Source organism: Methylorubrum podarium, from assembly GCF_040270385.1.
GTDB lineage: Bacteria > Pseudomonadota > Alphaproteobacteria > Rhizobiales > Beijerinckiaceae > Methylobacterium > Methylobacterium podarium.
Genome location: NZ_JBELQE010000116.1, coordinates 1 through 54721, shown reverse-complemented (window position 1 = coordinate 54721; position 54721 = coordinate 1). Strand labels below are relative to the sequence as shown.

55 protein-coding genes and 1 tRNA gene (1 of these 56 cut by a window edge) are annotated in these 54721 nt (G+C 70.4%); 19 read left to right on the top strand and 37 right to left on the bottom strand.

Going from position 1 to position 54721, the window contains the following annotated elements; all coding sequences use genetic code 11:
• From secY to ABS772_RS22210, 13 genes are all read right to left on the bottom strand, one after another.
• A protein-coding gene (gene secY / locus ABS772_RS22270) for a preprotein translocase subunit SecY (protein ID WP_238255386.1) crosses the window boundary here: on the bottom strand, positions 1 to 1302 show its 5' portion. It extends 42 nt beyond the left edge of the window; 1302 of the gene's 1344 nt are visible here — the first part of the coding sequence; it begins with the start codon at positions 1300 to 1302; the stop codon falls past the left edge of the window.
• Positions 1303 to 1416: 114 nt separating this feature from the next.
• Positions 1417 to 1926, bottom strand: coding sequence for a 50S ribosomal protein L15 (rplO, locus tag ABS772_RS22265; protein WP_238255387.1), 510 nt, complete (start codon positions 1924 to 1926; stop codon positions 1417 to 1419).
• A 13-nt stretch (positions 1927 to 1939) separates the two neighbouring features.
• Complete coding sequence (rpmD, locus tag ABS772_RS22260; protein WP_238255388.1) at positions 1940 to 2134, bottom strand: 50S ribosomal protein L30; 195 nt, start codon at positions 2132 to 2134, stop codon at positions 1940 to 1942.
• Between the two features lie 12 nt (positions 2135 to 2146).
• Complete coding sequence (rpsE, locus tag ABS772_RS22255; RefSeq protein ID WP_012253652.1) at positions 2147 to 2725, bottom strand: 30S ribosomal protein S5; 579 nt, start codon at positions 2723 to 2725, stop codon at positions 2147 to 2149.
• A 164-nt stretch (positions 2726 to 2889) separates the two neighbouring features.
• Positions 2890 to 3252 (bottom strand): 50S ribosomal protein L18, encoded by a 363-nt coding sequence (gene rplR, locus ABS772_RS22250; RefSeq protein WP_017485522.1) that lies wholly within the window; start codon positions 3250 to 3252, stop codon positions 2890 to 2892.
• A 12-nt stretch (positions 3253 to 3264) separates the two neighbouring features.
• Positions 3265 to 3798 (bottom strand): 50S ribosomal protein L6, encoded by a 534-nt coding sequence (gene rplF, locus ABS772_RS22245; protein ID WP_238255389.1) that lies wholly within the window; start codon positions 3796 to 3798, stop codon positions 3265 to 3267.
• 16 nt (positions 3799 to 3814) lie between these two features.
• Positions 3815 to 4210: a 30S ribosomal protein S8 gene (gene rpsH / locus ABS772_RS22240; RefSeq protein WP_231346712.1), complete on the bottom strand. Its 396-nt coding sequence runs from the start codon at positions 4208 to 4210 to the stop codon at positions 3815 to 3817.
• 12 nt (positions 4211 to 4222) lie between these two features.
• Entirely contained in the window at positions 4223 to 4528 is a 306-nt protein-coding gene (gene rpsN, locus ABS772_RS22235) for a 30S ribosomal protein S14 (protein ID WP_003597141.1), read from the bottom strand.
• 41 nt (positions 4529 to 4569) lie between these two features.
• A complete protein-coding gene (rplE, locus tag ABS772_RS22230; RefSeq protein WP_238255390.1) occupies positions 4570 to 5136 on the bottom strand; it encodes a 50S ribosomal protein L5 in 567 nt (188 codons plus the stop codon).
• Positions 5129 to 5443 (bottom strand): 50S ribosomal protein L24, encoded by a 315-nt coding sequence (gene rplX, locus ABS772_RS22225; protein WP_238255391.1) that lies wholly within the window; start codon positions 5441 to 5443, stop codon positions 5129 to 5131. Before rplX ends, rplE begins: the two co-directional genes overlap by 8 nt.
• Positions 5443 to 5811: a 50S ribosomal protein L14 gene (gene rplN / locus ABS772_RS22220; protein ID WP_012253654.1), complete on the bottom strand. Its 369-nt coding sequence runs from the start codon at positions 5809 to 5811 to the stop codon at positions 5443 to 5445. The genes rplX and rplN overlap by 1 nt, the downstream gene beginning before the upstream one ends.
• A 427-nt stretch (positions 5812 to 6238) precedes the next feature.
• Entirely contained in the window at positions 6239 to 6520 is a 282-nt protein-coding gene (locus ABS772_RS22215; RefSeq protein WP_238255392.1) for a DUF2059 domain-containing protein, read from the bottom strand.
• Positions 6521 to 6781: 261 nt separating this feature from the next.
• Complete coding sequence (locus ABS772_RS22210) at positions 6782 to 7321, bottom strand: thermonuclease family protein (protein WP_238255393.1); 540 nt, start codon at positions 7319 to 7321, stop codon at positions 6782 to 6784.
• 847 nt (positions 7322 to 8168) lie between these two features.
• Here ABS772_RS22210 and ABS772_RS22205 point away from each other — a divergent pair.
• The 3 genes from ABS772_RS22205 to ABS772_RS22195 all read left to right on the top strand — a co-directional run bounded on the left by ABS772_RS22205 (position 8169) and on the right by ABS772_RS22195 (position 11104).
• The gene (locus ABS772_RS22205; protein ID WP_350396910.1) at positions 8169 to 8549 is read left to right on the top strand and encodes a hypothetical protein; all 381 of its coding nucleotides are present in this window, start codon (positions 8169 to 8171) and stop codon (positions 8547 to 8549) included.
• A 110-nt stretch (positions 8550 to 8659) separates the two neighbouring features.
• Complete coding sequence (locus tag ABS772_RS22200) at positions 8660 to 9913, top strand: sensor domain-containing diguanylate cyclase (RefSeq protein ID WP_350396909.1); 1254 nt, start codon at positions 8660 to 8662, stop codon at positions 9911 to 9913.
• 90 nt (positions 9914 to 10003) lie between these two features.
• Positions 10004 to 11104, top strand: a complete 1101-nt coding sequence (locus tag ABS772_RS22195) for a phosphatase PAP2 family protein (protein ID WP_350396908.1) — start codon at positions 10004 to 10006, stop codon at positions 11102 to 11104.
• A gap of 50 nt (positions 11105 to 11154) precedes the next feature.
• Here ABS772_RS22195 and ABS772_RS22190 read toward each other — a convergent pair whose 3' ends face one another.
• A complete protein-coding gene (locus ABS772_RS22190; RefSeq protein WP_350396907.1) occupies positions 11155 to 11595 on the bottom strand; it encodes a hypothetical protein in 441 nt (146 codons plus the stop codon).
• A gap of 238 nt (positions 11596 to 11833) precedes the next feature.
• Between ABS772_RS22190 and ABS772_RS22185 the strand changes: the two genes are divergently transcribed.
• Complete coding sequence (locus tag ABS772_RS22185) at positions 11834 to 12313, top strand: DUF992 domain-containing protein (RefSeq protein WP_350396906.1); 480 nt, start codon at positions 11834 to 11836, stop codon at positions 12311 to 12313.
• A 60-nt stretch (positions 12314 to 12373) separates the two neighbouring features.
• On the opposite strand, the gene ABS772_RS22180 is transcribed toward ABS772_RS22185, so the two are convergent.
• The 4 genes from ABS772_RS22180 to ABS772_RS22165 all read right to left on the bottom strand — a co-directional run bounded on the left by ABS772_RS22180 (position 12374) and on the right by ABS772_RS22165 (position 14502).
• Positions 12374 to 12460: transfer RNA gene (locus ABS772_RS22180), tRNA-Leu, on the bottom strand.
• 34 nt (positions 12461 to 12494) lie between these two features.
• A complete protein-coding gene (locus tag ABS772_RS22175; RefSeq protein ID WP_350396905.1) occupies positions 12495 to 13682 on the bottom strand; it encodes an FAD-dependent oxidoreductase in 1188 nt (395 codons plus the stop codon).
• Between the two features lie 14 nt (positions 13683 to 13696).
• Positions 13697 to 13963 (bottom strand): zinc-finger domain-containing protein, encoded by a 267-nt coding sequence (locus tag ABS772_RS22170; protein WP_238255400.1) that lies wholly within the window; start codon positions 13961 to 13963, stop codon positions 13697 to 13699.
• A 131-nt stretch (positions 13964 to 14094) separates the two neighbouring features.
• A complete protein-coding gene (locus ABS772_RS22165) occupies positions 14095 to 14502 on the bottom strand; it encodes a VOC family protein (protein WP_350396904.1) in 408 nt (135 codons plus the stop codon).
• Positions 14503 to 14868: 366 nt separating this feature from the next.
• Here ABS772_RS22165 and map point away from each other — a divergent pair, with 366 nt between their 5' ends.
• The 5 genes from map (at position 14869) to ABS772_RS22140 (ending at position 21567) form a co-directional block, all read left to right on the top strand.
• Positions 14869 to 15723 carry a type I methionyl aminopeptidase gene (gene map / locus ABS772_RS22160; RefSeq protein WP_350396903.1) on the top strand — a complete coding sequence of 285 codons (855 nt, stop codon included), beginning with the start codon at positions 14869 to 14871 and terminating at the stop codon, positions 15721 to 15723.
• A gap of 13 nt (positions 15724 to 15736) precedes the next feature.
• Positions 15737 to 16477 (top strand): RadC family protein, encoded by a 741-nt coding sequence (radC, locus tag ABS772_RS22155; protein ID WP_350396902.1) that lies wholly within the window; start codon positions 15737 to 15739, stop codon positions 16475 to 16477.
• A 246-nt stretch (positions 16478 to 16723) separates the two neighbouring features.
• Positions 16724 to 18163: a circularly permuted type 2 ATP-grasp protein gene (locus tag ABS772_RS22150; RefSeq protein WP_238255404.1), complete on the top strand. Its 1440-nt coding sequence runs from the start codon at positions 16724 to 16726 to the stop codon at positions 18161 to 18163.
• 107 nt (positions 18164 to 18270) lie between these two features.
• Entirely contained in the window at positions 18271 to 19215 is a 945-nt protein-coding gene (locus tag ABS772_RS22145; RefSeq protein ID WP_238255405.1) for an alpha-E domain-containing protein, read from the top strand.
• Between the two features lie 918 nt (positions 19216 to 20133).
• Positions 20134 to 21567 carry an MFS transporter gene (locus ABS772_RS22140; RefSeq protein WP_350396901.1) on the top strand — a complete coding sequence of 478 codons (1434 nt, stop codon included), beginning with the start codon at positions 20134 to 20136 and terminating at the stop codon, positions 21565 to 21567.
• Positions 21568 to 21704: 137 nt separating this feature from the next.
• Here ABS772_RS22140 and ABS772_RS22135 read toward each other — a convergent pair whose 3' ends face one another.
• From ABS772_RS22135 to ABS772_RS22120, 4 genes are all read right to left on the bottom strand, one after another.
• Positions 21705 to 21956 (bottom strand): hypothetical protein, encoded by a 252-nt coding sequence (locus ABS772_RS22135; RefSeq protein WP_238258795.1) that lies wholly within the window; start codon positions 21954 to 21956, stop codon positions 21705 to 21707.
• 52 nt (positions 21957 to 22008) lie between these two features.
• Complete coding sequence (locus ABS772_RS22130; RefSeq protein WP_350396918.1) at positions 22009 to 22458, bottom strand: hypothetical protein; 450 nt, start codon at positions 22456 to 22458, stop codon at positions 22009 to 22011.
• A gap of 19 nt (positions 22459 to 22477) precedes the next feature.
• On the bottom strand, positions 22478 to 22891 hold the full coding sequence (locus ABS772_RS22125; RefSeq protein WP_350396900.1) for a glycosyl hydrolase: 414 nt from the start codon (positions 22889 to 22891) through the stop codon (positions 22478 to 22480).
• 75 nt (positions 22892 to 22966) lie between these two features.
• Entirely contained in the window at positions 22967 to 23377 is a 411-nt protein-coding gene (locus ABS772_RS22120) for a hypothetical protein (RefSeq protein WP_350396899.1), read from the bottom strand.
• Between the two features lie 542 nt (positions 23378 to 23919).
• On the opposite strand from ABS772_RS22120, the gene ABS772_RS22115 reads away from it, so the two are divergent.
• A complete protein-coding gene (locus tag ABS772_RS22115; RefSeq protein ID WP_238255230.1) occupies positions 23920 to 24789 on the top strand; it encodes a transglutaminase family protein in 870 nt (289 codons plus the stop codon).
• A 125-nt stretch (positions 24790 to 24914) separates the two neighbouring features.
• Positions 24915 to 25661 carry a peptidase gene (locus tag ABS772_RS22110; protein ID WP_238255229.1) on the top strand — a complete coding sequence of 249 codons (747 nt, stop codon included), beginning with the start codon at positions 24915 to 24917 and terminating at the stop codon, positions 25659 to 25661.
• A 7-nt stretch (positions 25662 to 25668) separates the two neighbouring features.
• Here the strand turns inward: ABS772_RS22110 and ABS772_RS22105 are convergent, their stop codons facing one another.
• Positions 25669 to 26382 carry an NAD-dependent deacylase gene (locus tag ABS772_RS22105; RefSeq protein ID WP_350396898.1) on the bottom strand — a complete coding sequence of 238 codons (714 nt, stop codon included), beginning with the start codon at positions 26380 to 26382 and terminating at the stop codon, positions 25669 to 25671.
• An 8-nt stretch (positions 26383 to 26390) separates the two neighbouring features.
• On the bottom strand, positions 26391 to 27662 hold the full coding sequence (locus ABS772_RS22100) for a hemolysin family protein (RefSeq protein WP_238255233.1): 1272 nt from the start codon (positions 27660 to 27662) through the stop codon (positions 26391 to 26393).
• 337 nt (positions 27663 to 27999) lie between these two features.
• On the opposite strand from ABS772_RS22100, the gene ABS772_RS22095 reads away from it, so the two are divergent.
• Both ABS772_RS22095 and ABS772_RS22090 read left to right on the top strand, forming a co-directional pair.
• The gene (locus ABS772_RS22095; RefSeq protein WP_350396897.1) at positions 28000 to 31032 is read left to right on the top strand and encodes a glycosyltransferase; all 3033 of its coding nucleotides are present in this window, start codon (positions 28000 to 28002) and stop codon (positions 31030 to 31032) included.
• A gap of 133 nt (positions 31033 to 31165) precedes the next feature.
• Positions 31166 to 31396: a hypothetical protein gene (locus ABS772_RS22090; protein WP_096485175.1), complete on the top strand. Its 231-nt coding sequence runs from the start codon at positions 31166 to 31168 to the stop codon at positions 31394 to 31396.
• Positions 31397 to 31515: 119 nt separating this feature from the next.
• Here ABS772_RS22090 and ABS772_RS22085 read toward each other — a convergent pair whose 3' ends face one another.
• The 5 genes from ABS772_RS22085 to ABS772_RS22065 form a co-directional block, all read right to left on the bottom strand.
• Complete coding sequence (locus ABS772_RS22085; protein ID WP_350396896.1) at positions 31516 to 31767, bottom strand: hypothetical protein; 252 nt, start codon at positions 31765 to 31767, stop codon at positions 31516 to 31518.
• A 274-nt stretch (positions 31768 to 32041) separates the two neighbouring features.
• On the bottom strand, positions 32042 to 33523 hold the full coding sequence (locus ABS772_RS22080) for a DegQ family serine endoprotease (protein ID WP_350396895.1): 1482 nt from the start codon (positions 33521 to 33523) through the stop codon (positions 32042 to 32044).
• A 196-nt stretch (positions 33524 to 33719) separates the two neighbouring features.
• Positions 33720 to 34430, bottom strand: a complete 711-nt coding sequence (locus tag ABS772_RS22075; protein WP_350396894.1) for a phasin family protein — start codon at positions 34428 to 34430, stop codon at positions 33720 to 33722.
• 191 nt (positions 34431 to 34621) lie between these two features.
• On the bottom strand, positions 34622 to 34975 hold the full coding sequence (locus ABS772_RS22070) for a phasin (protein WP_350396893.1): 354 nt from the start codon (positions 34973 to 34975) through the stop codon (positions 34622 to 34624).
• 248 nt (positions 34976 to 35223) lie between these two features.
• Positions 35224 to 36519, bottom strand: a complete 1296-nt coding sequence (locus ABS772_RS22065) for a glycosyltransferase (RefSeq protein WP_350396917.1) — start codon at positions 36517 to 36519, stop codon at positions 35224 to 35226.
• 219 nt (positions 36520 to 36738) lie between these two features.
• Here ABS772_RS22065 and ABS772_RS22060 point away from each other — a divergent pair, with 219 nt between their 5' ends.
• Together ABS772_RS22060 and ABS772_RS22055 are read left to right on the top strand one after the other, a co-directional pair.
• Positions 36739 to 38013, top strand: a complete 1275-nt coding sequence (locus tag ABS772_RS22060; protein WP_350396892.1) for a glycosyltransferase family 4 protein — start codon at positions 36739 to 36741, stop codon at positions 38011 to 38013.
• Positions 38014 to 38118: 105 nt separating this feature from the next.
• On the top strand, positions 38119 to 38295 hold the full coding sequence (locus ABS772_RS22055; protein ID WP_350396891.1) for a hypothetical protein: 177 nt from the start codon (positions 38119 to 38121) through the stop codon (positions 38293 to 38295).
• Positions 38296 to 38328: 33 nt separating this feature from the next.
• On the opposite strand, the gene ABS772_RS22050 is transcribed toward ABS772_RS22055, so the two are convergent.
• The 3 genes from ABS772_RS22050 to ABS772_RS22040 all read right to left on the bottom strand — a co-directional run bounded on the left by ABS772_RS22050 (position 38329) and on the right by ABS772_RS22040 (position 43637).
• On the bottom strand, positions 38329 to 40740 hold the full coding sequence (locus tag ABS772_RS22050) for a putative bifunctional diguanylate cyclase/phosphodiesterase (RefSeq protein ID WP_350396889.1): 2412 nt from the start codon (positions 40738 to 40740) through the stop codon (positions 38329 to 38331).
• 147 nt (positions 40741 to 40887) lie between these two features.
• Positions 40888 to 42576 carry an acyl-CoA dehydrogenase family protein gene (locus tag ABS772_RS22045; protein WP_350396887.1) on the bottom strand — a complete coding sequence of 563 codons (1689 nt, stop codon included), beginning with the start codon at positions 42574 to 42576 and terminating at the stop codon, positions 40888 to 40890.
• Positions 42577 to 42746: 170 nt separating this feature from the next.
• Positions 42747 to 43637, bottom strand: a complete 891-nt coding sequence (locus ABS772_RS22040; protein WP_350396886.1) for a DMT family transporter — start codon at positions 43635 to 43637, stop codon at positions 42747 to 42749.
• Positions 43638 to 43792: 155 nt separating this feature from the next.
• Here ABS772_RS22040 and ABS772_RS22035 point away from each other — a divergent pair, with 155 nt between their 5' ends.
• Entirely contained in the window at positions 43793 to 44698 is a 906-nt protein-coding gene (locus ABS772_RS22035; protein WP_350396885.1) for a YihY/virulence factor BrkB family protein, read from the top strand.
• Here ABS772_RS22035 and ABS772_RS22030 read toward each other — a convergent pair.
• The 4 genes from ABS772_RS22030 to ABS772_RS22015 form a co-directional block, all read right to left on the bottom strand.
• The gene (locus tag ABS772_RS22030; RefSeq protein ID WP_350396883.1) at positions 44607 to 45650 is read right to left on the bottom strand and encodes an alginate O-acetyltransferase AlgX-related protein; all 1044 of its coding nucleotides are present in this window, start codon (positions 45648 to 45650) and stop codon (positions 44607 to 44609) included. The genes ABS772_RS22035 and ABS772_RS22030 overlap by 92 nt on opposite strands.
• 81 nt (positions 45651 to 45731) lie before the next feature.
• Complete coding sequence (gene cysN / locus ABS772_RS22025; protein WP_350396882.1) at positions 45732 to 47126, bottom strand: sulfate adenylyltransferase subunit CysN; 1395 nt, start codon at positions 47124 to 47126, stop codon at positions 45732 to 45734.
• A complete protein-coding gene (gene cysD / locus ABS772_RS22020; RefSeq protein ID WP_350396881.1) occupies positions 47126 to 48055 on the bottom strand; it encodes a sulfate adenylyltransferase subunit CysD in 930 nt (309 codons plus the stop codon). The genes cysN and cysD overlap by 1 nt, the downstream gene beginning before the upstream one ends.
• Complete coding sequence (locus tag ABS772_RS22015; RefSeq protein ID WP_350396879.1) at positions 48055 to 48864, bottom strand: phosphoadenylyl-sulfate reductase; 810 nt, start codon at positions 48862 to 48864, stop codon at positions 48055 to 48057. Before ABS772_RS22015 ends, cysD begins: the two co-directional genes overlap by 1 nt.
• A gap of 249 nt (positions 48865 to 49113) precedes the next feature.
• Here ABS772_RS22015 and ABS772_RS22010 point away from each other — a divergent pair, with 249 nt between their 5' ends.
• From ABS772_RS22010 to ABS772_RS22000, 3 genes are all read left to right on the top strand, one after another.
• A complete protein-coding gene (locus ABS772_RS22010; protein WP_350396878.1) occupies positions 49114 to 49617 on the top strand; it encodes an Lrp/AsnC family transcriptional regulator in 504 nt (167 codons plus the stop codon).
• A gap of 112 nt (positions 49618 to 49729) precedes the next feature.
• Positions 49730 to 51505: a diflavin oxidoreductase gene (locus ABS772_RS22005; protein ID WP_350396877.1), complete on the top strand. Its 1776-nt coding sequence runs from the start codon at positions 49730 to 49732 to the stop codon at positions 51503 to 51505.
• A gap of 140 nt (positions 51506 to 51645) precedes the next feature.
• Positions 51646 to 53484, top strand: coding sequence for an NADPH-dependent assimilatory sulfite reductase hemoprotein subunit (locus tag ABS772_RS22000; RefSeq protein ID WP_238256197.1), 1839 nt, complete (start codon positions 51646 to 51648; stop codon positions 53482 to 53484).
• Positions 53485 to 53616: 132 nt separating this feature from the next.
• Here ABS772_RS22000 and panC read toward each other — a convergent pair whose 3' ends face one another.
• On the bottom strand, positions 53617 to 54474 hold the full coding sequence (gene panC / locus ABS772_RS21995) for a pantoate--beta-alanine ligase (RefSeq protein WP_350396876.1): 858 nt from the start codon (positions 54472 to 54474) through the stop codon (positions 53617 to 53619).
• Between the last annotated feature and the right edge of the window lie 247 nt (positions 54475 to 54721).

Below are 54721 nucleotides of genomic sequence, written 5' to 3'. Positions count from 1 at the left end.
CTTCACGAGGCCCTCGTACTGGTGCGCCATCAGGTGCCCGTGGATCTGTGCCACCGTGTCCATGGTGACCGAGACCACGATCAGCAGCGAGGTGCCGCCGAAGCCGAGGGCGGCCGAGGTGTAGGAGGCCACGATCTCCGGCACGAGGCAGACGAAGGTGAGGTAGGCCGCGCCGATCACCGTGATGCGGGTCAGCACCTTGTCGATGAAGGCGGCGGTGCGCTCGCCGGGGCGGATGCCGGGGATGAAGCCGCCCTGCTTCTTCAGGTTGTCGGCGGTCTCCTGCGGGTTGAAGACGATGGCCGTGTAGAAGAACGTGAAGAAGATGATCAGCCCGGCATAGGCCAGCATGTAGAGCGGCCGGCCGTGGCCGAGATAGGCCGTCAGCGTGCCGAGGATGCCGGTCGAGCCCTGGTTGGCCGAGAAGCTCGCCACGGTGGTCGGCAGCAGCAGCAGCGAGGAGGCGAAGATCGGCGGGATCACGCCCGAGGTGTTGAGCTTGAGCGGCAGGAACGAGGACTGGCCCTCGTACATGCGGTTGCCGACCTGGCGCTTGGGGTAGTTGATCAGGAGCCGGCGCTGGGCGCGCTCCATGAACACGATGAAGTAGATCAGCGCGACCGCCGCGACCGCGGCGCCGAGCAGGATGGCCGGCGAGAGCGCGCCCGTGCGGGTCAGCTCCAGTGCGCCGAAGATCGAGGCCGGCAGGTGGGCGACGATGCCCGCGAAGATGATCAGCGAGGAGCCGTTGCCGATGCCGCGCGAGGTGATCTGCTCGCCGATCCACATCAGGAACAGCGTGCCGCCGGTGAGCGTGACCACGGTCGAGAGGATGAAGAACGGACCGGGCGTGATGACCGCGTTCGAGCCCTGCAGGCCGAAGGCGATGCCCCAGGACTGAACCAGCGCCAGCACCACCGTGAGGTAGCGGGTGTACTGGTTGATGACCTTGCGGCCCGACTCGCCCTCCTTCTTCAGCGCCTCCAGGCTCGGCACGACCGAGGTGAGGAGCTGAACGATGATCGAGGCCGAGATGTAGGGCATGATGTTGAGCGCGAAGACCGCCATGCGCTCGACCGCGCCGCCCGAGAACATGTTGAACATGCCGAGCACGCCGCCGGCCTGGTTCTGGAAGTTCCGCGCGAACTGCTCGGGATCGATGCCCGGGATCGGGATGTAGGTGCCGAGCCGGAACACGATGAGCGCACCCAGCGTGAACCAGATGCGCTTCTTGAGCTCGTCGGCCTTGGCGATGGCGCCGAAATTCAGGTTGGCGGCAAGCTGCTCGGCGGCTGAGGCCATGTCTCGTATCCCGGAAAATGCCGTCGGGACGCGTCTCGAACGGTCCCTGAAAGCGGAAGCGGCGGCCGCGTGCGAGCACGGGCCGCCGCTTCGGCGTTCGACTTAATGGCGGCGTCAGGCCGACGCAACCGCGCTGTCGGATGTGCCGCGGTGGGCGACGCCGGCGGCGAAGGTCGTGGTCACCGAGCCACCGGCCTTCTCGACGGCCTCGACGGCCGACTTGGAGGCGCGGGTCACCTCGAAGCTGAGCTTCGCGGTGAGCTCGCCGACGCCGAGCAGCTTCACGCCGTCGCGGGCCCGGGCGATGATGCCGGCCTTCACCAGCGCATCGACGGTCACGGGGGCGCTGGCGTCGAGCTTGCCGGCATCCACCGCCGCCTGGACGCGACCGAGGTTCACCTCGTTCAGGTCGTGGGCGTGGATGTTGTTGAAGCCGCGCTTCGGCAGGCGACGATGCAGCGGCATCTGGCCGCCCTCGAAGCCCTTGATGGACACGCCGGTGCGGGCCTTCTGACCCTTCACGCCGCGTCCGCCGGTCTTGCCCTTGCCGGAGCCGATGCCCCGGCCGACGCGCATCCGGTTCTTGGTCGCGCCTTCGTTGTCGCGGATCTCGTTGAGCTTCATGGGTAAGCCCTCCTCACGCCGCGGCGTCGTCGAGGACGCGCACGAGGTGCGCGACCTTGCGGATCATGCCGCGGACCGAGGGAGTGTCCTCCAGCTCGGCGACGCGGTGCAGCTTGTTCAGCTTGAGGCCGATCAGCGTCGCGCGCTGGGAGGCCTCGCGGCGGATCGGCGAACCGATCTGCTCGATGCGGACAGTCTTGGAAGCCATGCTGTCCTCCCCTTACGCGACGGCCGCTTCGGAGGTGTCGGCCGGGTCGGCATCGCGGCGACGGGCCTGGAGGGCCGACACCTTGAGACCGCGACGGGCCGCGACCGAGCGCGGGCTGTCCTCGTTCTTGAGCGCGTCGAAGGTGGCGCGCACGAGGTTGTAGGGGTTGGACGAGCCGAGCGACTTGGCGACGACGTCCTGCATGCCGAGCGTCTCGAACACGGCGCGCATCGGGCCGCCGGCGATGATGCCCGTGCCCTGAGGCGCCGCGCGCAAAATCACCTTGCCGGCGCCGTGGCGACCGTTGACGTCGTGGTGCAGGGTGCGGCCCTCGCGGAGCGACACCCGGATCAGGCCGCGCTTGGCGGCCTCGGTCGCCTTGCGGATCGCCTCCGGCACCTCACGGGCCTTGCCGTGGCCGAAGCCGACGCGGCCCTTCTGGTCGCCGACGACGACGAGCGCCGCGAAGCCGAAGCGACGGCCACCCTTCACCACCTTGGCGACGCGGTTGATGTGGACGAGCTTGTCCACGAACTCGCTGTCGCGCTCCTCGCGGTCGTCGCGGCGACGACCCTCGCGTTCACGTGCCATGTGTTTTCCACTTCATCTCACTGGCGCGGGCGCGTGACGCCCGCTCGCTCGATCTCCCCTCCCCCTTGCGGGGAGGGGGTAGGGGTGGGGCCGAATGAGGCGACTCGACCTCGTCGCGACCTCCACCCTCGGTCCCTCCCCGCAAGGGGGAGGGAAGAGGTGCCTCAGAAGTCCAGGCCACCCTCGCGGGCGGCGTCGGCGAGAGCCTTGACGCGGCCGTGGAAGATGTAGCCCGAGCGGTCGAAGACGACCTTGGTGACGCCCGCGGCCTTGGCGCGCTCGGCGACGAGCTTGCCCACCGCCTCGGCCGCCGCCTTGTCGGCGCCGGTCTTGAGGCTGGCCTTGAGATCCTTGTCGAGGCTGGACGCGGCGGCGAGCGTGCGGCCCGCGGCGTCGTCGATGACCTGGACGTAGATCTGCTTGGACGAGCGGAACACCGACAGCCGCGGACGGCCGTTGGCGGTGGCTTTGAGGGCCCGACGGACCCGCGCCTTGCGGCGCAGGAGGGCTTCGTTCTTGTTCGACATGAATCGCCCTCCTTACTTCTTCTTGCCTTCCTTGCGGAAGATGAACTCGCCAGCGTACTTCACGCCCTTGCCCTTGTAGGGCTCGGGACCGCGATACTCGCGAATCTCCGCCGCGACCTGACCGACGCGCTGCCGGTCGATGCCCGCCACCACGATCTCCGTGGGCTTGGGGGTCGTGATCGTGATCCCGGCCGGGATCTCGTACTCGATGTCGTGGCTGTAGCCGAGCGAGAGCTTGAGCGCCTTGCCGGCCATCGCGGCGCGGTAGCCGACGCCGGTGATCTCGAGCTTCTTCTCGAACCCCTTGGAGACGCCCTCGACGAGGTTCGCCACCTGGGCGCGCGAGGTGCCCCACAGGGAGCGGGCCTGCTTCGACTGGTCCTTGGGCGCGACCTGAACGGCCCCGTCCTTGAACTCCACGACGACCTGGGGCGGGACGACGAACTGGAGTTCGCCCTTCGAGCCCTTCATCTTCACCGTCTGACCCGTGACCGTGGCGGTGACGCCGGACGGGACGGGGACGGGCTTCTTGCCTACGCGAGACATGTCGCTGTCCTCCGGATCAGAACACCTTGCAGAGCACTTCACCGCCGACGTTGCGCTCGCGCGCCTCGTGATCGGCCATGACGCCCTGCGGGGTCGAGATGATGGTAACGCCGAGGCCGTCGGCGACGCGCGGCAGCTCGCCAACCGACGAGTAGACGCGGCGGCCGGGCTTCGACACGCGCTTGATCTCCCGGATGACCGGACGACCGTCGTAGTACTTGAGCTCGATCTGGAACTCGGTGCGGCCGTTGCCGAGGTCGGACACCGCGTAGTCGCGGATGTAGCCCTCGGACTTCAGCACGTCGAGGACCGAGGCGCGCAGGCGCGAGCCGGGGGTCTGGACGACGTTGCGGCGACGGCTCTGGCCGTTGCGGATGCGGGTGAGCATGTCACCCACGGGATCGTTCACCATGGATGCCTCCCCTTACCAGCTGGACTTCACGAGGCCGGGGATCAGACCCCGGTTGCCGAGCTCGCGCAGAGCGACGCGCGAGATGCCGAGCTTACGGTAGTAGGCCCGCGGACGGCCGGTCATCTCGCAGCGGTTGCGGATGCGGGTGGCCGACGAGTTGCGCGGCAGTTCCGCGAGCTTCAGGCGCGCCTCGAAGCGCTCCTCCATCTCGCGGGACTCATCGTTGGCGATGGCAAGGAGGGCCTTACGCTTCTCGGCGAAGCGCTTCACCAGATCCTTGCGGTGGTTGTTCTTCTCGACTGAGCTTTTCTTAGCCATGTCTGTCTCCAGTGTCCGCGTCTAAGCGACGTTGCCGCCGCTTACTGCCGGAACGGGAACTTGAAATGGGCGAGGAGAGCCTTGGCCTCTTCGTCCGTGGTTGCGCTCGTCTGGACGACGATGTCCATGCCCCAGGTCTGCTCCGCCTTGTCGTAGGAGATCTCCGGGAACACGAGGTGCTCCTTGAGGCCCATGGCGTAGTTGCCGCGGCCGTCGAAGGAGCGCGGGTTCAGGCCGCGGAAGTCACGGACGCGCGGCAGCGCGATCGTGATCAGGCGGTCGATGAACTCGTACATGCGGGCCTTGCGCAGGGTCACCTTGCAGCCGATCGGCATGCCCTCGCGGACCTTGAAGGTCGCGATCGCCTTGCGGGCGCGGGTGATGACCGGCTTCTGGCCGGCGATGAGCGCGAGGTCGCCCGCGGCAACGGTGGCCTTCTTCGAATCCGCAGTGGACTCGCCGACGCCCATGTTGATGACGATCTTCTCGATCTGCGGGACCTGCATCGGGTTCTTGTACCCGAACTGCTCGATCAGCTTCTGCCGGACGACCTCGTCGTAGTGCTTGCGCAGACGCGGGACGTAGGCGTTCTTGTCGGCCTCAGCCATCGATCTGATCCCCCGTGGTCTTGGCGAACCGGACCTTGCGCCCGTCGTCGAGGATGCGGAACCCAACACGGGTCGGCTTGCCGTTGGCGTCGGCCACCGCGATGTTGGACAGGTGGATGGCAGCCTCCTTGGAGATGATGCCGCCTTCCTGGTTCTGGGTCTGGCGCTGGTGCTTCTTCACCAGGTTGATGCCGCGAACGAGGGCCTTGTCCTCCTTCGGCATGACCTGGATGACCTCGCCGGAGCGACCCGCGTCGCGGCCGGTGAGAACGACGACCGTGTCGCCCTTCTTGATCTTGGCGGCCATCACAGCACCTCAGGAGCGAGCGAGATGATCTTCATGTGGTTGCGGGCGCGCAGTTCGCGCGGCACCGGCCCGAAGATACGGGTGCCGACCGGCTCCTTCTGATTGTTGATCAGAACGGCGGCGTTCTTGTCGAAGCGGATCACCGAACCGTCGGCGCGCTTCACGTCCTTGGCGGTGCGAACGACGACCGCCTTCATGACGTCGCCCTTCTTCACGCGGCCGCGCGGGATCGCCTCCTTCACGGAGACGACGATGATGTCGCCGACGCCGGCATACTTGCGCTTCGACCCGCCGAGTACCTTGATGCACATCACGCGGCGCGCACCCGAATTGTCGGCGACGTCCAGATTCGTCTGCATCTGGATCACGGGAGTGACCTTTCCTTGTTTCAGGCGGGTTTCCGCACACGGACGGTATTGCCCGGCGGACGACGCCTGATGGGGATCTGATGTCCCCGGCTCATGTGAGAGACCGCGCTATCGGCGTGGGAACGCCGGCGCGGTCACCGCGTACGAAGGGATGCGAACATCCCAAGGACTGTCGCGAAGGCGTGCCCGATACTACGGACGCGTGGCGGGTGCAAGTCCGGAGCGACCCGAAATCGCGCGCCGGAGGCGGCTCACGCCCGACCTGCGGAGGATCCCGCGAGAGCGCTCGGACGCGCGCCGGGGGAAGGGCCGCGGGACGCGTTCGAGCCCCGTGCCGTCGCTTCGGCGTCGCGTGCTGGTTTGGATCAGGAGGGGCGCGGAGAAGGGAACTCGGAGATCCGCGGCGATCCGGGCCGCGCCGGCCGGGTCAGCAACCCTTGCAGATCGATCCCATCGTCTTGTTCATCTTGGCGTCCCAGGCCTTGTCGCGGGCCTGCGCGGCGCGCTGGGCCTTGACCATCTGGTCCTGGGAGGCCGGCGTCACCTGTCCCTGCGGGATGCCCGGCGCCGGCGGCTTGGTCTGACCGGTCGCGGTGACGGTGCGACCAGCCTGCGCCAGACGGGAATCGCCCGTATCCTGGGCGAGGGCGGGGGCCGCTGCCATCAGGCAGGAGAGCAGGAGGGCGGAGACGGCGATCGGGCGACGCATGGCTTCTCACTCACTCCCTGGCGCGGGCCGCCGGTGCCGACGGGCCCGGGCAGGCACGGCGTGGCGCGAAGGATGACGACGTCCGAAGGGCGACGTCGGGGCAACGTCCCTGGCCGCGCGCCTGAGCGACCTAGTTGGCACCGGACCGGGCCGGCCGCAAGCGGCGCAAAGGTCACGCGCCGGCCCGCTCCGTGCGAAGGCGCACCAGCCTGCCGGGAGACGCCTCGACGGTGCGGCCGTCCTGGGCCCCCGTCGGGAGGGTCAGTGCGTCTCGGGCTGCGCGTCGGCGACCGTGCTGGCCTTCGAGTAGCTCGTCCGCGGCCGCTCGGTCGGGTCCTCGAACGAACCCGCCCAAAGCCCGAGGCGCTTGCCCCACGCGACGGTTTCCGCGCCGACATAGGCGGCCCGTCCGCCCCGCTCGGCCATGACGAAGCCCTTCTCGGCCATCCAGGCGCTCAGATCTTCCTTGTCCCGGTGGCAGACGGAGAGCGCGCGGCCGTAGCTGTCCGTCTCGCGGATCTGGCAGGTGACGGTCGCGTCCTTCAGGTGGGCGGCGAGCGCCTTGGCCGAGGAGGCGCCGCAGGCATAGTTCTGACCCTGGGCGTTCAGGCAGGTCTGCTTGAGGCCCGGCGCCGCCACGCCGTAGAGGCCGACCACCCGCCCGCCCACGACCAGCGTGTCGCCGCTCAGGACCCGCGCCCGTCCGCTCACGCTCTCGCCGGCATGGGCGGGGCCGAGGTCCGGTGCGCCGGATGCGGCGAGAAGAAAGAGGCTGAGGCCGAGAAATCCCGTCCGTCTCATCGAAACACCATGGGTTTCCGACGCATCCCTGCGGAGGCGCCGGCGATTGCTCTGCCGAGGACAGTCACGTGTCCGACGTGGCGCCCAATCCCCTCCGGCGCCGAGCTTCGGCAGGAGAGCGAGCGTATGTCGGAAAACCTAAAGCAGAGCTTATGCCCTTTTCGTGGCCGGCGGCATGTCGTGGCATCATGCCGGTGCCGCAGCGCACGTCGCGGGCCGGCGGCCCGCGAGGGCTTTCTCAACCATGGGCCGGCGTTCCGCCGCGTTCGGACGAGAATCGTATCGGCCACCCCTGTCGGAGCGGCGCGCCGGCCCTATCCTCCGCGGCGCCGACGGATTCGTCCGCCGGTCGCCCGCGCCCACCGGACGGTGATGCCCCCAAGCCGTTCGGCGGGCGCGAGCGTTCGGAGCCGCCATCCGCCGCACCGCCGGAAGCGGACGGGACCCGATCCGCGTCCTCGCTCGAACCGCCGCGTCCCGCCGGGACCGCGATCCAGCGCACGACCAGTCCGGTGCCGCCGCGCGCGACGTGCCGGTTCAGGCGGCGACGGGCCCAAGAGGGCAGGTTCTCGAAATCAATCATCACCAATGCCGATACTGATCTTCGTCGCCCCATGCGGGGCGCGTGCAGGATCACGGCAAGTGTGAAGGCAATATGGCGTAATCCAGGGCGATTTGGCGTGGTTTCGTGCAGGATCGTGGCACCGGGGTCCCACCGTCGCGACCGGGGCCGGCGATCGTTCCCTCGGCCCCTCGATGCCGGAAACCCCGAACGTTAGGAGGGCGGCCGGCGTTGGCAGGGGATGGGGCCGGGCGCGTGCCCGTCCGGGCTGAGGAGAGATGCGGGGTGGCGGTGAGCTTGGCAGACCTGATGCGCGGGGCGGCCGCCGAGGCCCGGCGGCGCGCGGCCGCGTTCCCGGCGGCCGGCCGGAAGGACGACCTGCCCTGGGCGGTGATCGCCGCCTTCGACGCCGACGTGCGCGGCCATGTCGAGCGCGACCGGCGGATCGAGGACGAGCGCGACCGCGTGCTGATCGCGTCCGTGACCCTGGCCGAGACGCCCGACGATGCCGAGGCCGACGAGTGGGACCGGGCGCGCCGCGGTCTCGCCAGGGCGATCGACTACCTGGAGGAGACGGTCCTTCGCTTCGGCATCGTCAACCGCGCGGCGGCCAAGCGCGGCCACGGCGTCGCCGGTGACCCGGTCTCGGCACCGCCGAACGGATGACGCGAGACGGACGACATACACTTCCGTACACCCTGATTGACATTCGGCATTGAGCGAGCTCGACCACTTCAGGTAAAGCTTGGGCAGCAGAGGCTTGACTTGGCGTATCGATGCTACAGCCGATCGAAGCCGGCCTGAGCCGTCCCTGGTACCGGCTCAAGTTGCCGGACGTGCTCGAAGCGCAGTACCGGGCCGAGACGGCTCGGCAGGACGGCTTCTATGTGCAGTCCTGGCTCGCCGTCTTCACCCTGTTCAACATCATCTCGCTCGTGATGGACCGCGAGGTGTTCGGTCCTGAGCGATTCGTCGTGCCGCTGGCGATGACGCTCGGCGTCTTCTGCCCGGTCGCGCTGGCGGCGATCGTCTCCCTGCGGGGGCGGCCGACGATGGTGCGGGTCACCGGCGCCGTCTTCGCCACGGCGCTCGTCGACATCGTCGTCGTCCTCAACAGCGCGCGCCTCGCCCCGGCTCCGCACACGGACGTCTACATCATCATCGCCACCATCGTGCCGCTGGTGGTGGGGCTGATCGCGCCGCTGCCGTTCCGGCACTGCCTGTGGTTCTGCGGCGGCTCCTTCGTCCTCTATGTCGGCCTCGTCCTGGGCTTCGGGCTGTGCACCGCGGAGCGCAGCGGCCTGCCGCTGCTGGTCTCCGGGCTGATCCTGGTGCCGCTGAAGCTCTGCTACTCGCGGGAGTGGGAGGCCCGGAAGACCTTCCTGATCGGTCTGCGGGTGAAGCTTCAGGCCGAGGCGCTCGCCCGCGCCAACGCGCGGCTCACCGTGCTCTCGGAGACCGACTCGCTCACGACCCTGTCGAACCGCCGCCATTTCACCGAGCGGCTGGAGGCGGCCTGGGGCCTCGCCGGCGAGCGGGATGCGTGGCTGGGCGTGATCCTCATCGATATCGATCACTTCAAGAGGCTGAACGACACGGCCGGGCATGCCGAGGGGGATCGCTGCCTCGTCGCGGTGGCGGCGGCGCTTCAAGCTTCCGTCGAGGCCCATGGCGGCCTCGCGGCGCGCTATGGCGGCGAGGAATTCGCGGCCCTGCTGCCGGGCGCCGATCCGTCCGCGGCGCGGATGGCGGGTGAAGCGATCCGCGCCGCGGTCGTCGATCTCGCCATCCGCCATCCAGGGCTTTCCGCGGAGGCGCCGTTGACGGTCAGCGTCGGCGTCACCGCCGCGCGGGGGCGGACGCAGGATTTCGGCATCCAGGCCGCCGACCTGCTGAAGGCCGCCGACTTCGCGCTCTACGCGGCCAAGAACGAGGGCCGCAACCGGGTCGAGAGCTTCATGCCCGCCGCGAACGCGAATCGGCCGGCAGCGGACAGGGGCCGCGTCCACACCGCCGTCCCGGGCGCCTGAAACGACCCGCATTCCGAACAAAACCGGCGCTGCCGCGTCTTCCCGTCCGGGGCGGCCGTCGGGTCGCGCGCCGGAAGGAGCGACGAACGGATGCTGCTCGACGAGGAATGCGGGACCGGCTCAGCTGTGGCCGACCCGCCCGCCGGCCGACCGGTCGGCGCGCGTCCGCGGCGGCCGAGTGCGGGGCTCGCGGCGCCCGGTGCGGGCTTCTGGGGGCTCGTCGGCGTCCTGGTCGGCCTCGACGCCCTCTGGCTCGCCGTCGCGGAAATCGGTGTCGCTCGGACCGGTCTGCTCGTCGTGTCCGGCGCGGTGGCCGTCCTGCTCGGGCTCGCCTTCCTGTTCAGCGCCGTCAAGCCGGAGCCGAAGCTGCGGGCCATGGCCCTGTCGAGCGCCTATCTGGCCGCCTTCACCACCGCGGCGGCGGTGCTGCACTACCTCACCGCCACGCTGGCGCCGCCGCTGGCCGATCCCGTCCTCGCGCATGTCGAGGCGGCGCTGGGCTTCGACTGGCGCGGCTGGGTCGGCTTCCTCGCCGAGCATCCCGACCTGTCACGGGGGCTGGCCCTCGCCTACCATTCGAGCGGCCCCCAGGTCGGCCTCGTCGTCATCGCCCTGAGCGCGGTGTCGCGGGTCGCCCGCCTCTGGGCCTATGCCCGGCTGTTCACGCTGGCGCTGCTCGCCTCGATCGCGGTCTCGGCCCTGTTCCCGGCGGTCGGCCCCTACGCCTTCTACGCGCCGCAGGTCTATCCGCAGGGCCACCTCGAGACCGTCGGCGCCCTCTGGCATCTCGACGCGCTGCACGCCCTGCGCGACGGGACGCTGCCGACGCTCGCGCTCTCGGAGATCCGCGGCCTCGTCACCTTCCCCTCCTTCCACGCCTGCCTCGCGGTGCTCACCGCCTGGGCGCTCGCCCCGGTGCCGGTGATCGGGCCGCTCGCCGGCCTCCTCAACGGTGCGATCATCGTCGCCACCCTCGGCGCGGGCGGACACTACCTGCCGGACGTCGTGGCCGGGACGCTGATGGGGATGGGCCTCGTGGCCTATCACCACGCCCGGCATCGGCGCCCGTTCGAGGCAGGACGCGCGGCGCTGGTCGCGCGATGGGGCCGGAAGGCGGGGCCGGTCGCCGAGCCGCATCGCGGACTGTGCCCGGCCCCTGTGAGAAGCCCTGCCTCGGTCGGGCGCGGGTAGGGCGGGGCTCACGCCCGATCCGATGCTGCGAGGGCGAGCGCCTTCGCGCCTCAGCGAAGATCGGCGAACAGTTCGAGCTGGGCCGAGGCCGCCGCGCGGCGACGGGGCCGGCGCGCGACGAAGCGCGGCAGCGGGACGCCGGGCTTGCCGTAGAGGGCGACGCCGATCACGCGGCCGCGGCCCGCACCGAGGAGGATGGACGCGGTGTGCGGACCGGAGCGGGCGACCTCCTCGATCAGCGGCTCCGCGACCGGCAGTGCGGCGAGGGCGCTCACCATGTCGGACAGGCCGGCGGCGTCGACGCCCATGACACGGAAGTCGAAGCTCCGGCCCGCCCAGGTGTTGCGCGCCGCCGCGGCGCGGGTCGCCGAGAACGGGTTGTCGATGAGCTGAGTGGCCGGATCGCGGAGGAACGCCGCGACGCGCTCACGCTCCGGGACGTCGTGCGCGTCGGCGAGCAGCGCGCAGAGTTGGGGCTTGGTGACTGACACCGCGCAAGGCTTGCATGGCTTGGCCGCTCGCGTCGAGCATCGGCCCCGCAAGGGCTGTGGAGAGCGCGGCCGGAGATTCGGAGAGGAGCCTGCGAGGCGCAGCGCCCGCATCGTCTCGCCCGCTGCCTTACGCCCACGCAACAATCGACGGAATACGCCCGCAACGGCGCCCCCTCATGGTTAAGGCAACGTTTCGAAACGAAGCGGCCAACCAACACCGACAGCCAAGGGGGCTCTCATGCGTCGACTCACTCTCGCCTTCACCGCCGGCATCCTCGCCGCGGGTGCCGCCGCCGCGCACGGCCTCGGCTCCGAGGCCCCGGCCCAGCAGACCGCCGGCATTCTCACCTGCGTGACCAAGCCCGAGGCCAGCCTCGTCTTCGGCCGCACGCCGGTCGCGGATTGCACCTTCGCGGCGGAGCGCGGCGGCTTCCGTCAGAGCTACGTGGCGGTCTTCTCCCCCGCGGCCACCACGGCGGAGCTGGAGACGGCGCAGAAGGTGACGTGGCGGGTGCTCACCAAGGACGGCTTCGCCCGCCCGGGCATGCTCGCGGACAGGTTCACGGCGGCGCAGGACCGGACCGCCGCCAAGCCCGAACTGGTCGGCCGCGCGGCCACCCTTCGGCTCCTCAGCCATTCCGGGCAGTCGAGCGCGAAGTTCGCCCTGGCCCAGCCGCGGGTCCAGCTCGCGGCGGCTCAGCCGGGCATGACGCGCTGAGGGGACGGGAAGCGGGACGAGGTCGGCGCGCGACGCTCCGAGGATGCTGCGTCGAACCGCTGGTGCGGACGGCGGGACTCGAACCCGCACAGCCTTGCGGCCGCAAGATTTTAAGTCTCGTGCGTCTACCGGTTTCGCCACGTCCGCATCCGGGCAGCGGTAGCCGCCCGGCGGGGCCAGATCAAGCGGGCGGGCGCCAGCCGTAGACCCAGGCGTAGCGGTCGCTCATGCCCTCCGGCCCGAGGCGGCGCATCACCGTGTCCCGGGCGAAGCCGATCAGGCGGCCGGCGTGGTAGAAGCGGCCGTTGCGGCGGGCGGCCCGCTGCACCGCGCGCACGCGGGACCGGCGCGCCGCGGCGTAGGCCGCCAGGGCCTCGGGGACGCCGCCCTTCGCGGAAAGGCTCGCCGCCAGCACCGCCGCGTCCTCGATGGCGAGCGCCGCGCCCTGGGCCAGGAACGGCAGCACCGGATGGGCGGCGTCGCCGAGGAGCGCGATCCGGCCCCGCGCCATCGGCCGCGCCGCCGGGCGGTCCACCAGCGACCACACCACCCAGGTATCGGGCAGGCTCAGCAGGTCCGTCAGCGGCGCGGCCGCGTCGGGAAAGTGGTCGCGCAGGACCGCCGGGTCGCCGAGCCGGCCCCAATCCTCGTCGCCCTCGCGCTCGGGGACGATCGCCACGACGTTGAGCCGCTTGCCGCCGTTGATCGGGTAGTGGACGACGTGCCGCCCCGAGCCCAGCCAGAGCCCGGTCTCGTCGCCCTGAAGCGCCTCGGGGGCCGCCTCGCGCGGGATCACCGCCCGCCACGCCGCCTGGCGGTGGAGCTGCAGGGGTCGTGCGTCGAAAAGCTGGCGCAGGGCCGAGCGCACCCCGTCGGCGCCCACGACGAGGTCGGCGCTCAGGCTCTCGCTGCGGTCGCCGTCGACGCTGCGCATCGTCAGGCTGACGCCGTCGTCCGTTTCCGCGAGGCCCGATACCTCGCGCCCGACGCAGAGACGGATGCCGGGGCGCCCGCGCACCGCATCGAGGAGGATGGTCTGGAGGTCGGCTCGGTGGAGCAAGTAGTAGGGCGCGCCGTGGCGCTCGCGCATGCCCGGTCCGAGGCGGATGCCGCCGACGACGCGGCCGGAGGCCAGGGCGCGCACGGTGACGCCCGGCGGCTCGTCGGCCGCCCGGCGCAGGGCCGCGCCGAGGCCGAGGCCGATCAGCACCGCGCTGGCGTTCGGCGAGAGCTGGAGACCGGCGCCGACCTCGGAGAAGCCGGTCCGGCGCTCGATCAGCGTGACGGAATGGCCGGAAGCGGACAGCGCCAGCGCGGCGGTGAGCCCGCCGATCCCGGCGCCGACGATGACGATGGAGAGCGCCGCCACGGACGAGCCGCTCGTCAGGCCGCCTTGGGGGCCTCCTGGGGCGCCGCGTCGTGCCAGACGCACCCCGCCGGCTCCGCCGTGCCCGGCTTCAGCTTCGGGTCGTAGCGGAACAGCGTCGAGCAGTACTGGCAGATGATCTCGGTGTCGCTGCCCATGTCGAGGAAGACGTGCGGATGATCGAAGGGCGGCAGCGCCCCGATGCACATGAACTCCTTCGAGCCCACCGCGATCACGCTCACGCCGGCCTGATTGTGGAAGTGGGGAACCGCCTTGTCAGCCATCGCACGTCCCTGAAAACCGAGGCCGTGGTCTAGCGCGTTCGCGGCCGCACGCCTAGGGTCCACCCGTTGCGACAGACCCTCGGGGAAGGGTCGGCGGATCGCGCCGCCGACCACGCGACATCCTCGAGGCTCTAACGGCGATCACCCTTCCAGGCTTCTTCCGGACGGATCGGCGTGCGGGTCGTGACCTCGACGAAATAGCCGCCCTTCGCTCGGAAATAGAAGGACCAGGCGCCGTGCGTGTCGTGCGGCGCCTGCGCCGCCCAGCCGTCCGCGCTCAGGCTGGCATGCAGGGCATCGACGGCCTGGCGCGACTCGAGGATGAAACCGATGTGCAGGATGTCGAGCTGCTCGGGATAGTCGAAGCCTTCGCGTTTCTTCTCGAAATGATTGACGATCAGGACGAGCCCGTCATCGTCCTGCATGATCGCCATCACGTCGCCGCGCACGACGAGCGTGCGCAGGCCGAAGTAATGCTCGAACATCGCCCGGTCGGCCGCGATGTCGTGGCTGTAGAGGTTGATGTGGTTCAGCTTCATGGTCGTGCCCTTCCGTTCGAGAAACGGACACGGATCGACCAGGGCCTTCGGCGACCATGACCGATCACGCGCATGAAGGGGGCTCCATGCTGTGTCCGGCCAAGGCCAAGAGCGGCGTCACCCGCTCAAGCGTGACTGTCTCCGGGGAGACCGCAGGTTGTCACCATACCTGCATCGCTGTCTTTTTAGGCGGAACGCCATGTAGCGGAAGCCGTTTTCGCATCAAGGCGTCCCGGGCTTGTTTCGAGGGTGATCGCTTTCGGGCGATGGCCCAGGTGAGGCGCGCGCTCGGGTTGGCGCCGGCCCTCGCGCGGCGTAAGACGAAGCCGACCGCCTCATCTCATCTGCCGAAGCGCCCGAACCTCCATGAGCCGTGAAGAGCAAGCCGTCGCCGAAGGCGGGCGCCGCGCCCCGGAGCCGCCGATCCACGGCCCGGAGGGATTCGAGGGCATGCGCCGCGCCGGCCGCCTCACGGCCGAGGCGCTCGACCTCCTGGTCGAGGCCGCCCAGCCCGGCGTGACGACCGAGCATCTCGACAGGCTCGCCTTCGAGTTCGGCATGGATCACGGGGCCTATCCGGCCTCGCTGTTCTACCGCGGCTATCGCAAGTCGATCTGCACCTCGATCAACCACGTCGTCTGCCACGGCATCCCCAACGACAAGCCCCTGCGCGAGGGCGACATCGTCAACCTCGATTGCTGCCTGATCCTCGACGGCTGGCACGGGGATTCGAGCCGCATGGCCTATATCGGTGAGGTGCCGCGCAAGGCGCAGCGCCTGTGCGAGATCACCTACGAGGCGCTGATGCGCGGCATCCGGGCGGTGCGGCCCGGCGGCTCCACCAACGATATCGGCCGCGCGATCCAGGCCTACGCGGAGGCCGAGCGCTGCTCGGTGGTGCGCGATTTCTGCGGCCACGGGCTCGGCCGCGTCTACCACGACGCCCCGACGATCCTGCACTACGTCGAGCCGAGCTACGACGTGCCGCTGAAACCCGGCCAGTTCTTCACCATCGAGCCGATGATCAATCTCGGGCGCCCGGCGGTGAAGGTGCTCTCCGACGGCTGGACCGCCGTGACTCGCGACCGCTCGCTCTCGGCGCAGTTCGAGCACACGGTGGCGGTGACGGAGGACGGCTACGAGATCTTCACGCTCTCGCCCAAGGGGCTCGACCAGCCCAAGCCCCACGGGATCGAGCCCCACGGGTTCCGGGCCGACTGACGGCCGCCGGGACATGGTCCGCCTGCCGGCCGAACCGCCCGCCCCGCCGGGGCTCGCCGAGGCTCCGACCTCCGCCGGGGAGACGCCGCACTATCACGGCCATCGCGAGCGCCTGCGCGCCCGCTTCGCGGAGGCCGGCGCCGAGGCGCTGGCCGACTACGAACTGCTCGAACTCGTCCTGTTCCGGGCGATCCCGCGGCGGGACGTGAAGCCGCTCGCCAAGGCGCTGATCCGCCGCTTCGGCTCGTTCGCCGAGGTCGTCAGCGCGGAGCCCGCCCGGCTCACCGAGGTGGAGGGCGTCAGCGCCGGCGTCGCCGCGGACCTCAAGCTGATCGCGGCCGCGGGCCGGCGGCTCGCCCGCGGCGCCATCGCCGGCCGGCCGCTGCTCTCGTCCTGGAGCGCGCTCCTCGAATACCTGCGCGCCACCATGGCCTTCTCGGGCCGCGAAGAGTTCCGGGTGCTGTTCCTCGACCGGCGCAACCACCTGATCGCCGACGAGGTCCAGGGCCGCGGCACCGTCGATCACACCCCGGTCTATCCCCGCGAGGTGGCGCGCCGGGCGCTCGAACTCTCGGCCACCGCGATCATCCTGGCGCACAACCACCCTTCCGGCGACCCGACCCCGTCGGGGGCCGACATCCGCATGACCCGAGAGATCGTCTCGGTGCTCGATCCCCTCGGGATCGTGGTGCACGACCACGTCATCCTCGGCCGCGACGGGCATGCGAGCCTGAAAGGGCTCCAGCTGATCTGATCCGGTTTCCGCTTGATCAGAGCGGGAACCGGATCAGCGGGGCCGGGAGGGATGGGCGAGCGCCGGCCGTCCGCTACATCGATGACAGGTTGTCCGGCAAACCGCCGCCGAACGGGGCGCGGGCGGCCACCGTCCGGGGCAGCCGCCACGGCAGGTCGGGGCGATGCGGGGACGGGACGCGCGGCATCGATCCGGGTGGCCTGCCTCTTGCTCCGGCCGGACGAGACATCAGGGGGAACCGCGCGGATGGCGCTCACGGCGTTCGATGAGATGAACGGGGGCGGATCGGAGCAGCCGGAACCGGCCGCCGTCCGCGAGGCCTACGACATCCTCAAGACCTGGCTCGACAACACGCCGCCGGAGCACTTCAACACCCGCCGCAGCCAGGCCGAGATGCTGTTCCGGCGCATCGGCATCACCTTCGCCGTCTACGGCGCCAACGAATCGACCGAGCGGCTGATCCCCTTCGACATCATCCCGCGGGTGCTGACGAAGCCCGAATGGGACTTTTTGGAGCGCGGCCTCAAGCAGCGGGTCACCGCGCTCAACGCCTTCATCAACGACATCTACGGCGCGGAGGAGTGCATCAAGGCCGGGATCATCCCGCCCGACCTCGTCTACCGCAACCCGCATTACCGCATGGAGATGCGCGCCTTCGACGTGCCGCACGACCTCTACGTCCACATCGCCGGCATCGACATCGTGCGCACCGGCGAGAACGACTTCTTCGTGCTGGAGGACAACGCCCGCACCCCGTCCGGCGTCTCCTACATGCTGGAGAACCGCGAGGTGATGATGCGGCTCTTCCCCGAGCTGTTCTCCCGCCACCGCGTCGCCCCGGTCGAGAACTATCCCGACGCCCTGCTCGCCACCCTGCGCAGCCTCGCCCCCGCCTCCGCGACGCGGGACCCGACCGTGGTGCTGCTGACGCCCGGCCGCTACAACTCGGCCTTCTACGAGCACTCGTTCCTGGCCGACAAGCTCGGCGTGGAGCTGGTGGAGGCCGGCGACCTCTTCACCAAGGACGAGGTCGTCTACATGCGCACCACCGAGGGGCCGCGCCGCGTCGACGTGATCTACCGCCGCCTCGACGACGACTTTCTGGATCCCCTCGTCTTCCGCCCGGACTCGGTTCTCGGCGTGCCGGGCCTGATGAACGCCTACGAACGGGGCAACGTCACGCTCTCGAACGCGGTCGGCACCGGCATCTCGGACGACAAGGCCGTCTACAGCTACATGCCGGAGATCGTGAAATTCTTCACCGGCGAGGAGCCGATCCTGCACAACGTGCCGACCTATCGCTGCCGCGAGCGGGAGGCCTTCTCCTACGTGATCGACAACCTGAAGGATCTCGTGGTGAAGGAGGTCAACGGCTCGGGCGGCTACGGCATGCTGGTCGGCCCGCACGCGACGCGCCGGGAGATCGACGAGTTCGCCAAGAAGCTGCGGCACGCGCCCGACAACTTCATCGCCCAGCCGACGCTCTCGCTCTCGACCTGCCCGACCTTCGTCGCCTCGGGCGTCGCCCCGCGCCACGTCGATCTGCGCCCCTTCGTTCTGGCGGGCGCCGACGAGATCCGCATCGTGCCGGGCGGCCTGACCCGCGTCGCGCTGAAGGAGGGCTCGCTCGTGGTCAATTCGAGCCAGGGCGGCGGCACTAAGGACACGTGGGTGCTCGATGCCTGAGCAGATCGCCCGTTCGTTTTGCATGTCTTCGGCGGGCCGGGCGGCGTCGGTGATGAAACACCGCGCATCTGCCGTCCCGGTCGCCACCGCGCCCGCGAGCTGACCCCATGCTGTCCCGGACTGCCGACAATCTCTACTGGCTCTCGCGCTACGCCGAGCGGGCGGATTTCCTGGCCCGCATCCTCGATGCGGCGCACCGGCTCGCGGCCCTGCCGTCGAGCTACGGCGGCCGCACCTCGAACGAATGGGCCTCGGCCCTGTCCTCGGCGGGCGACCCGGAGCTGTTCAAGACGCTCTACGACGCGGTCAACGAGCACACCGTCTGCAACTTCCTGGCCTTCTCGCCCCACAACCCGTCCTCGATCCGCTCCTGCATCGCCACGGCGCGGGAGAACGCCCGCTCGATCCGCACGGCGCTCACCACCGAGATGTGGGACACGATCAACGGCGCGTGGCTGGAGCTTCGCTCCTACGAGGGCCGCGACCTCTCGCGCGAGGAGTTCACGCAGTTCCTCGACTGGGTGAAGCGCGTCTCGCTCACCTTCGACGGCTCGGCCTACCGGACGATGCTGAGGAACGACGCCTACTGGTTCACCCGCGCCGGCACCGCCATCGAGCGGGCGGACAACACCGCGCGCATCCTCGACGTGAAGTACCAGATTCTGCTGCCGGCGACCGAGCGGGTCGGCGGCTCGCTCGACTACTTCCAGTGGACCACGATCCTGCGCGAGGTCTCGGCCTTCAACGCCTATCACTGGGTCTACCGCGAGAGCATCAAGCCGGTGCTGGTCGCCGACCTGCTCATCCTCAATCCCGAGATGCCGCGCTCGCTCGCGAGCTGCTACCGGATGCTGGTGGAGCATCTCGACCTCATCGCCGACGCCTACGGCCGCCGCGGCGAGAGCCAGCGTCTGGCGAGCAACCTGCGGGCGAAGCTGCGCAGTGCCGACATCGAGCGCATCTTCGCCTCGGGCCTGCACGAGTTCATCCAGGGCTTCATCGCCGAGAACAACGGGCTCGGGGCGGCGATCAGCGAGCAGTACCTAGTGTAAGACGGTTTTTGTCGATTCCCTCGGTGCCGTTTCCCGTCATGCCGGGGCGCCGGAGGCGAACCCGGACCCGAAGGGGCGCACCGGAGGGGTGCAACCCACGACTGGCCTCGACGCTCTGTTTTGGCTGCGCATCACGGGTAGATCCCGGGTTCCGCTGCGCGGCCCCGGGATGACGGCGGTGGGGGTGAACCGAACCGATCAACCGGAAACCGTCTCATCCATCATCCGGTCGATCGCTCCGGTCTCTCCAGCGTCATTGCGAGGCTCAGCGAAAGCAATCCAGGGCGCGACATCTCCGAAAAGGTCGCGCCCTGGATCGCTTCGGCTCCGCCTCGCGATGACGGGGGAGGCACCGAAGCGCTCGGTCGGGGCGCGGGTCCGGGCGTCTCTCCGCCCGGATACGCGGCGGCGACGCTGATTTCGGCCGCTCGCGGCCGAGGGTGCCGCTGCCTTGATCTCGGCCCGAATACTCGTCAAGACTGTCGATCCGTCAGTCTCGGCCGCTTTTCTCGAAACCGGTGGGACGTGTCGCGGCGGCTGAATGTGCTGAAGCGCGCGGAGCGGCGGCGGGGTGAATCGGACCGCCGCGCAACAAATCGCAAAAAAACGTCGTTCCGCGACAAGTCGCGGCGGATGACTCGATCAAAGTAGTCCCCGGTTGCAGCCTGTGCGGGCGCCGGCTGCGGCTCTCATGGATAAAAATATTCGGCATTGCCGTGCGGGAGGAAGACCAGCGCCGGTCTTCGACTGAAACGTATTCATGGTTGCCGTGTTGCGATGCATCGCGGCGATGAGCGCATGAGCGCATCCGCCATTTCAGGAATCGCTTTTTCTTCTCAGTGGCCCTGCGGAGAGAGACAAGCTATGCTGTCAATGCATGTTGAGGACGACAAGGATTGGAAGGCTTCGGACTGTACCGTGACCGAGCCGTCGACGATCCGGCGCGCCATCTCGGCGGCGTCGATCGGGAACGTGGCCGAGTGGTACGATTTCGGCGTCTACGCCTTCTTCGAGCCGACGATCCAGAAGGTGTTCTTCTCCAATCTCTCCCACACGATGGGTGAGATCGCGACGTTCGGGCTGTTCGCGGTCGCGTTCCTGATCCGGCCGCTCGGCGGCATGTTCTTCGGCCCCCTGGCCGACCGGATCGGCCGCAACAAGGTTCTCGCGGCGACGATGATCCTGATGGCCGTCGGCACCTTCGCGATCGGCTGCATTCCCAGCCAGGAGAGCATCGGCATCGCCGCGCCGCTCCTGCTTCTCTGCGCCCGGCTGGTCCAGGGCTTCTCCACCGGCGGCGAGTACGGCAGCGCCATGACCTTCATCGCCGAGTACGCCCCCGACCGGCGGCGCGGCTATCTCGGCAGCTGGCTGGAATTCGGCACCTTCACCGGATACCTGCTGGGCGCCATCGTGGTCACCGTGGCGGGCGTTGCCCTGACCGAGGAGCAACTGCTCGATTGGGGCTGGCGCCTGCCCTTCTTCCTGGCCCTGCCGCTCGGGCTTATCGGCGTCTACCTGCGCACGCAGCTCGCCGAGACGCCCGCCTTCGCGGCTCTGGAGCAGGAGACGGAAGATCGCGAGAAGCGCCTGCGCGCGGGGCAGACCGCGAAGGACATCCTCGCCCTCTGGCCCTACGTCCTCGTCTGCATGGGCTTGGCGCTCGCCTGGAACGTGCCGAACTACATGCTGACCTCGTACATGCCGACCTACGTCACCCAGACCCTGCCGATGATGCAGCGGACCGGCGGCATCTCGCCGACGGAGTCGCAGGTCCTGCAGATCGCGGTGATGGTGCTCGCGCTCCTGTCGATCCCCTTCATCGGCCGCCTGTCGGACCGCTTCGGGCGCAAGCCCTTCGCCCTGATCGGGGCGATCGGCCTCGTCGTCCTGGCCCTGCCGATGATCCTGCTGATCCGCAGCCAGAGCGAGACCGCGGTCTTCCTCGGCCTGCTGATCATGGGAATGCTGCTGATCTGCTTCAGCGCGACGATGCCCTCGACCCTGCCGGCCCTCTTCCCCACGAATGTCCGTGCGAGCGGCCTCTCGATCTCCTTCAACGTGTCGGTGTCGCTGTTCGCCGGGACGACCTCGGTGGTCGTCGGATCGCTCGTGGCCTATACGGGCGACCTCAACTGGCCCGCCTATTACCTGATGATCGCCGGCGTGATCGGCGCCGTATCGATCCTCGCCATCCGCGAGCCCAACGGGACGAGCATGTGGGGGTCGCCGCCGGCCGCCGCGAGCGAGCAGGAGGCGCATGACCTCGTCGGGAGCTACAACGCGACCTCGGCCGGCGGCGGACCGGCGCTGTCCGTGCCGGTGGGGGTTGCCCCGCGCCAGATCGTCTGAGCGCCGCAGCGGGTCCAAGCGCTTCGACGGTGGTCACCGAGAGCCGATCCCGCCCTGTCGGGATCGGCTCTCGTCTTCTGCCAGCTCGCCCGGGCGGATCGGCTGCCCCGCTTCCGACGCGCGCAGCCCCAGCCGGGTCAGTAGCGATATCCGCCGGAGCGCCGCCCCTCGTAGAACCGAGACCCGCGATACGACCGGCCGTCATGGCCGCCGTACTCGTGCTTGCGCCGCCATCCGTGGGCCGGCGCCCAGGGCGGCGGACCGCCGTGGTGGAAGCCGCGTCCGCCGCGCGCCCAGGGCGGGTCGGCCATGGCGGACGTGGTGGTTCCGACGATGCCGCCGGCGAAGGCCAGCACCGAGAGGAGGGTGAGGGTCGATCTACGGAGCATCGGGCCTCCTGACATCAGATCGGATGGGATCGGGGGCGGCGCCCGGCCGGCCTCACCGGCCGGTCGTCGAGCCGGTGGTGGTGGTCGATTTCACGGGCTTCGAGCCGGGCTCGTGCGCCATGGTCTTGGTGCGCGACTCGACGGCCTCGCCGTCGCGGACCTTGGTCTTGGTGTGCGACTTCGAGAAGGTGCCGCCGTCATGGGCCATGACCTTGGATTGGCCGTTGAGGCCGCCCTGGCCGGTCTCGTTCACGTGCGAGCGGTCCATGGTCTTGCCGCCGGCCGCCGCGCCGCCGGTCGCGAGCGAGGAGCCCGTGGAGCCGTTCGCCCCCGTCGAGGTGCCGCCCGTGCCGACGGTTGAGGCGGCGGTGCCGCCGGACGCCGCCGAGCCGGCGCTGCCCGCCGTCGCGCCGCCCTGCGCCTGCGCGAGGGCCGGAGCGAGGACGAGGCCGAGGGCGGCGAGCGCCGTCGTCGGCCTGAGGATCGTCTTGGTGATGCTCATGGTGATGCGCATGGAATCCTCATTTCTTGCGCGGCACGGTGACCACGCAGTCGCCGTCGCCGGTCGTCGTCATGGTGCTGCCGCCGCCGGAGCTCGAACTGCTGGCCGAGCTGCTGGTCGTGCCGTCGCCCGATCGCGTCGTCACCGACGGGCCTCCGGTGGTGGAACTCTTCACCCCGTCGGGACCGGCGGTGACCGAACTCGACAGCGTGCCGGAGTTTTTCGCCGGGTCCTTGGCCCCGTCCTTGGCATCGTCGGAGTGGACGACCCTGCACGGCTTGCCGTTGGGGCCGGTCGTGACGGTCGTGCTGCTCGAGACGCCGTCCGGGCCGGTCCGGACGGTGCTGGTCTGAGCGCTGGTCTGCGCCTGCATCGCGGCGATGCCGGCGAGAGCGAGTGCGCCGCCGAGAAGCGGCAGGATCACGCGTGCCATGATGCGTCCCTCCTCAGGAGCCGAGACGGGCGCGGCTCGTCCGAACCGCGCCCGCGCCTTCACGCCCGCCGCGGCTCAGCGCTTGTTGTGGCCCGGCGCGTTCTCGGAGTTTCCGGGGCCGCTCTTGTCGTGCCCCGGGGCGCTGCCGGACTTGCCCGCGCCGTCGGACATGCCGGACGAGGAACCGCCCGAGCCCATGGACGAGCCGCTGCCGCTCTTGCCCGCCGAGGAGCCGCCGGTCCCGACCGTCGAGGAGCTGGTGCCGCCGCCCGCCGACGAGCCGCCGGTGCCGGTCGTCGAGGAGGAACCCGAGCCGCCGCCCGAGCCGGCCGAGGAGCCGCCGGTCCCCACCGTCGAGGAACTGGTGCCGCCGCCCGCCGAGGAACCACCGGTGCCGGTCGTCGAGGACGACTGAGCGAGGGCGAGCGCCGCGCCGCCGACGATGAAAGTGCCGGCGAGAGCGGCGACGCGAATGTGCTTGAGCATGATTTCCTCCGAGTGTTTCGGTCGTTGCGGGACCAGAAACGGAGAGGTTGGAAAGACCGTTCCAAGAAATTTGCGCCGACACCGAACAAATTGCTGCAATGAACGGCAGATTAACGTGGACGTATCAACCGTATAGGCAAAGTCTTTTCTTCATGCCGCAGTTCTGCGGCAAGAGGAGGCGCGATACTCTGGCTTCGCGATCGGGGCTTCGGTCGGATCGTCCCGACGGAACGCTGTACGCTCGGGGCCCGGAAACAACGGTCCCTGCAAGATCGTTCCGGTGCCTCTTCGGAGCGACCAAGGCTGGAGTTTGAGCGCGGGCCGGTCGGGCGGCGCCGACTTCGCCCGAGCATCTGCACCGCCATCCTCGGGTTCGCCGGAGGGATCGTCGGGCCGTGGGGTCACTGCACGGCGGCGCAGTGCGCGCAAGACAGCGGAGGATCGAGAACGCCCGTCCTGCCAACGCTTTGGGCAGGCGGCCCGATTTCCAAATCGTCTCCCGTGCCCTAGCGTGCCGCGACTCGCCCCGGCAGGATCAAGGCATGCGCATCCGGATCGTCCACGATACGGTCTACACCTACGAGCAGCCGGCCCGCGGCCTGATCCAGATCCTGAGGCTGACACCGCGCGACCATGACGGGCAGCACGTGCGCGAGTGGCGGATCGAGCCCTCCGTCAACGGGCGGCTTACCGCCCGCGAGGACGGGTTCGGCAACCTCGTCCACTGGTTCACCGCCGACGATCCCACCGACGCGCTCACCGTGCGGGTGACCGGCGAGATCGAGACCTTCGAGACGAGCGGCATCGTGCGCGGCGCGGTCGAGCGCCTGCCCGACCTGTTCTACCTGCGCGACACGCCGCTCACCGAGGCGAGCCCGGACCTCAAGACCTTCGCGGAGAGGGTCGCGGGGGCGGCGGGGGAGCGCGATCCGCTCTCGACCCTGCACCGCCTGCTCGCCGCCGTGCACGACGCCGTGGTCTTCGAGCCGGGCCCGTCCAGCGCCGCCACCAGTGCCGCCCAGTCCTTCGAGGCGGGGAAAGGCGTGTGCCAGGATCTGACCCATATCTTCCTCGCCGCCGCCCGGCACCTGGCAATCCCGTCCCGCTACGTCTCGGGCTACTTCCGCCGCGACGACGGCGGCGACGACCAGAAGGCGGCCCATGCCTGGGCGGAGTCGCTCGTGCCGGAACTCGGCTGGGTCGGCTTCGACCCCGCCAACGGCCTCTCGGCGACCGAGGCGCATGTGCGCGTCGCCGTCGGCCTCGACTATCTCGGCGCCGCGCCGATCCGCGGCAGCCGCATGGGCGGGGGCACCGAAACCCTCGACGTGGCCCTGCGGGTCGAGCAGGTGCAGGCGCAATCGCAGCATCAGGCGCGAGGCCAGCAGACGCAGAGCCAATCGCAGGGCTGAGGCACGCTCCGAGCGGAGGCCCGGCCTCGAACAAGGTCTCTTGCGGCCCGCGCGCGGCGCGTGCGAAGCGGGCCGCCACGATCCGCCCGGTTCACCGGGCCCTTTTGCCTGAGGCGGGTGCCGCCATGACCTACTGCGTCGGAGTGCTCGTCGAGGACGGGCTGGTGATGATCGCCGACACCCGCACCAATGCGGGGCTCGACAACATCTCGACCTATCGCAAGCTGCACATGTTCAACGTGCCGGGCGAGCGCGTGATGATGCTGGCCTCGGCCGGCAACCTCTCGATGACGCAATCGGTGCTGAGCATGCTCCGCGAGGGCGTGGACGACATCGAGGGCGAGACGCCGCCGAAGCTCGCGGACGCGGCCACGATGTTCAAGGCGGCCCAGCTCGTCGGCCGGGCGATCCGCCGGGTGCGCGAGATCGAGCAGGCCGGGTTCGAGGCCGCCAACCTGCGCATGGAGGTGTCATTCCTGTTCGGCGGGCAGATCGGCGACGAGCCGATGCGGCTGTTCATGATCTACTCCGCCGGCAACTTCATCGAGTGCAGCCGCGAGGCGCCCTTCCTCCAGATCGGCGAGCACAAATACGGCAAGCCGATCCTTGACCGGGCGGTGACGTTCGAGACCGATCTCTACGACGCCCTGAAGGTCGGCCTCGTCTCGATGGATTCGACCATGCGCTCGAATCTCGGCGTCGGCCTGCCGATCGACATCGCCGTGCAGCGCCGCGGCGCCCGCGACCTCGAAGTGAACCATCGCATCGAGGCCGGCGAGAGCTATTTCCACGATCTGCGCGAGCGCTGGTCGGCGGCGCTCAGGGCCGCCCACCGCGCGATCCCGCGGCCGCCCTACGGGCCGCAGCGGTAGGCGCGGATCACACTTTTGCGCTCAACACCTCGTCGACGAAGGCCGGCACGGTCTCGCTCGCGCGGCCGAGCCGGGTCGCCTCGAACAGGCCGGCATTGTCGGCGGCCTCCAGGGTGAGGGCGAGGGTCGGGATTCCGAAGGCGCGGGCCTGCGCCACGTTGCCCGCCGCCGGGTAGACCGCGCCGGAGGTGCCGACCGCCACGAACAGGTCGGCCTCGGCGAGCGCCTCGTCGATGACGTCGAGCTGTTTGGGCATCTCGCCGAACCACACCACGTCGGGCCGCATCGTCTCGCGGCGGCCGCAATGCGGGCACGGCGTCTCGACGCCGAGATCCTCGTGCCAGACGGTTTCCGTGCCGCAGGCGGTGCAGCGCGCGCGCAACACTTCGCCGTGCATGTGCACGACGTGGCGCGAGCCCGCCCGCTCGTGCAGGTCGTCGATGTTCTGCGTGCACAGGAACAGCCGGCCGCCGCGCGCCGCCAGCCCCGCCTCCAGCCGGGCGAGCGCCGCGTGCGCCGGGTTCGGGGCGGCGGCGCGCGCGTCGCGGCGGCGATGGTTGTAGAATTCGTGGACGAGCACCGGATCGGCGGCGAAGCCCTCGGGGGTCGCGAGCCGCATGGGATCGAACCGCGCCCAGACGCCGTCCCTGTCGCGGAAGGTGCCGAGCCCGCTCTCGGCGGAGATCCCGGCGCCGGTGAGGACGAAGACGGTGCGGGTCATCGCACCGCTCAGGCGTCGGGCAGGCGCGCGGCGAGCACCTTGTCGATGCGCCGCCCGTCCATGTCGACGACCTCGATCCGCCACCCTTGCGTCTCGATCTTGTCGCCCTCCGTCGGGATGCGTCCGAGCTGGACGATGAAGAAGCCGGCGAGCGTGGAGAAGTCGTCCGAGCGCGGACGCTCCGGGAAGCCGAGGCGATCGAAGGCGTCGGTCGCCGACATCATGCCGTCGATGAGCAGCGAGCCGTCCTCGCGCTCGACCACCATCCGCTCCTCGCCCGGCTCGGGGATCTCGCCGGCCATCGCCTCCAGCAGGTCGGTCTGGGTGACGATGCCCTCCAGGCTCCCGTACTCGTCCACGACGATCGCCATGCGCACCGGCTTGGTCTGGAACATCTCCAGCACCTTCAGGATCGCCAGCCCCTCGTGGACGACGATGGGCTCGCGGGTCGCCGCCTTCACGTCGAGGGGCTTGTTGTCGAGGAACTGGTCGAGGAGGTCCTGCTTGCGCAGCACGCCGACCACGTCGTCGATCTGCCCGCGGCTGACGACGAGCTGCTCGTGGCGGCAGGCGCGCACGGCCTCGATGATCTCCTCCTGGCTGTCGTCGAGATCGACCCAGTCCACCTCGTTGCGCGGCGTCATGATCTCGCGGATGCGCCGTTCGCCGATGGCGAGGATGCGCGCCACCGCGTCCTCCTGCGCCTCGTGCAGCAGGCCCGCCTCGTGGCTCGCGGTGACGAGCAGGCTGAGTTCCTTCGGGGAGGGGAGGTGTCCCTCGCCCTCGCCGGGCCGCAGGCCGAGCATCCGCAGCACGCCGTTGCCCAGCCCGTTGAGGAGGTGGATCGCCGGGCCGAAGATGAACAGGAACAGGGTCAGCGGCCGCACGATCACGAGCGCCGTGCGCTCGCTGCGCTGGAGCGCGAGGCTCTTCGGCGCCAGTTCGCCCAGCACGATGTGCAGCGTGGTGATGACGGCGAAGGCCAGAGCCACGGCCAGCGTGTGCGCGGTGATGCCGGCGGCGGTTTCCGGCAGCCAGTGGAACAGCGGCTCGATCAGGTGGGCCAGCGCCGGCTCGCCGACCCAGCCCAGCGCCAGCGAGGAGAGGGTGATGCCGAGCTGCGTCGCGGCGAGGTGCGCGTCGAGCCGGTCGGTGGCGCGCTGAAGTGCCCGGGCGTTGGCCCGCCCCTCGTTGACCAGCTCGGCAACCCGGCTGCGCCGCACCGCGACGAGGGAGAATTCCGCCGCGACGAAGAAGCCGTTGGCGAAGACGAGCGCGATGACCGCAAGGAGGCCGAGCGCCGATGACCAGAGACCGTCCGAAATCGTGCCCTCCCGGGCAATGCCGCACTGCTGACCGCATCTGAGGCGGCACCGATGCTTAGAGCCGAACCCCGTCACGGGGGAAGGGGTTCGGGCGGATTCTCACGTGGGCCGCCCCGTCCGCGTCATTGGACCGGCGGACGCATCCTCGTTTCACGAAAGCCGGCAGCCATCGTCCGGCACAATACTGTATGGAGGCAGCGTTGCCCCGGCCACGCCACACTTCGTTCCCATGTCTTCGCAGGGCCGGAACCCCGCGGCGGGGCCAGTGACTGCGTTTTCGAGGGATGTGGCCGTGATCAAGCTGCCGAGGCTGTTTCGGCCCAAGCGCCGCGATGCCGCGACCGCCGCGCCCTTCTTCGATCCCGCCTTCTACGCCGCCGCCTATCCCGACGTGGCCGCGGGCGGGGGCGACCCGCTTCGGCACTACCTCGACCACGGCTGGCTCGAGGGCCGCGACCCCTCCGCGGTGTTCGCGACGCTGTACTACATCGACCGCCACCTCGCCGACCGGCCACCGGTCAACCCGCTTCTCCACTATGCGGGCCTCTCCGCCGCCGAGCGGCTGCGGGTCCCGACGCAGCCCGGTCCGGATTTTCTGGCGCTCCAGGCCGCTGTCGTCGAACCTTATTTCGACGCGCCGTACTACGCCCGCCTCGCGGGGCTGGAGGGTGGCGAGGATCCGCTCGCCCACTACCTGACCAAGGGTTGGCGGAGGGGGCTCGATCCGAGCGAGGCGTTCTCGGGCGACGCCTACCTGCAGCGCCACGCCCATATGCGGCGCCTCGGCGTCAGCCCGCTCTACCATTTCGCCGCGACGCGGCGGCTCCAGGCCTCGGAGGCCGCCGCCCCGCCCGTGCGGCGTGCCAAGCCGCAGGCGGCATCGCTGCCCGCCGACCCGGCCGAGGCCTCCGACGCGCAGATCTACGAGACGGTCGCGGCCGCCTTCGACCGGGAGCACTATCTCGACACCAACGCCGATATCCGCCGCTCCGGCGTCGATCCGGTCCGCCACTTCCTCGATTTCGGCGCCCGCGAGGACCGCGATCCGAGCCCCGACTTCTCGGTGCGCTTCTACCGCAGTCATTACCGGCGGGAGATCGGCGCCGGGCTCAACCCGTTCTTCCACTATCTCGCGGTGGGCAAGGCCCGCGGCTTCCGGCCGACGCCGTTCGGTCTCGGGAACTGGCCGGCGCAGGTCGCGCCGAGCCCGGCCGAGTGGGCGCAGGCGCAGGGGGCCGCCGACATCGCCGCGGCGCGGGCCGTGCTGATCATGCCGGTCTACAAGGGCTACGACGACACGCTGCGGGCGATCCACTCGGTCCTGAGCGCGCCGCAGGCCACGCCCTTCGCCCTCCTTGTCATCGACGATTGCAGCCCCGATCCGCGCCTGAGCGCGGCGCTCGCCGACCTCGCCGGACGGGGCCTGTTCGCCCACCTCGTCAACGACGCCAATCTGGGCTTCGTGCGGACCTGCAACCGCGGCCTCGAGCGGGCCGCGGGCAAGGACGTCGTGCTCCTGAACGCCGACATCGTGGTCTACGGCGACTGGCTCGACCGGATGCTCTGGCACCTCGACGCCGACCCCCGCGTCGCCACGGTGACGCCGTTCACCAACAACGCCACGATCTGCAGCTATCCGCGGCCGAACGTCGACAACCAGGCCCGGCTCGAGATCACGCCCGCCGAGATCGACGCCTTCACCCGCGCCTGCAACGCCCGCACGAGTTCGCCGGTGCCGACGGGGGTCGGCTTCTGCATGGCGATGCGCCGGGAGGCGATCGCGGCGGTGGGTCTCCTCGACGCCGAGACCTTCGGGCGCGGCTACGGCGAGGAGAACGATTTCTGCATGCGCGCCCTCAAGGCGGGCTTCACCAACCTCCTGGCCCACGACGTCTTCGTGTTCCATTCCGGCAGCGTGTCCTTCGGCGCGCTGCTCGCGACCAAGGGTGCGGACATCTTCCGCACGATCCTGACCAAGCACCCCGATTACCAGCGCCGGGTCCACAACCACATCGAAGTCGATCCCGCCCGCTTCGCCCGGCGCCGGCTCGACCTCTACCGCTTCGCCAAGCGCGCGAGGGCCAGCGCCGAACGCGGCCTTGCCGTGATCGTCACCCACGATTTCGGCGGCGGCGTCGAGACCCATATCGAGTCGCTGAGCCTGCGCCTCGCCGAGGCCGGGCTCGGTGTCGTCTACCTGCGCACCGACGAGCCCGGCGGGTTCAAGCTCGGCTTGCCCGGATCGGGCGGGATCGATTTCCCCGTCTCCATCCTCGACCCGCTCTCCCTCGACCGGGACGCGGATCTCCTCGCCGAGCTGATCGGCTGGCTCGGGCCGGCGATGGTGCATGTCCACTCGCTGGCGGGGCTCGACGCGCCCGCGACCCGCGCGGCGATGCGGCTGATCGAGGAGGCGGGCACCGGCTACGACGTGACGCTGCACGACTACGCCGCGGTCTGCCACCGCAACAACCTCGTGCGGCCCGACAACGTCTATTGCGGCCTGGCGGAGCCCGCCGCCTGCCGCGACTGCATCCGCCTCGACCGCGACGCCGACGGGATCCTCCTGCCCGATCCCGCCGAGCGGCGGCGGCTCTGGGCCGGCTTCCTCGACCGCGCGCGCACGGTGTTCGCCCCCTCCGCCGATCTCGCCGCCCGCATCGGTCCGGCGCTGCACCTCGACCGCATCGTGCTGCGCCCGCACGAGGAGACGCCGGCCGGCATCGCGCTCAAGGCCCGCCAGCGCCGGGAGGGGCCGCTGCGGGTCGCGGTGATCGGATCGATCGGCGCGCACAAGGGGTACGACGTCGTCCACAACCTCGCCCTCGATGCCCGGCTGCGGCAATTGCCGATCGTGTTCACGATCGTCGGCCATTCCGCCGAGCCGCGCGCCATGGAGGCCGCGGGCGTGCGCGAGACCGGCCTCTACGGCAACGACGCGACGGCGCTGGCCGAGATCGCCCGGCTCGATCCCGATCTCGCCCTGCTCCCATCGATCTGGCCGGAGACCTACTGCTACACGCTCTCCCTCGCGCTGGCCGCGGGCGTGCCGCCGGTGGTGTTCGATCTCGGCGCCCAGGCCGAGCGGCTGCGCGAGAGCGGCGAGGGCCACCGCCTCGATCCGGCGCTCGCCGACGATCCGCAGCGGCTGAACGCGGCCCTGCTCGCGCTCCCCATCGACGCGCTCTGGGCCGCCCGCAGGCCGTTCCGGCCGGCCGCCTATCCGCGGATCCTGGAAGACTATTACGGATTATCCGAACCCGTCCCTTCGGCCCGTTCGAGCACGCCGTCCACGCTGCGGATGGCGGGGACGGTGCCGGGATGAGCGCCGGGAGCGAGGCCCCTGCGATCCCGCCACATCTCATAGACGGGGCCGCGGCCGGGCGGCTACAACGGTCAAGCTAGGCGAGTCGCGCGCGGTCTCGCCTCGGCGTTCGTTGCAAGCCAAGGGGAAGCCCATGACCACGCAGAACCTCACCGTCACCGCCCGCGAGCGCGACACGCTTCTGGCGGCGTTGCGCTACTACCAGTTCTACCGGATGCAGGGTCACCCGTTCGACCCCCGGAAGGACGACCTGATCGACACCATCGCCGCCAGCAGCGGCGAGGCCCTCGACGTGACGGAGATCGACGATCTCTGCGCGGGCCTGCACGGCAACCGCCACGCCCTGGCGAGCGTGGCGGCCTGAAAAAGCTCCGCGACGCCCGACACGACCGGATCGGCGTCAGGCGAGGAAGGTGTTGAGGAGAACGGCCGCTCCGAGGCCGAGCAGGAACGCCGCCGCGAGCAGAGATCTGTCCGCGGCGCTCATCGGGAGGCTTCGCCCGCCGAGATGCCGACCAGAAGCGGCCGGCGGGTGACCACGACCTGCCCCGGAATCGGCGCTTCCCCGTCGATCCGGGCGCTCACCGGAACCGCGCCGCCCGCCTGCGGCAGGCGCTGCGTGAAGGTCTTCGCCGAGCCCGCCGGGCTCGGAACCGCCTCGACGAGCGACGGGGCGAGCAGGGCATAGGCCGCCATCACCGTTCCGGCCGCCGCGATCTTGATCAGGTCCCGCATGATGTCCGCCCCTCGTTCGGAGCCCTTCCGGCTCTCGTGTGGAGCCGTTCTACGGACGCCGGGTTGCCAGCGGATTTCCTCGTACGGTTACCGGATTGCGTCGGCCGACGGCCGAAGAAACATCCGGACCCGAGAGCATCTCCTGGCATCCGCTCGCGAGACTAGCGGGATGCCTCTCGGGCCGATGAGCGGAATCGCACACCGTGCCACGGGCCGGTTCCAACCCGGCGATGGCCGTCATGCCGTGTTTTCCGGCGCGGCACGGATCGGAGGCTCACCCGCCGAAGACCGAGGTGAGCACCTCGCCGCCGCGCTTGATCGCGACCTCCCACAGGCCGAGATTGCGCTGCGTCAGCCGGTCCAGGTCCTTGGTCGAGGCGATCGGCATGCCGTTGACAGCGACGATCACGTCGCCCTTGCGGAAGCCCGCCCGGCCCGCGAGCGAGCCGTCGTCGACGGCGGTGACCGCTACGCCCTCGTCCGGCAGGTCCGCCTGCAGCTCCTCGCTCACCGCGGGCGAGGTGTTGACGAAGGTCGCACCTGCGAACGGCGTGCGGGTGCGGACCTTGAGGCTGTCGCGGGGCCGCGTCTCCGGCGCGGGGCCGAGCTTGACCGGGATCGTCTGCCGCTTGCTGCCGCGCAGGATGCCGAGATCGGCCGTGCCGGAGATGCCCTTCAGGGCGTAGCGGTAGCCGAAGGCCTCCGGGTCATCGACGGTCTGGCCGTCGACCGAGAGGATCACGTCGCCGCGCTTGAGGCCCGCCTCCTCGGCGGGGCTCTTGGCCTGCATGCTCGCGACCAGCACGCCGGTCGGCCGGTCGAGCCCGACGCTCTCGGCGATGTCGGGCGTCACCGTCTGCACCCGGGCGCCGAGCCAGGGCCGGCGCACGAGGCTGCCGCCGTTCTTGGCGGTCTCCACCACCGCGCGGACCATGCTGGCGGGGATGGCGAAGCCGATGCCGTGGCTGCCGCCCGACTGCGAGTAGATCGCGGTGTTGATGCCGACGAGATGTCCCTTGAGGTCCACCAGCGCGCCGCCGGAATTGCCCGGATTGATCGCCGCGTCGGTCTGGATGAAGAACTGGTAGTCCGACGAGCCGACCTGGGTGCGGGCGAGCGCCGAGACGATGCCCTGCGTCACCGTCTGCCCGACGCCGAAGGGGTTACCGATCGCCATCACGAAATCGCCGACCTCGAGGTGGTCGGAATCGCCGATCGGCATCGGCGCGATGTCGGCGGGGCTCTTGATCTTGAGCACGGCGAGGTCGGTGCGGGGATCGCGCAGCACGAACTGCGCCTCGAACTCGCGCTTGTCGGCGAGCGCCACCTTCACCTCGTTCATGTTCTCGATGACGTGGTTGTTGGTGATGACGAGGCCCGAGGCATCGACGATCACGCCCGAGCCGAGGGAGCGCTGCGCCCGCTCGCCGGGCATGCCGCCGGGGCCGCGGCCCGGCCGGTCCTCGCCGAAGAAGCGCCGCATGAACTCCTCCATGGCGTTGGAGCGCGCCGAGCGCTTCTCGACATGCGAGGCGTAGACGTTGACGACCGAGGGTGCCGCCCGCTTCACCACGGGCGCGAAAGAGAGCTGGATCTCGCCCTTCGACAGGGGCACTGCCTTGTCCGACGACTTGTCAGACGTGGCCTTCTCCGGCGCGGGCTCGGCGGGCGTGTTCGCCATCTGCGCGCCGACGGGCGCGGCGGCGAGGAGCAGCGCGGATACGAGGCAGGCCGGCAGAAGCGGCGAGGAGGGCATGCGGGGTCTCCCGGAGGTCGCTGGAGCGGTGCGGGCTATGTAGACCCTGCAACGTTGGCGGGCGAGGGGCCGGGGCGCCGGTCTCGCCCGCATCACCCGGCCGCTCGGCGGGCGCGGCCTTGTCGCTGCCGGACGAAAAAAAGGCAGCCGCCCGACAGGCGACCGCCCCGATTCCCTTAGGCTAGGGCCGCCGGTCTCAGTGCCAGCGGGCGCTGTCGTTCAGGCGGTTGGCACTACGCACGATCTCGCTGAAGCAGGTCAGCGAGGCGTCGGCCGCGCGCTGCATCTCCGACACCTGGAGCCGGATCGCCTCCGCCGGGGATTTGGCCCGGGCGAGCGCCTGGATGTGGGCGATGGCCGCCTCGCCCTCGCCGCGGGCGAAGGCGAACAGCTTCGCGTTGATCTCGGTGAGGGGCGCGAGCGTCGGCACAAAGGCGAAGCTCGCGCCGATGCGGACGGTCTGCGGCTTCGGCTGAGCGCCCTCGGCCGGCTCTGCCTCGGCGAGAGCCGGCAGCAGCGCGGTCTCGGCGAGCGTCTGCGCGAGCGTCTCGTTCGTCGTCTCGGCCGCCTCGACGGTTTCGACCGTCTCCCGCGCGACCGGCTCCGGAGCGGGCGCCTCCTCCGCCTCGGCGGCGACGGCTTCCACGGCGTCCTGGGCCGGATGCTGGGCTGGGGCGGATTCTGCGGATGATTCGAACGTCTCGGCGGCCTCTACGGCCGGGATGGCCGGCGCGTCGGCTTCGGGGGCCGAACTCTTGTCGTCATGGCCCTTGTCGTCATGGCCCGTTTCGGCCGGAGTCTCGGCCAGCAGCGCCTCGGCGACCTCGGCTTGCGGCGCGGTGACGGTCGGCGGCTTGGGGGTGGCGGGTGCTCCGGGCGGGCGTCCCTTGCGGCGGCTCGACGACATGGGCCTTCTCCTCGTTCGAAACCCTCGACCTCAGCGCGAATCCGGGGCGATCGCGGGACCGGCCGGCGCGCTGCGACGGAGCATAGCGTCGGAGCACGGGGTGTGCCGAGACCGCAGGGCGCGGATTCGGACCCTCGTGCCCCGCGACGGGCCGGGGCGCCTGGGACGCCGCAGCCCGAAGCCGAGCCGGATTAGCGGGCGACGCTCTGAGCGAGGGCACCGTACTCCTTGGCCTGGGCCTGGAGCGCGGCGAACTGGGCCTTGAAGAACTCGGACTGGATCTCGAAGGCCTCGCGCGGGTCCTTCGCGCGCACGACGCGCTGCGCGTAGTCGAAGGTGGTGTCGGCGTTGGTCTTGGCGTGGTCGAGGCTCTTGAGCACCGCCGCGTGCAGCGTCGACTGGACGGTCGAGGCCGAGTTCCGGAGCTGCTCGGAGGTCTTCACCGCACCGTTCAGGAACGTGCCGAAAGCGTTGCGGGCCTGATCGACGCTCTTGTCGGCGAAATCGCGGAACTCGGCGGGGATCTCGAAGCTCTGGGTGCTCATCTGTCTCTCCTGTCAGACGGACCGGGAGATTTCGGTTTCGGGGAGCCTCAGAGACCTCCCCGCGGCGAACCGGCCCGCAGCTCATATGTTGCGGTGCAACATAAAAGTCAAGGACCGTTTCAGACGGCCGGCGTGAACTGAACGCACGAGTTCAGGAGCATGTTATGTTTCTGTGACAAATCAAAATTCCGCCTCCGATCCCGCCAGAAGAGGATCCGCGAGGGGCGGCGTGACCGGCATTATAATGATCAAAAATGCTTCTTGCCAAGGGTGGCACCGCGCGGATGAGCCGGCACCGGGTCGGCGGCGGCGCGGGTTATGCCGCACTGCCGCATAATGTATTCCCGTTCGAGCCGGCCGTAGAGCGCCAGCAGGGATCGGGCGTGGGCGGCGAGCGTCAGCGGCGCCTGCCAGTACCGGTCGAAGGCGGTCCGGCCGAGACGGGCGGTCAGCGCGTCGTCCTTGAGGGCCCGGAACGCGGCGGCCAGCGCCGCGGCCTCGGGCTCGACGACGAAACCGGTCTCGCCGTCCACGACCTTCTCCGCGGCGCCGGAGCGCCGCGAGGCGACGGCGGGGATGCCCTGGGCCAGCGCCTCGTAGACGGTGAGCGGCCCGGTCTCGAGCCAGCGCGAGGGCGCGCAGACCGCCCGTGCCCGGTCGCGCAGGATCGCGGCGACCGCGTCCGGGCTGCGCCAGCCGAGCACCTCCGCACCCTCCGCCCGCAGGCGCGCCTCCAGCGGGCCGGCCCCGATGAAGAGCGCGGGCAGCCCGGCCGAGCGCGCGGCCTCGGCGACGAGGTCCGCGCCCTTCTCCGGGGTGAGACGGCCGACATAGACGACCGCATCACCGGCGGCCGGCTCCGCCGGCACCCCCTGCTCGACCCGCACGGGGTTATCGATGCGGTGGTGCCGCACGCGCAGGGCGCCGAGCCGTCCCTCCATCCGCGCCCGGCTGCCGTCGCAGACATGGACGACGTCGAGCTCGGCCTGTCTTAGCGCCAGCCGCAGGGAGGCGGCGCGGCCGACCCGCACCAGCTTGTGCAGCCGGCTCTTCGGGTCGCAGGGCGCCGCGAGGCAGGCGCCGGAGAGCGGGGTGAGCGCGCAGGGCTCGGCCCGGTCGAAGCGGTAATCGACGCCGTTCGGGCAGGCGAGGGCGTAATCGTGCAGCGTCAGCACCACCGGAACGCCGCGGCCGAGCAGCACCGGCAGCACGGCGGGCGAGAGCGCGCGGGTCCACTGGTGCAGGTGGAGGCAGTCGGGCGCGCGCGGCAGGCCGTCGAGCGCCGCGGAGAGGCGCGCGGCGGCCTCGCCGTTCCAGATCCCCGACGCGGCGCCGCGCCACGCCGGCAGCGACCAGACGTCCGGCAGGCCGAGGTCGAGCCGGTCGAGGCGCGGATGGTCGAGCAGGGGATCGACCTGCCCGCTGATCGCCTGGAGGTAGGTGACCTTCGCGCCGGCTTCTGCCAGCGCGCGGGCGGATTCCACCGCGACCTTCTCGGCGCCTCCGCTCGCGGCGGCGAATTCGGCGAGGATCACCACGTGCATGGATGCGCCCCGCGCCGAGCCGGGCGCGTCGTCCCGAACGATGATCCGACTGTCGGACAAGGACGACGCTCCGAAGATCCGGCCGCAACGACGCGGCCAACATCCGCGCTCAAGGTTTACGGGCAATCAACTGCTTGCCGGTAAATGTGAGCGGACCGTCGAAAAGCTGACTGCCGGCCTCTGACAGCGACGACGCGCCGGGAAGAACCAGGAGCCGCCGTGCACGTCGTCCTCGTTCTCGACCATGCCCACATCAACGGCGGCCAGGCCAAGGTCGCGCTCGATTCGGCCGTGGGCCTGCGGCAGCGCGGGCACCGGGTTACGGTCTTCGCCGCGGTCGGCCCGATCGATCCCCGGCTCGCCGCCTGCGGGGCGCGGGTGATCTGCCTCGGGCAGGACGACATCGCCTCCACCACCAACAAGCTCGCCTTCGCCGCCCAGGCGATCTGGAACGCCCGCGCCGCCGCCCGCCTCGAAGCGGAGCTAACGCTGTGCGATCCCCGCGACACGCTGGTCCACGTCCACGCCTTCGCCAAGGCGCTCTCGCCCTCGATCGGCCCGGCGATCCGTCGCTCGGGCCTGCCGTGCCTCTACACGATGCACGAGTTCTTCCTCGTCTGCCCCAATGGCGGCTTCTACGAGTATCCCGCCGACCGGATCTGTCACCGCACGCCGATGTCGGCCGCCTGCCTCACCACGAACTGCGACGCGCGCTCCTATCCGCGCAAGCTGCTGCGGGTGGTGCGCCATCTCGGCCTGGAGCACGTCGCCGGCCTGCCCGGCCTGTTCCGCCACGTGGTCACGATCAGCGCGCTCCAGGAGCGGGTGATCGCGCCGCTCCTGCCCCCGCGCACGGTGTTCCACCGGATCGACAACCCGATCTCCGTCGAGCGGCAGCCGCCGGAGCGGGACGGCGGCGGCGACTTCCTGTTCGTCGGCCGCATCTCGACGGAGAAGGGCGCGCCGATCTTCGCCGAGGCCGCCCGGCGGGCCGGCATCCGCCCGGTCTTCGTCGGCGACGGGCCGAGCGCGGCGGAGCTGAAGGCCCGCTACCCCGAGGCGGTGATGCTCGGCTGGAAGACCGGGCCGGAGGTGCAGGCGCTGATGCGGCGGGCCCGGGCGCTGATCTTCCCGAGCATCTGGTACGAGGGCCAGCCGCTCACCGTCTACGAGGCGCTCGCCTGCGGCTGTCCGGTCATCGTCTCCGACGCCTGCGCCGGGCGCGAGGCGGTGGAGGATGGCGAGAACGGGTTCTGGTTCCGCTCGGGCGATGCCGGCGCGCTCGCCGCCCACCTGACCCGGCTGTCGGACGACGGGCTCGCCGCCCGCATGGCCGAGCGCGCCTACGAGCGCTACTGGTCGGCGCCGCTCAGCGTGGACGTGCATCTCGACCGGCTGGAGCAGGTCTACGGCCTCGTGATGCGCGAGGCCCGCCCCGTTCCCCACCCCACCGAGCGGCCGGGCCTGCGCGGTGCCGCGCCCGCCGGGCCCTGACGCGTCGCCACGAACCAGGACGGCCGCGCCCGCGTTGGTCCGCATCGGAGCCGCCTGACCAGAACCGCATGGCGGCGCATGGCGACAGACCCGCGAGGTGTTCCTTTGTCCGACAAGACGCAACCGACCGATGAGCCCAAGCCCAAGGGCGTCCAGCAGGATGGCAAGGGCGACCGCTCGCTCGCCGAGAACCGGAAGGACGAGAAGGACGAGCGCCTCGACGAGGCGCTGGAGGAGACCTTTCCGTCGAGCGATCCGGTCTCGGTGAAGATCACGAAGTAGGGGCCGGGCGGGCGATCGGCCCGCCCATCCGGCTCACGCCGCGAGGTCCGGTTTGCGCCGGATCAGCGCGCCGGCCTGCGCGGCGGGTGCCGGGCGGCCGAACAGGTAGCCCTGCACCTCCTCGCAGCCTTCTTCCCGCAGATGCGCGAACTGGGCCTCGGTCTCGACGCCCTCGGCCACGGTGACGATGCCGAGGCTCGCGCCGAGGCCGATCACCGCCCGCACGATCGCCGTCGAGTGCGCGTTCTCGCCGAGCTGGCTCACGAAGGAGCGGTCGATCTTGATCTTGTCGAAGGGAAATTTCTGCAGGTAGCTCAGCGAGCAGTAGCCCGTTCCGAAATCGTCCATCGCGATTCGCACGCCGAGATCCCGCAGGGCGTGCAGCGTCGCCACGTTGGCCTCGCTGGCGGCGAGCAGCACCGATTCGGTGACCTCCAGTTCGAGGCGGTGCGGCGCGAGGCCGGACAGGGCGAGCGCCTCGCGCACCGTCGCCACGAGGCCGGGATCGCGGAACTGGACCGGCGAGAGGTTCACCGCGACGCGAACCGGATCGACCCACAGGCTGGCCTCGGCGCAGGCCTGCCGCAGGACCCAGGCGCCGATCGGCACGATCAGACCCGATTCCTCGGCGAGCGGCACGAACTCGGCCGGTGAGATCGCCCCCTCGACGGGGTGGTGCCAGCGCAGCAGGGCTTCGAACCCCACGATCGCCCGCGAGCGGACGCCGACGACCGGTTGGAAGGCCAGGGCGAGATCGCCCCGGGCGAAAGCCTCGTGCAGGTCGGTCTCCCGCCGCCGCCGGGACCGGGCCCAGCTGTCCATCGCCGCCTCGAAACCGTGGGCGACGCTGCCGCCATCGGCCTTCGCCCGGTAGAGGGCGAGGTCGGCGTTGCGCAGCAGCGTGTCGGAATCCGTTCCGTGCTCGGGCAGGCGCGCGATGCCGATGCTCACGCCGATCTGGCATTCCCGGCCGCCGAGCCGGACCGGGCGCGAGAGCGCCTCGACGATCCGGCCGGCGATGGCCGCCACGGTCGCGGGATCGGGATCGCGCAGCAGCACCGCGAACTCGTCGCCGCCGAGCCGGGCGACCAGATCCTCCGCCCGCAGGCAGGCCGTGATCCGCTCCGCCACGGTCCGCAGCAGGGCGTCGCCCGCGGGATGGCCGAGGGTGTCGTTGACGAGCTTGAACTTGTCGAGGTCGAGGCAGAGCAGGGCGGCGCCCGCGCCGGTGCGGGCCTGCTCGGCGATCGCCTCGGTGAGGCGCACCGCGAACAGCGTCCGGTTCGGCAGGCCCGTCAGCGCGTCGTGGTGGGCCATGTGGGTGATGCGAGCCTCGGCACGGCGCTGCTCGGTGACGTCGATGGCCGCGCCGAGGAGGGTCGGGCGCCCCTCGAAGGCGAGGCTGCGCTCGAACAGCGTCACCTCGATCCACGAGCCGTCGGCCCGGAGGTGACGGTGCAGGCGGCCGTCGCGGGCGAAGCCGCAGGCGCCGGCCTCCGACAGGTCCGGCAGGCTCCGGGCCAGGAAGGCCTCGCGGCTGTAGCCGTAATGGGCGATCGCCGCCTCGTTCACCGCGACGAAACGGGCGGTTTCCTGATCGACCAGCCACATCGGCAGCGGGTTGCTCTCGAACAGGAAGCGGAACGAGGCCTCGCGCGCCTTGATGTCGCCGACATCGGTCATGGCGACGGCGATGAGGTCGCCGATGGCCCGCGCCTCCACCTTGAGGTGGAGCACCGTCCCGTCGGTCCGCGGCGTGGCGAGTTCGAACACCGCCCGGTCGGCGCATCCCAGGACGCCCGACAGCCGCTGGGTCACGCCGAGCCGCACGGGAACGAGATCGCCGAGCCGCTGCCATTGCAGGCTCGGGACCGGCCGTCCGAAGATCTCGGCGGCGCCCTGGTTCAGGGCGACGATCTTGAAATCCGCGACCGCGCCGTCGGCATCGCGGATGGCGCCGAGGGCCATCAGCCCCTGGCCGGTGGCGCCGAACATCGCCTGCATCAGCTCGGTGCGCACGCCGTTGCGATCGACGTGGACGAGGAGGAGCGGGGATCCGCTGCCGTTGGCGAGGGGGACGCCGACGAGACTCCAGGTGGTGACGACGCCGTCGGTGATGCGGTCGCAGCGCGCGCCCGCCGGCTCGCCGGTGCGCAGGGCGGCGACACCGATCTCCTCGATCGGCCGGCGGATCTCGTCGGGAATCTGGGCGAGCGGCCTGTCGTGGATCTCGTCCTCGATCCAGTCGCGGAACCCCGGACCGCCCCACAGGATCCGCTCGGCCCGGCCGTCGCGGGTGGCGATCAGGGCGAAGCGGTCGGCCAGACGGCCGAGTCGGCCGAGGACGACGGCATCGTAGCTCGGCATCGCCCCCGGGCGGGTCCGGCAGCTGCGCCAGTGCTGGATCAGCGCGGCGGCGTGCGCGTCTGATGACGGGATGGACAAGCGAAGGCCGTGCTCCGAGGAGATCGGACCACGGCCTAAAACAGAGTCCGTTGAGGGAAAGTATATGAGCCGGCTATTCGCACCGGATGGAAGACGCGTCCCGCCCTCGACCAGCACAGGTCCGGTCGAGGTGGGGACAAGTCTTGGTCACTGCTCCAGCAGGCGCCGGGCGATGACCTGGGCCTGGATCTCGGCGGCGCCCTCGAAGATCGAGAGGATGCGCGCGTCGCACAGCACGCGGCTGATCGGGTATTCCAGCGCGAAGCCGTTGCCGCCGTGGATCTGCAGGGCGTTGTCGGCCGCCGCCCAGGCGACGCGGGCGCCGAGCAGCTTCGCCATGCCGGCCTCGAGGTCGCAGCGCTTGCCCTCGTCCTTCTCGCGGGCGGAGAAGTAGGTGAGCTGGCGGGCGATGTTGATCTCCACCGCCATCATCGCGAGCTTGTCGGCGACGCGCGGGAACTCGACCAGCGCCTTGCCGAACTGCACCCGCTCCTCGGCGTAGCGCAGGCCGATATCGAGGGCCGACTGGGCCACGCCGATGGCGCGGGCCGCGGTCTGGATGCGGGCCGATTCGAAGGTCTGCATCAGCTGGGCGAAGCCCTTGCCCTCGACCTCGCCCAGCAGGTTGGCGGCGGGCACGGAAAAGCCCTCGAAGGAGAGTTCGTACTCCTTCATGCCGCGGTAGCCGAGCACCTCGATCTCGCCGCCGGACAGGCCGTCGACGGGGAAGGGGTTCTCGTCCGAGCCGCGGGGCTTCTCGGCGATCAGCATGGAGAGGCCGCGATGGCCCTTCTCCTCGGGCTTGGTCCGCACGAGCACGGTCATGATGTCGGCGCGCACGGGGTGGGTGATCCAGGTCTTGTTGCCCGTGATCTTCCAGACGTCGCCCTCCTTCACCGCCTTGGTGCGGAGCGAGGCGAGGTCGGAGCCGGTGTTCGGCTCGGTGAAGACGGCGGTCGGCAGGATCTCTCCGCTCGCGATGCGCGGCAGGAAGCGGTTCTTCTGCTCCTCGGTGCCGCCGCACAGGATCAGCTCGGCGGCGATCTCCGAGCGGGTGCCGAGCGAGCCGACGCCGATATAGGCGCGGGACAATTCCTCCGAGACCACGCACATCGCGGCCTTGGGCATGCCCATGCCGCCGTATTCCTCGGGGATGGTGAGGCCGAACACGCCGAGTTCGGCCATCTTCTCGATGATCGGCATCGGGATGTAGGCGTTCTCGCGGTGCCAACCTTGCGCCTGCTCCACCACCTCGGCCTTGCCGAAGCGGCGCATCTCGGAGCGGATCGCCTCCATGTCCTCGTCGAGGCCCGAGAGGCCGATCGTGGCCGCGCCCGAGGTCGTGGCCTCGCGAATCTTGGCCACCAGCGCGGCGCGGTTGGCCGGCGTGTTGCCCTCGGCGATCGCCGCGTCGATGGCCGGCGTGCGCAGGGACGCGAGTTCGGCGCTGGTGAAGCCGAGCGCAGTCGGGCGGACGATCTCGCCCTGGCTCATCGGGATGCCGCCGAACATCTGGTCGAGATACTCGCCGACGCCGATCTTCACGAGCAGCGCCTCGGTCTCGCCGAAGGTCCCTTCGCCCTGCAGCCGCGCGGCGTAGTCGGCGAGTTCGCGCACCGCCTCGCCGTAGGTGGCGAGCCAGGACAGGCCGTGGGCGGCGTGCTGCTCGCGCTCCAGCGCCCCCGCGTCGAGCTTGCCCTCGGCGCCCGTCACCCGCGCCTTCACGCGGGCGGTCGCCTCGGCGACGAGGGCCTTGGCGCCCGCGGCGGCATCCTTGGCCAGGGCGACGAAATCGGTCGGGTCGTTGGCGGGCCGGACGGCGGGGGAAGCTGCCATGTGGGTCTCTCTTCCGAAGCGCTCCGAGCCGAAATGGGTGCCGGTTCGGCGTCACGGAGCGCGGTTACAAGGAAAGCGGTCTGATGGTTCCTTTATAGGCTGGATCGCCGGCACAATAGTGGTTTCTCATCGCCGCATCCCCCGTCTTTAGGCTGAATTCATCATACGATTCACCGAGTTGAACGGGTTTGAGGACCACTCGCCAGCCCGACGCCGCCGGCCGCGACCGCCATGCCCGCGATCTGGATCGGGGTCAGCGTCTCGCCGAACATGAGGTAGGCGATCACCGCCGAGACCGGCGGCACGAGGAAGAGCAGCGAGGCGACGCCGGCCACCGCGCCGCGCCGGATCAGCGCCAGCAGCAGGAGGATGCCGCCGACCGAGTTGACGAGGACCGACCACGCCATGCCGAGGCCGAGCGGCAGGCTGGGGTCCAGATGCGTCTCCCCGGCGGCGAGGGCGAGCGGGACCGCGAAGGCGGTGCCGCCGACGAATTGTAGGCAGGCATTGGTGACGAGGTCGGCGCCGGCGCCTTTCCGCTTCTGCCACAGCGTGCCGGCGGTCATCGCCAGCATGGCGGCGAGCGAGACGGCCAGCGCGGCGGGCGGGATCCCGGCGGCATCGACGGCGCCGAGCTTCGGCCCGAGCACCAGTCCCGTCCCGACGAAGCCGAGCCCGATGCCGGCCCAGCGCCGCGGCCCGACCCGCTCCCCGAGCAGCGGCTGCGACACGGCCGCGGTCAGGAGCGGCTGCAGGCTGCCGACCAGGGCCGCGATGCCCGCGGGCAGGCCGCGATGCACCGACCAGAACACCCCGGCCACGTAGATGCCCTGCATCAGCACGCCCGCGACCATGCCGTCGCGCCAGCCGGTGCGGCTCCGCGGCCAGCGGGCGCGAAGGACGAACGCGATGCCGGCCAGCACCACTGCCACGAGGGCCAGGCGCAGAGCGACGAAGGCCAGCGGCTCGGCGTAGGGCGCGACGTAGCGCGCGGCGACGAAGCCGCTCGCCCAGATCAGCACGAAGGCGGCGGGGATCAGGCTGGAGGCAAGGCTCGACATGGCGCCCGGCAGGCAGCACGTGGGGGATCGGATGGCAATCGGGAAAAGCCTTGGGGCGGCCATGCTCCCGCGGCGGCCGAGATTGACGCGCACCGCCCGATGGCCCGTATGGAGCGGCCCGACCCGACTCAGCCAGAAGACGCCGGTCCAGCCCCTTGAGCCGCCTAAAAAAAATCCTCGACGTGACGGGGCTGGCCGCGCAGCGCTTCGTCGCCCATGACGGCTGGGCGATCGCGAGCCACATCGCGCTGTCGATGCTGACCTCGCTGTTCCCGTTCCTGATCCTGCTGGCGGCGCTCGCTGGCCTGATCGGCACCAAGTCGCTCGCGGACGAGGCCGGCACGCTGATCTTCGACGCGGTGCCGCGGGAGGTCGCCAAACCCATCGTCGGCGAGGTGCATCGCCTGCTCACCGAGCAGCGCGGCGGCGTGCTGACGATCGGCGCGCTGCTGGCGCTCTACTTCTCCTCCTCGGGGGTGGAATCCCTGCGGGTCGGGCTCAACCGCGCCTACGGCATCCGCGAGATGCGGCCGTGGTGGCTCACCCGGCTCGAATCGATCGGCTACGTCGTCTGCGGCGCCTTCTCGATGCTGGCCTTCGCGCTCCTCGTGGTGCTGGGGCCGCTGATCTGGCGCCAGCTCGTCTTCGTCGCGCCGGGGCTGGAGCCGCTGGGGCTCACCGTCGCCATCGGCCGCATCGGCGTCACCGCCTTCCTGATCGCCTTGGTGCTGGTGATCGCCCACAAATTCGTCGCCGCCGGGCGCCGCCCGGTCCTGTCGGTGCTGCCGGGCATCGCCGTGACCATGGGCCTGTGGTTCCTCGCTGGGCTCGGCTTCGGCTACTACCTCGACCGCTTCTCGAACGCCTACGCCTCGACCTATGGCGGCCTCGCCACCGCGATGATCTTCCTGGTGTTCCTCTACTGGCTCGCGGCGATGTTCCTGTTCGGCGGCGAGGTGAACGGCACGGTCATCGCGGCGCGGCGTCAGCGGCTTCAGGCGCGGATGCGGGCGCGTCAGGCGGAGGCTGCGGGGGTGACGACAGCGAATCCGCTGCCGTGATCGGTTCCATGAGCTTGCGCTCGCGGGCGAGGTCCGCGAGCCGCTCGATCCGGATGTTCGGGGGCGGCACGTCGATCACGAAGCGCTCGGCCATCTCGCCCAGGACGAAATCGGGACGGACCGTTTCGAGGTAGTGCCAGTCGATCCCCGTCGACCACAGGAAATGCACCTCGCGGAAGGTGTCGGCGAAGAGCGCGGTCAGCGTCGCGACGGGGCTGTGGGCGGTGTGCTGCGCGTAGGAATCGCCGAAGATCACGAGGCGGCGCGGATCGGCTCCGGCGTCGTCGTTGCGGAACACCGCGTGGGTGCCGAGATGGGCGTCGCCCCCGCGCCCGAGCGCCTCCATCTCCAGGAGAAGCGCGTTGGCGTGGACGCGCCGGGCCGCGCTCGCCAGCGCGGTGCCCTCCGCAAGCTCCGTACGGTGGGGGCCGAACTTGCGGCCGAGATCGCCCGAGAAGGGGAGGGGCGTCGTGTCACGCCGGGTCTCGATGTCGTCGCGCGGGGGCACGCCCATCCGCGCCAGGATCGTGCGGTAGGCCAGGGCGCAGCCGTGATGCGTCCAGTGGGTGTCGGTGCGCAGATAGAGCGGCGGCCCGTCCCGCTCCGCCCGGAACGCGCCCGCGAGATCGACCCAGGCGCGGGCGCCCGGCGAGGCGGTGAGCCAGCGCGCGAGTCTCAAGGACGGGGCGCGGCCGGGATCGAAGGCGAGCCCCTCGGCGCGCTCGGGGTAGACGGTGAGCTTTTCCGGCGCGAGGGCGTGGAGATAGGTGGCGCCGAGCCGGGCGCAGCGCCGTACGCGCGTCGCCATGATCCGGCGCCAGCGCCACAGCGTCGCCCGCGCGACGCCCGGCCGGCCGTACTGCTCCAGCACCCGGTTGTTGCCGCGGATCAGGAAGAGCTCGCCGTCCCGGCCCTCGTAGACGTCGGCGGCCGGATCGGGGGCGGGGATCATCGGGTGGTTTTAGCGGTGCGGCGGACCGCCCGCCAGAAAAACCCTCCCCCGCACAGGGGGGAGGGTTCTTTGCAGTGCGCGTCAGCCGCCGAACAGCCGCTTGAGGCCGGCGAGCAGGCCGCCGCGGGCCGGCTTCGCCTCGGACGCCGCCGGAGCCGACGCCTTGGCTGGGGCGACGACCGTCTGCACCAGTCCGAGCGCGGCCGTGTCGGTGGTTTCGCGGTCGATCAGGATCAGGCTGCCGGTGTCGCGGTTCTCGACATAGGGATCGACGGCGATCTGCCGGTCGAGGGTCAGCGTCACGTCGCCGATGTCGTTGACTGCGAGCGTCTCGGCCGGGCCGGCCTGTCCGGTCTCCGGGTCGATCCGGCGGTGGACCGCCTTCACCGTGGCGTTCACGGTCTGCGTGCCGACCTTGGCCCAGAGGTTGGCGCCGGGCGCCAGCTCGGTCTCGGCGGCCCAGAACAGGCGCACGTCGAGGCTGTCGGTCAGCGTCAGCGGCGCGTCCGAGGTCGCGATCACCGCGCCGCGGGAGGCGTCGATCTCGTCGGCGAGCACCAGGGTCACCGACTGGCCCTCGCTCGCCCGCTCCAGATCGCCGTCGGCGGTGAAGATGCGGGCGATGGTCGAGGTCTTGCCGGACGGCGCGACGGTGACGGCGTCGCCCGGCGCCACCGATCCGCTGGCGATCAATCCGGAGAAGCCGCGGAAATCCGAGTTCGGGCGGTTCACCCACTGCACCGGCATGCGGAAGGCGGCGGCGCGCTCCTCCGACTTCACCGGCACCTCTTCGAGGTAGCGCAGCAGCGCGACGCCGTCGTACCACGTGGCCGCGGTGCCCGGCAGGACGACGTTGTCGCCGTTCTTGGCCGAGAGCGGGATCGCCCGGACCTCGGAGAAGTTCAGCGGCGCGGCGAACGCCTGGAAGCCGGAGACGATCGCCTCGAACTTGTCCTGCGACCAGCCGACGAGATCCATCTTGTTGATGGCGAGCGCCACCCGGTGGATGCCGAGCAGCGAGACCAGCAGCGCGTGGCGCCGGGTCTGGCGGGTCAGGCCGTGGCGGGCATCGACGAGGATCACGGCGACGTCCGCGGTCGAGGCGCCGGTGGCCATGTTGCGGGTGTACTGCTCGTGGCCGGGGGTGTCGGCGACGATGAAGGAGCGCCGCTCCGTCGAGAAGAAGCGGTAGGCGACGTCGATGGTAATGCCCTGCTCGCGCTCGGCCTGGAGGCCGTCCACCAGCAGCGCGAGATCGACCTCCGCCCCTTGCGTGCCGTGCTTGCGCGAATCGCGCTGCAGCGCGGTGATCTGGTCGTCGAAGATCTGCTTGGTGTCGTGCAGCAGCCGGCCGATCAGGGTCGACTTGCCGTCGTCCACCGAGCCGCAGGTGATGAAGCGCAGCACCTCCTTGTTCTGGTGCTTGTGCAGGAAGGCTTCGTAGCCGAACGCCTCGGGTGCCTGATGGATCGTCATCAGAAATAGCCCTCCTGCTTCTTGCGCTCCATGGCGCCGGCGCCGTCCTTGTCGATGACCCGGCCCTGGCGCTCCGAGGTGCGGGCGGCGAGCGTCTCGCCGATGATCTCCGGCAGCGTCGCGGCCGGGCTCTCGACCGCACCGGTCAGCGGGTAGCAGCCGAGCGTCCGGAACCGCACTTTTCGGAGTTGCGGGGTCTCGCCGGGCTCGAGTGGAAAGCGGTCGTCATCGACCATGATGAGCTGGCCGTCGCGCTCGACCACCGGCCGCTCGGCGGCGAAGTAGAGCGGCACGATCGGAATGTTTTCCTGCTCGATGTAGAGCCAGATGTCGAGTTCGGTCCAGTTCGACAGCGGGAATACGCGGAAGCTCTCGCCCCGCCGCTTCTTGAAATTGTAGAGGTGCCACGGCTCGGCGCGCTGGCGCTTCGGGTCCCAGCGGTGCTGCGCGTTGCGCAGGCTCACGATGCGCTCCTTGGCCCGGCTCGCCTCCTCGTCGCGGCGGGCGCCGCCGAAGGCCGCATCGAACTTGTGCTTGTCGAGCGCCTGACGCAGCGCCTGCGTCTTCATCACGTCGGTGTGCACTTCCGAGCCGTGGCTGACCGGGCCGATGCCCTTGGCGAGCCCGTCCTGGTTCGTGTGCACGATCAGTTCGAGGCCGAGTTCCTTCGCGCGCCGGTCGCGGAAGGCGATCATCTCGCGGAACTTCCAGGTGGTGTCGATGTGCATCAGGGGGAACGGCAGGCGCCCCGGCGCGAAGGCCTTGAGCGCCAGATGCAGCAGGACGGAGGAATCCTTGCCGATCGAGTAGAGCATCACCGGGTTCTCGGCCTCGGCGACCGTCTCGCGGAAGATGTGGATGCTCTCGGCCTCGAGCCGCTGAAGATGCGTCAGGCGGGTGCGCGCGGGCGCGGCGACGGCGGCGCTCATCAAACCAGTTCCCTTCTGTTCTCGCGCGACATCGCGGAGCGCGCGGGCTCCTCGAAAGCAGCCGGCTCCTGGCCCGGCGCGACGTCCGCTTCCGGCCTGTGCAGGTGCAAGCCGCATTCCTTCTTGGATTCCTGCTCCCACCACCAGCGGCCGGCGCGCTCGTCCTCGCCGACCTTCACGGCCCGCGTGCAGGGGGCGCAGCCGATCGAGGGGAAGCCGCGATCGTGGAGCACATTGTAGGGGATGAAATTGTCCCGAATGAAGGCATCGACCTCGGCCCGCGTCCAATCGGCGAGCGGGTTGACCTTGATCAGCCCGCGGCCCTCGTCCGCCTCCGCCAGCGGCGTCTCGGCCCGGTTCGCCGACTGGCCGGCGCGCAGGCCGGTGAACCACGCCGCCGCGCCGGCCAGCGCCCGGCCCAGCGGCTCGACCTTGCGGAAGCCGCAGCAGGCCTGCCGCGCGGCGACGGAGTGGCGGAAGCCGTTGATGCCCTCGGTTGCGACAAACGCCTCCTCGGCCGTCCGCTCCGGCGCGTAGGCGCGGATGCGGATGCCGTAGGCGGCCTCCGTCTCGGTCCAGACGTCGTAGGTCTCGGGGAAGAGCCGGCCGGTATCGAGGGTGACGATCTCGGTGCGGCCCTTGTTCAGGGCGAGCGCGTGCGTGAGCGCCTGATCCTCGATGCCGAGGCTGGTGGTGAAGACGAGACGGCCCGGGATGCGGTCCTCGACGAGGCGGATCCGCCCCCGGAGGTCCAGCCCCGCCATATCCCTGGCGAGGTCCTCGGCCGCCCGGACGAGGGCAGCGGTCATGTGCGTAAAATCGATTGCCTGCTTGCTGGAGTTCTGAAATGTTCGCTATAACGAACGCTGTCAAGGCGTCGGGCCTGTCGCGCACGCAATCCACCGCTGCGGCGCCAACGACACGGCTCCGGGCGGCGGCGACGGATCGCTGCCCGATTAGAAAAGAATCTTCTCAACGCGGCGATGGATCGGGCGCGCCCGGCGCCCCGAGAGACGCCCTGAGAAACCACCCTCGCCATCACTTGCGGAGAGGCCCCCTTGGACTCGATCGACCTGAAGATCCTCGCGCTCCTGCAGAAGGACGCCACGCTCTCCATCGCCGTCATCGGCGAGCAGGTCGGGCTGTCGCAGACCCCGTGCTGGAAGCGGATCCAGCGCCTCGAGGCCGACGGCGTGATCGACCGGCGCGTCGCCGTGCTCGATCCGGTGAAACTCGGCCTCGGGCTCACCGTCTTCGTCTCGATCGAGACCGCCGACCATTCCAAGGACTGGCTGGAGCGCTTCGCCGACCGGATCTCGGCGATGCCGGAAGTGCTGGAATTCTACCGCATGGCCGGCGACGTCGATTACATGCTGCGCGTCGTCGTGGCCGACATGGCCGCCTACGACACCTTCTACAAGAACCTGATCGCGACCCTTCCTCTCAAGAACGTGACCTCGCGTTTCGCCATGGAAAAGGTGAAGTCGACGACCGCCCTGCCGCTCCCGGCGCCCCCGCCGCGCGGGCGGTCCGAGCCGCGGCTGTCGGTGGTTGGAGAATAATCTTCCTTTTTGCGGCGCAACAACGAACAATCTCTTCTCTCCGCAGGGCGTTCTTTAAAACGGACGTTTCGACGTTGACAGCGGCGCTCCGGCGGACGACATGGCACCCACGATGTCCAGGCAAGCACTCCTCCCCCGCACGGCTCCCTTCGGAGACCAGGAACGGGCTCATCTCGACGCGGCGCTCGGGGCTGCGACGCCGATCCAGCGCGCATGGCTGGCGGGCTTCCTCGCCGGGCTCGACGCCGCCGCCGGCCAGCCGGGGGCTGCGGCCGCGGTTCCGGCGGCGCCTCCGAAGGCGGCCGAGCCGCTGACGATCCTGTTCGCCTCCGAGTCGGGCAATTCGGAAAAGCTCGCGGGCGACGTGAGCAAGCTCGCGCGCAAGCAGGGCTTCAAGCCGAAGGTCGTGGATTTCGCCGACCTCGATCTCGCCACGCTGCCGAAGGCCGGCAAGCTCATCGCCATCGCCGCGACCTGGGGCGAGGGCGAGCCGCCGGCCCGCGCGGTGCGGGCCTACGGCGAGCTGATGTCGGACGCGGCACCCCGGCTGGAGGGCGTCGCGTTCGGCGTCCTCGCGCTCGGCGACACGAGCTACGCCGAGTTCTGCGCCATCGGGAAGGCGCTCGACGCGCGCTTCGAGGCGCTCGGCGCCCAGCGCGCCTACGACCGCGCCGATCTCGACCTCGATTTCGACAAGCCCGCCGCCGACTGGATCAAGGGCGCGCTGAAGGCGCTCGCGCCGGCGGAGGCCCCGGCCGACAACGTCGTGGCCGTCGATTTCCGTGCCGGAGCCGAGGACGAGGACGGCGAGGTCAGCCGCGAGCCGGTGGTGGTCGAGGTGATCGACCACGTGAACCTCAACTCGTCGCGCTCCGACAAGGAGACGATCCACCTCGCCCTCGAATTCGAGGACGGGGCGCCGGCCTACGAGCCCGGTGACTCGCTGGAGATCTTCCCGGAGAACGACCCGCAGCTCGTCGACGAGATCCTGCGCGCCACCGGCCTGAGCGGCGACGAGGGCCTGCGCCGGGCGCTGCTCGCCGAGCGCGATATCACCACGCTCTCGGCCACCACGGTCGAGCGCTTCGCCAAGGCCACGGGCCACGCGGACGCGCAAGCATTCGTGGAGAGCGGCGAGGTGAAGGCCTGGATCGAGGGCCGCCACCTGATCGACCTGATCGAGCGCTTCCCCGGTGCGCTGACCGCCGAGCATCTCAACACCGTGACCCGGCCGCTGCCGCCGCGGGCCTATTCCATCGCCTCATCGCGAAAAGAGGTCGGCGACGAGGTGCACCTCACCGTCGCCGCGGTGCGCTACGAGACCCACGGGCGCGCCCGCTCCGGCGTCGCCTCGGTGCATGTCGCCGACCGCATCAGGAACGGCGCCAAGCTGCGGGTGCGGGTGAAGCCCAACAAGCACTTCCGCCTGCCCTCCGACGGCTCCACCGACATCATCATGGTCGGTCCCGGCACCGGCGTCGCCCCGTTCCGCGCCTTCGTGCAGGAGCGCCGCGCCACGGAAGCGCCCGGCCGCTCCTGGCTGTTCTTCGGCGACCGCCACTTCACCCACGACTTCCTGTACCAGCTCGAATGGCAGGAGGCGCTGGAGGACGGTTCGCTCACGAAGATCGACGTCGCCTTCTCCCGCGACCAGCCGGAGAAGATCTACGTGCAGGATCGGATCGACCAGCACGCCGCCGAGGTGGTGGCGTGGCTCGATGGCGGCGCCCACTTCTACGTCTGCGGCGATGCCAAGAACATGGCGCGCGACGTGCGCGCCGCCGTGGTGCGCGCCTTCGAGAACGTGAAGGGTTTGAGCCACGCCGACGCCGAGGCGCATGTCGCCTCGCTGGAGCGGGCCAAGCGCTACCAGCAGGACGTTTACTGAGTGGGCGTTTCCCTCCCCCTTGCGGGGAGGGATCAAGGGTGGGGGTGGCGCAGAAGGCACCGCCGCGATCCATCCGGCACCACCCCCACCTCCACCTCCTCCCCGCAAGGGGGAGGAGAGACGCCAATCGGATCACCGCCATGGATGACCACACCCCGATCGACACGCCCGACGGCCCCGCCGTGGAGACGCCCGGCGCGGGCGCACACCGTTACGAGACGCCGCCGACCGAGCGTCCGATCACGGATGCGGAGGCCGCGAAGGCCGCCGGGCTCGCGCATAACGAGCACCTGAAGATCGCCAGCCGCTACCTGCGCGGCGGGCTCGCCGACGGGCTGCTCAAGCACGCCACCGGCGCGATCTCCGAGGATGACGGCCAGCTCGTCAAGTTCCACGGCATGTACATGCAGGACGACCGGGACATCCGGGCGGAGCGCACCAAGAAGAAGCTCGAGAAGGCCTACAGCTTCATGATCCGCCTGCGCATCGCGGGCGGCGTCGTGACCCCGAAGCAGTGGCTGATCCTCGACGACATCGCCACGACCTATGCCGGCGGAGCGCTGCGGGCGACCACGCGGCAGACGTTCCAGTACCACGGCGTCATCAAGTCGAACCTCAAGCGCACCATGGCCGCGATCGACTCGGCTCTGCTCGACACGATCGCGGCCTGCGGCGACGTGAACCGCAACGTCATGGCGGCGACGAACCCGGCCCAGGCCGGTGCGCACAAGATCGCGCTGCAACTCGCCAAGGACATCTCCGACACCCTGCTGCCGAAGACCGGCGCGTGGCGCGAGATCTGGCTCGACGGCGAGCGCGTCGTCGGCGGCGAGGATGCGGCCGAGATCGAGCCGGTCTACGGCAAGACCTACCTGCCGCGGAAGTTCAAGACCGTGGTCGCGGTGCCGCCCTCCAACGAGGTCGACATCTTCGCCCACGACCTCGGCTTCATCGCCATCCTCGACAAGAAGAACCGGGTGACGGGCTGGAACGTCACGGTCGGCGGCGGCATGGGCATGACCCACGGCGAGACCGACACGTTTCCGCGCACGGCGGACGTGCTCGGCTTCGTGAAGCCCGAGGACGCGCTGAAGGCGGCGGAAGCCGTGATGACGGTCCAGCGCGACTGGGGCAACCGCAAGAACCGTAAGAACGCCCGGCTCAAGTACACGATCGAGCGCTTCGGCCTCGACGCGTTCCGGGCGGAGGTGGAGAAGCGCATCGGCAAGAAACTCGGCGAGCCGAAGCCCTTCACCTTCGAGGGCAACGGCGACCGCTACGGCTGGGTCGAGGGCGAGGACGGGCGCCACCACCTGACGCTCTACGTGCCGTCGGGCCGGATCAAGGACATCGAGGGCGGGCCGCAATTCCTCTCGGGCCTGCGCCGCATCGCCGAGGTGCACGAAGGCGACTTCCGCCTCACCGGCAACCAGAACGTCATCATCGCCAACGTGCCGGCGGCCAAGAAGGCGGAGATCGACGCGCTGGTCGACGCGTACGGCCTGACCAAGGGCGCCTCGGCGATCCGCCGCAGCTCGCTCGCCTGCGTCGCGCTGCCGACCTGCGGGCTGGCGCTCGCCGAGAGCGAGCGCTACCTGCCCGACCTCCTCACGGAACTGGAGGAGAGCCTCGCCCGGCACGGGCTGCAGGACGAGGAGATCACGATCCGCTCGACCGGCTGCCCCAACGGCTGCGCCCGGCCCTTCATCGCCGAGATCGGCCTCGTCGGCCGCGGCCCCGAGCGCTACCACCTCTATCTCGGCGCCGCCTTCGACGGCTCGCGCCTGAGCAAGCTCTACCGCGAGGACGTGACGGCGGCCGAGATCAAGGACACGCTGGAGCCGCTGTTCGCCGCCTACGCCAAGGACCGGCAGCCGGGCGAGCATTTCGGGGATTTCGTGATCCGGGCCGGCTTCGTGGCGAAGACGGGCAACGGTCCGGATTTCCACGAGCGGACGGGGCCGCTGCGGGCGGCGTGATGGGGTAGACCACTTCCCGTCATCGCGAGGCGAAGCCGAAGCGATCCAGCGAACCGCCGCATCCGGAAGGGTCGCGCCGCTGGATCGCTTCGCTGACGCTCGCGATGACGGGATTGCCGCCCGCGATTTCGCTCACGCCGGCACCACCGCGACGTTGTCGATGAGCCGGGTGTGGCCGAGATAGGCCGCCACCAGCACCCGCGCCTCCCGCTCGGCCCGCGCGATGGGCTGGAGCGTCTGCGCGTCGCGCACCTCCAGATACTGCACCGGGCCGAAGCCCGCCGCCTCCAGCGCCGCGATGCCCTCGGCGACGAGGGGCGCCGCCTCGGCGCCGCGGGCGAGGCGCTCGGCGATGTCGGCGAGCATCGCGTGCAGGCGCGGCGCGATCCCGCGCTCGCGCGGATCGAGGTAGCGGTTGCGGGAGGAGAGGGCGAGGCCGTCCGCCTCGCGCAGGGTCGGCACGCCCTCGATGGTCACGGGGATGTCGAGGTCGCGGGTGACCGCGCGGATCACCAGCAGCTGCTGAAAGTCCTTCTCGCCGAACAGGGCGATGTCCGGCCGCACCTGGTTGATCAGCTTGGTCACGACGGTGGCGACGCCGGAGAAGTGCCCGGGCCGGAAGGTGCCGCACAGGCCCTCCGCCGCCGGGCCGGGCTCGATGCGGGTCGAGAAGCCCGTCGGGTACATGGTCTCGACGGAGGGGAGCCACGCCGCGTCGGCGCCGGCCCGGGAAAGCAGCGCGAGGTCGGCCTCGGTGTCGCGCGGGTAGCGCGAGAAATCCTCGTTCGGGCCGAACTGGGTCGGGTTCACGAAGATGCTGACGACGGCCCGCCGGCCGATCGCCTTGGCATGGGCCACCAGCGCGAGATGCCCCTCGTGCAGCGCCCCCATGGTCGGCACCAGCACGATCCGGTCGCCGCCCGTCCGCCACGCATCGACGCGGGCGCGCAAGGATTCGAGGCGGTCGAAGCGGAGGGTCGTGTCGGACATCGGGGGCGGCTCGGGGCAGGAAAAACGCGCCGCAGAGGTAAGCGCCCCGGCCGCCGGATGCCAGCGCCTCAGGGACAGTAGCGCAGGGGCCGGTCGAAGGGGTCGTCGTAGCCGAGCCCCGGCCGGAAGCCGTAATAGCTCGGTTTGCCCAGGCCATATTCCGAGCCGACATAGCTCGGGTCGCTCGGCGCGTTGGTCGGCACCGGGGCGGCGCGCGGGGCGCAGCCGACGAGGCGGCGGGGGAGGG

What these genes read in the sequence shown, in the direction of transcription:
- rplO (WP_238255387.1), bottom strand. Translation starts at nt 1,926, where the DNA reads ATGAAGCTCAACGAGATCCGCGACAACGAAGGCGCGACCAAGAACCGG.
- rpmD (WP_238255388.1), bottom strand. Translation starts at nt 2,134, where the DNA reads ATGGCTTCCAAGACTGTCCGCATCGAGCAGATCGGTTCGCCGATCCGC.
- rpsE (WP_012253652.1), bottom strand. Translation starts at nt 2,725, where the DNA reads ATGGCACGTGAACGCGAGGGTCGTCGCCGCGACGACCGCGAGGAGCGC.
- rplR (WP_017485522.1), bottom strand. Translation starts at nt 3,252, where the DNA reads ATGTCGAACAAGAACGAAGCCCTCCTGCGCCGCAAGGCGCGGGTCCGT.
- rplF (WP_238255389.1), bottom strand. Translation starts at nt 3,798, where the DNA reads ATGTCTCGCGTAGGCAAGAAGCCCGTCCCCGTCCCGTCCGGCGTCACC.
- rpsH (WP_231346712.1), bottom strand. Translation starts at nt 4,210, where the DNA reads ATGGTGAACGATCCCGTGGGTGACATGCTCACCCGCATCCGCAACGGC.
- rpsN (WP_003597141.1), bottom strand. Translation starts at nt 4,528, where the DNA reads ATGGCTAAGAAAAGCTCAGTCGAGAAGAACAACCACCGCAAGGATCTG.
- rplE (WP_238255390.1), bottom strand. Translation starts at nt 5,136, where the DNA reads ATGGCTGAGGCCGACAAGAACGCCTACGTCCCGCGTCTGCGCAAGCAC.
- rplX (WP_238255391.1), bottom strand. Translation starts at nt 5,443, where the DNA reads ATGGCCGCCAAGATCAAGAAGGGCGACACGGTCGTCGTTCTCACCGGC.
- ABS772_RS22215 (WP_238255392.1), bottom strand. Translation starts at nt 6,520, where the DNA reads ATGCGTCGCCCGATCGCCGTCTCCGCCCTCCTGCTCTCCTGCCTGATG.
- ABS772_RS22210 (WP_238255393.1), bottom strand. Translation starts at nt 7,321, where the DNA reads ATGAGACGGACGGGATTTCTCGGCCTCAGCCTCTTTCTTCTCGCCGCA.
- ABS772_RS22200 (WP_350396909.1), top strand. Translation starts at nt 8,660, where the DNA reads ATGCTACAGCCGATCGAAGCCGGCCTGAGCCGTCCCTGGTACCGGCTC.
- ABS772_RS22195 (WP_350396908.1), top strand. Translation starts at nt 10,004, where the DNA reads ATGCTGCTCGACGAGGAATGCGGGACCGGCTCAGCTGTGGCCGACCCG.
- ABS772_RS22185 (WP_350396906.1), top strand. Translation starts at nt 11,834, where the DNA reads ATGCGTCGACTCACTCTCGCCTTCACCGCCGGCATCCTCGCCGCGGGT.
- ABS772_RS22170 (WP_238255400.1), bottom strand. Translation starts at nt 13,963, where the DNA reads ATGGCTGACAAGGCGGTTCCCCACTTCCACAATCAGGCCGGCGTGAGC.
- ABS772_RS22165 (WP_350396904.1), bottom strand. Translation starts at nt 14,502, where the DNA reads ATGAAGCTGAACCACATCAACCTCTACAGCCACGACATCGCGGCCGAC.
- map (WP_350396903.1), top strand. Translation starts at nt 14,869, where the DNA reads ATGAGCCGTGAAGAGCAAGCCGTCGCCGAAGGCGGGCGCCGCGCCCCG.
- radC (WP_350396902.1), top strand. Translation starts at nt 15,737, where the DNA reads ATGGTCCGCCTGCCGGCCGAACCGCCCGCCCCGCCGGGGCTCGCCGAG.
- ABS772_RS22150 (WP_238255404.1), top strand. Translation starts at nt 16,724, where the DNA reads ATGGCGCTCACGGCGTTCGATGAGATGAACGGGGGCGGATCGGAGCAG.
- ABS772_RS22145 (WP_238255405.1), top strand. Translation starts at nt 18,271, where the DNA reads ATGCTGTCCCGGACTGCCGACAATCTCTACTGGCTCTCGCGCTACGCC.
- ABS772_RS22135 (WP_238258795.1), bottom strand. Translation starts at nt 21,956, where the DNA reads ATGCTCCGTAGATCGACCCTCACCCTCCTCTCGGTGCTGGCCTTCGCC.
- ABS772_RS22130 (WP_350396918.1), bottom strand. Translation starts at nt 22,458, where the DNA reads ATGAGCATCACCAAGACGATCCTCAGGCCGACGACGGCGCTCGCCGCC.
- ABS772_RS22125 (WP_350396900.1), bottom strand. Translation starts at nt 22,891, where the DNA reads ATGGCACGCGTGATCCTGCCGCTTCTCGGCGGCGCACTCGCTCTCGCC.
- ABS772_RS22120 (WP_350396899.1), bottom strand. Translation starts at nt 23,377, where the DNA reads ATGCTCAAGCACATTCGCGTCGCCGCTCTCGCCGGCACTTTCATCGTC.
- ABS772_RS22115 (WP_238255230.1), top strand. Translation starts at nt 23,920, where the DNA reads ATGCGCATCCGGATCGTCCACGATACGGTCTACACCTACGAGCAGCCG.
- ABS772_RS22110 (WP_238255229.1), top strand. Translation starts at nt 24,915, where the DNA reads ATGACCTACTGCGTCGGAGTGCTCGTCGAGGACGGGCTGGTGATGATC.
- ABS772_RS22105 (WP_350396898.1), bottom strand. Translation starts at nt 26,382, where the DNA reads ATGACCCGCACCGTCTTCGTCCTCACCGGCGCCGGGATCTCCGCCGAG.
- ABS772_RS22090 (WP_096485175.1), top strand. Translation starts at nt 31,166, where the DNA reads ATGACCACGCAGAACCTCACCGTCACCGCCCGCGAGCGCGACACGCTT.
- ABS772_RS22085 (WP_350396896.1), bottom strand. Translation starts at nt 31,767, where the DNA reads ATGCGGGACCTGATCAAGATCGCGGCGGCCGGAACGGTGATGGCGGCC.
- ABS772_RS22080 (WP_350396895.1), bottom strand. Translation starts at nt 33,523, where the DNA reads ATGCCCTCCTCGCCGCTTCTGCCGGCCTGCCTCGTATCCGCGCTGCTC.
- ABS772_RS22075 (WP_350396894.1), bottom strand. Translation starts at nt 34,430, where the DNA reads ATGTCGTCGAGCCGCCGCAAGGGACGCCCGCCCGGAGCACCCGCCACC.
- ABS772_RS22070 (WP_350396893.1), bottom strand. Translation starts at nt 34,975, where the DNA reads ATGAGCACCCAGAGCTTCGAGATCCCCGCCGAGTTCCGCGATTTCGCC.
- ABS772_RS22065 (WP_350396917.1), bottom strand. Translation starts at nt 36,519, where the DNA reads ATGCACGTGGTGATCCTCGCCGAATTCGCCGCCGCGAGCGGAGGCGCC.
- ABS772_RS22045 (WP_350396887.1), bottom strand. Translation starts at nt 42,576, where the DNA reads ATGGCAGCTTCCCCCGCCGTCCGGCCCGCCAACGACCCGACCGATTTC.
- ABS772_RS22040 (WP_350396886.1), bottom strand. Translation starts at nt 43,637, where the DNA reads ATGTCGAGCCTTGCCTCCAGCCTGATCCCCGCCGCCTTCGTGCTGATC.
- ABS772_RS22030 (WP_350396883.1), bottom strand. Translation starts at nt 45,650, where the DNA reads ATGATCCCCGCCCCCGATCCGGCCGCCGACGTCTACGAGGGCCGGGAC.
- cysN (WP_350396882.1), bottom strand. Translation starts at nt 47,126, where the DNA reads ATGACGATCCATCAGGCACCCGAGGCGTTCGGCTACGAAGCCTTCCTG.
- cysD (WP_350396881.1), bottom strand. Translation starts at nt 48,055, where the DNA reads ATGAGCGCCGCCGTCGCCGCGCCCGCGCGCACCCGCCTGACGCATCTT.
- ABS772_RS22015 (WP_350396879.1), bottom strand. Translation starts at nt 48,864, where the DNA reads ATGACCGCTGCCCTCGTCCGGGCGGCCGAGGACCTCGCCAGGGATATG.
- ABS772_RS22005 (WP_350396877.1), top strand. Translation starts at nt 49,730, where the DNA reads ATGTCCAGGCAAGCACTCCTCCCCCGCACGGCTCCCTTCGGAGACCAG.
- ABS772_RS22000 (WP_238256197.1), top strand. Translation starts at nt 51,646, where the DNA reads ATGGATGACCACACCCCGATCGACACGCCCGACGGCCCCGCCGTGGAG.
- panC (WP_350396876.1), bottom strand. Translation starts at nt 54,474, where the DNA reads ATGTCCGACACGACCCTCCGCTTCGACCGCCTCGAATCCTTGCGCGCC.